The organism is Streptomyces sp. NPDC016309 (assembly GCF_043077235.1).
Taxonomy (GTDB): Bacteria; Actinomycetota; Actinomycetes; order Streptomycetales; family Streptomycetaceae; genus Streptomyces.
The window spans coordinates 288,358-345,594 of the sequence record NZ_JBIBSG010000002.1; the positions used below are offsets into that span (position 1 = coordinate 288,358).

Here is a 57,237-nt window from a genome sequence, read left to right on the forward strand (position 1 = left end):
GGGATGCGGCCGCTGCGGCTGTTGGCCAGTTCCTCGACACCCGCGTCGATGTATCTCGCCAGCGCCCGGTTGAACTCCTTGCGCCAGTGCGCCAGTCTCGGCGGGAAGAGGCGCTGCTGGAGATCGGCGATGCCCCTCTCGACGGCGTTCGTCGGCTCCGGCAGCCGGGCGTCCGGCTCCGGTCTCAGGAAGGCGTGCAGGCGGACGGTGAAGGCCCGCGCGCCGGCCAGGTCGCCGGTCCGCTTGAAGGCGTGGGCGAAGTAGTCGTCCCAGGCCAGCGCCCAGACGTTGAACCGGTGGTTGAGCCGGAGGTCGGCGAGGGAGGCGTCGGGCAGCGTCCAGGCGGTCAACTGGTCGACGGTCATGGCGTGGAACGCGGGCCGGGTCCATATCGCGCGCCGCGCCGAACCCTCTCCCCGGCCCTCCAGCATCCCCATGGCCCGCGCCCAGGACTCGCTCTCCTCGTGCAGCGCCGGCAGGCAGGGGTTCACCCGCAGCGGATAGGGCATCCAGAGCTGGGGGAGTTCGACGGTACGCACTGTCATGGGGACCGGCCTCCTTCTCCTCCGCCCGCACCGGTGTGCGGACCAGCGTGCGAGCGGTCTGCCTGAGCGCGCATACGGGCGGCCCGCCGGAGGGAGGCGGTACGCTGCGCCGCACCTGCTCCCGGGCGTGATGACGGCCGCCCATGACCGTGGAGCCGGACGGTGCCCGCCCCGCGGCTCTCCAAACCTGCCCACCATCAATGTCCGGCAACCCCCGGATCGCTCCGGGCCGGTCCATGGACATTCCGCCACATGGCACGTGCCCGCGTCATGGCCCTCCCGACCGGGCGCCGTCAGCGGCGCGTCAGTCCGGCGTCAGTCGCCCCCACGAGAATCCGGAACGTCCCGGCACACGCATGCGTCCGGAGACGGCACGACCCACGCGGTACGTCGCGGAAACCGGCCGGCGGCCGGACATCCCGACCTGGACGAGAGGGAACGACCCGTGCCCCAGCAGGCCCTCCCGCATGGCGCGGCCCCCCTCGCCATTCGCAGCGCCGCCTGGTACCTGCCCGACCCCACCGTGCCGGTCGGCGAGGTGCCGACGCTCGACGAGGCCGAGCGCGCCACCCGCGACGGCCTGGGCATCGACACGGTCCGGGCGGACGACCGGCTGGACTCCGTCGCCCTGGCGGAACGCGCCGCGCGCCGGGCGCTCGAACAGGCGGGGCTCGACGCCCGGGACCTGGAAGCCCTGGTGATGGTGGAGTCGCGGGTCCAGGAGACGCTCCTCAGTTCCGAGGTGACGCGGCTCCAGCACCGGCTCGGCGCCGCCGACGCCACCACCTTCTCGGTGGGCGGCCTCGGTTGCGTCTCGATCACCCCGGCCCTGCTGACGGCCCGCGGACTGCTGGCCGCGGACCCCGCCCTGGACCACGTCCTGGTCGTGCACGGCAGCAAGCCGGCCACCACCCACCGCTACCGCCACCCCGTCACCGTCAACGGCGACGGCGGACAGGCACTGCTGCTCTCCCGCAACGGGCGGACACGGGTGCTCGACATCGCGCAGCGGACCAACGGGCGCTACTGGGACCTCTTCCACGTCGACTACCGCGACCGCCCCACCGCCCAGTGGCGCGAACAGTGCACGGAGCCCACCACCTACTCCTTCCACCTGGCCATGGAGACCCGTGGCCGGCTCTCCGCGATGCTGGACGACCTGCTGCGGCGCAACGGCATCGGCCGGCAGGACATCGCCGGCTTCGTCAGCCAGAACCTGTCCGCCGCCGGCTTCGGCTTCCTCGAGGACTCCCTGGACATCGAACTGCTGCCGGCGTGCCGGGAGAACCTCCGGCGGTACGGACACCTCGGCCCCAACGACGTCTTTCTCAATCTCCGCACGGCACTCGACCGCAAGGAGCTGGCCTCCGGCGACCTCGCGGTCCTGATCAACGTGAGCCCGGTCGCCGCCTGGAGCCTGCTGCTGGTCGCGACCGGTCCACGGGAGGGCACGGCATGAACGACATCACCGAGCAGATCACCGGCTTCCTGAGCGCGGCCCTTCGCCGGCCGGTCGGACCGGACGACGACTACTTCGCGCAGGGCCTCGTCGACTCCCTGTTCGCACTGGAGCTGGTGACCTTCGTCGAGAGCCACTTCGCCCTGGACGTCCAGGTCGAGGACCTGGATCTGGACAGCTTCAGGACCGCCAACCGCATCGCGGAGTTCGTCCGGCACAAGGCCGGGATCACCGAGCCGGGAGAGGCCCATGCCGAAGGTCTCTGACGGCCGCCCCGGCACGACGACGGAGCCGCCGCCCGCGAAGACCATGGACCTCTACGAGGCCGCCGCCGGTTTCGCCGCCGACGCGCACGAGTCGGCCTCCCGCTGGGACCAGGACGGCGGGCTGCCCGATGCGGTGCGCCAGGAGTTCGCCGCGTCCGGGCTGCTCGCCGCCGACCTGCCCGAGCGGTACGGGGGCGCCGGCCTCGATCCGCTCGCCCTCGGGGAGATCACCGCACGGATCGGCGGTGAGTGCGGCGCGCTGCGCGGACTGCTGACCGTGCAGGGCATGGTGGCCGCGGCGCTGCTGCGCTGGGGCACCGAGGAGCAGCGGGCCGACTGGCTGCCCCGACTGGCCGGCGGCACGCTGACGGCCGGCTTCGCGGCGACCGAGCGGGGCGCCGGCAGCGCGCTGGGCTCGGTGGAGACCCGCATCGAGGCGTCGGGCGACCGGGACGTGGTCGTGACCGGCCGCAAGAGGTGGGTCACCTTCGGCGCGGTCGCCGACGTGTTCCTGGTCCTCGGCACGTACGGCGGGAAGCCCGCCGCGGTGCTCGTCGACGCGGACCGCGCCGGCGTCGAGCGGGAGCCGGTGCACGGCCAGCTCGGCCTGCGGGCCGCCCGCATCGCCCATCTGTCCTTCGACGGTGTGCGGGTGCCCCGGCGCCACCTCGTCGCCCCTCCCGGCCTGGGGCTCTCCCACGTGGTCGGCACCGCGCTCGACCACGGCCGGTTCACGGTCGCCTGGGGATGCGTGGGCATGGCGGAGGCGTGCGTCGAGGACGCCGCCACCCACGCCGCGGTCCGCCGGCAGGGTGACGTCCCCCTCGGGGACCACCAATTGGTCCGGTCACTGCTGGCCAGGGCGGCGGTGGACGCCGCCGGGGCCCGGGAACTCGCCCGCCGGGCCGCGGAGGCGCGGGCCCCGGGACCGGGCCACGGGGTGCCGGAGACGCTCATGGCCAAGTACGCGGCGGCCTCCGCGGCGGCGGCGGGCAGCCGCGACGCCGTACAGGTGCTCGGCTCGGCCGGCTGCGCGCCCGACAGCAGGGCGGGCCGGCACTTCCGGGACGCCAAGGTCATGGAGATCATCGAAGGAGCACAGCAAGTGTCCGAACTGCACATAGCGGAGCGGCTGTTACGGCGCTTCGGTGCCGCCCCGCACGGCACGGACCGCCCCGCCGGGCCCCGGCTCCCCGGGGAGTCGTGGTGACGGCGGCAGCGGGCGCGCCCACCGTCAAGTGCCTGGTGTGGGACCTGGACGACACCCTGTGGGACGGGGTGGTGCTGGAGGGCGACGACCCCGTCCCCTTCCCGCCGGCGCTGGAGACCCTGGCCGAGCTGGACCGGCGCGGCATCCTGCACGCCGCCGCCGGCCGCGGTGAACGCTCCGTCACCGAACGCCACCTGGCGGAGCGCCGGCTGGCCGACTGGTTCTGCGCGGTGGAGGTGGGCTGGGGCGCCAAGTCCGCCGCGGTGCGCCGGATCGCCCAGGCCCTCAACATCGGTCTGGACACCATCGCGTTCGTCGACAACGACCCGGTGGAGCGGGCGGAGGTCGCCGGTGAACTCCCCATGGTCCGCTGCTACCCGGCGGCCGAGGTCGCCCGGCTGCCCGAACACCGGGAGTTCCGGCCCGAGCACATCACCGCGGAGGCCACCGGACGGCGCCGGCTCTACCAGGCCGAGTGGCAGCGCCGGCAGGCCGAGGAGGAGTCCACCGAAGGACGCCAGGCGTTCCTCGCCTCGCTCGGCCTGGTGATGGAGCTGCGCCCGGCCACCGAGGACGACCTGTCCCGCGCCAGCGAACTGACCGTCCGCACACACCAGCTCAACAGCACGGGACTGACGTACGACATCGACGAACTGCGCCGGCTGAGCACCTCACCGGACCACCAGGTGCTGCTGGCCACCCTCCGCGACCGCTTCGGCGACTACGGGATCATCGGCCTCGCCGTCACCGCGCTCGTGGGCGGCGACGCGGTCCTGCGGCTGCTGCTGATGTCCTGCCGGGTCGCCTCGCGCGGCGCGGGGAGCGTGCTGCTGCACCATCTCGTCCGGCAGGCCCTGGCGGCCGGCCGGCGCCCCATCGCGCACTTCGTCCCGACCGAGACCAACCGCAACATGCTGGTCACGATGCGCTTCGCCGGCTACGAGGCGACGGACACCGACGAAGACCGGCTCGTGCTCACTGTGGACCCGGAGCGGCCGCTGCCCAAGGCCCCCGGCCACATGCGCGTGATCACCGGCACGGCACCGACGGCACAGGAAGCGAGTCCGCGATGACCCTGCACCCCGGTGACACCGGCCGGCCCGTCCCCCCGGACGCCCCGGCGGAGGCCCGGTCCGTGTGGGCCGCCTTCCGGAGCCAGGTGGCCGACACCCCCGGGGCGACCGCGCTCGTCATCGGCGGGACCTCGCTGACGTACCGCGAACTCGACCACGCCTCGGCCGGCCTCGCACGGCTGCTGTGGCGGCACGGGCTGCGGCCGGGGCGGGTCGTCTGCGTCCGCACGCGCCAGAGCGCCCTGTCCGTGGTCGCCATGCTCGCCGCCCTGCGCACCGGGGCCACCTGGGCGGTCCTGGAACCCGACCTGCCGATCGGCAGGTTCGAGGCGCTGTGCCGGGACGCCGACTGCGCGGTGGTGCTGAGCGAGGACGGCGACGCCGTACCGGCCTCCGTCCTCGCCGCGCTGCCCGACCCGCCGGCGGTACTCGACGCGGCGGACCTCGAACCGGCACGGCTCGTCGAGGCCGGCCGGCTGCTGCCCCCTGACCCGTACCCCCCGGCTTCCGGGCAGAGCCCCGCCTACATCGCCTACACCTCCGGATCCACCGGGGTCCCCAAGGGCGTACTGGTCGGCCGGGACCAGTTCGCGGTGTCCATCGGCTGCCGGGGGGCGGTGTACGGCACCGAACCCTCCGTCCTCCTGATCGCGCTGCGGCTGTCCTTCGACGGGATCCTCGGCGGCATGTTCTGGTCGCTCACCAGCGGTCACACGCTGGTGCTCCCCGACCCGGAACAGCTCGTCCACGTGGCGGAGTTCACCCGGCTGGCCAGGGACCACGGCGTCACCCACCTGTTCAACATCCCCTCCTACTACCGGGCGGTCCTCCAGGACCCCGATGGCCTGCCCGACACCCTGCGGATGGTCGTCATGGGGGGTGAGGAATGCACACCCGAGCTGGTGGGCGCGCACCACGCGCGACTGCCCGGGATCCGGCTCGTCAACGAGTACGGGCCCACCGAGACGACCATCGCCTGCACGGTGGAGACCGATCCCGACCCGACCCGGGACCGTGTCCCCATCGGGCGGCCCTGGCCGGGGGCGCGGACCCGGGTGCTGGACGAGCGGCTGCGCGAACTCCCGGCGGGGGAGCGGGGCGAACTCTACGTCGGCGGCGCCCTCGTGGCCCTCGGCTACGCGAACCGGCCGGCCCTCACGGCCGAGCGGTTCGTCGCCGACCCGTACGGGCGGCCGGGCGGCCGCCTCTACCGCACCGGGGACGTCGCCAGCGTCGACGAGCGGGGCGCCCTGCACTACCACGGCAGGACGGACGACCAGGTCAAGATCCGCGGCGCCCGGATCGAACTCGGCGAGATCGCGAGCGTGCTGGAACGTCATGCGGGCGTGGAGCAGGCCGTGGTGCTGTGCGAACGCGCCGGGCAGGACGAACCACAGGTGATCGCTTTCGTCCTGCCGGCACCCGGCGGCGGACCGCCGGACGCCGCGGAGCTGCGCGCCCACTGCCGGACCCGGCTGGTCGAGCAGGCCGTACCGACCCTGTTCGTACCGGTCGACCACATGCCCCTCGACCGCAGCACCAAGGCGGACCGGGCCGCGCTCCGCGCGCTCGTCCCGACGGGCCCGCGGGCTGCCGCGGGCACCCCGGGCGGGGACTGGAGCGGGCACCGGAGCGCCGTCGGCCGGATCTGGGCGGAGGTCCTCGGGCACGCGCGCTCGGGCCCGGACGACAACTTCTTCGCCGTCGGCGGCAGTTCGATCAAGGTCGTCGACCTGCACGACCGGCTGGACGGCCGGTGGCCCGGGACGCTGCGGGTGGGCGAGCTGTTCGACCACGTGACGATCGCCGACCAGGCGCAGCGCATCGCCGAACGCCTGGGCGAGCACCCGCCCGGCGAGGACCACGCCCCGCCGGCCGCATACGAGCTCTGACACACGTGAACGGAGAGGCGACATGAGCGGTACGGGCGTGACGCACGGCCGGCCGGCCGTCGCGGTGATCGGCATCGCCACGCGGTTCCCGCAGGCGGATTCCCTCGCCGCGTTCCGGGCGAACCTGCGGGCGGGCCGGGACTCGGTGCGTCCGATCCCCCCGGAACGGATCCGCACCACCGGGCTCGACCCCCGGCAGGACTATCCCGAACAGGGCTACCTGGAGCGCATCGACCTGTTCGACCACGAGCGCTTCGGGATGTCCCGGCGCGAGGCGGAGGTGACCGACCCGCAGCACCGGCTGGCACTCCAGCTCACCCACGAGGCACTGGAGAACGCCGGATACGCCCCGTCCGGGCTCCGGGACAGCCGGACGGCGGTGGTCTTCAGCTCACCGAACAACGGTTACGCGCCCCTGGTGCGCGAGCAGGGCACCCTCGGCATGAACGGCAACATCCCCTGCGCCCTGCCCGCCAGGATCTCCCACCTCTTCGGATTCACCGGCCCGTGCTACGGCGTGGACACCGGCTGCAACGGCTCACTCGTCGCCGTCCACCAGGCGTGCCGTGAACTCGGCGACGGGGACGCGGACCACGCCGTCGTGGGCGGGGTGAGCCTGCGCCACGTCGTCCCGCCGGCGGCCGCGGTGGCCGACTTCCCCGGCATCGCCTCGCCCACCGCCCGGTCCCGCGCGTTCGACCGTGCCGCGGACGGCGCGGGCTGGGGCGAGGGCGGCGCGGTGATGGTCCTCACCACACTGGAACGGGCGCTGGCGGAGGACGCGTTCATCCACGCCGTGATCCGCGGCAGCGCCGTGGTGCACAACGGCCGGCACTCCGCCACCATCAGCACACCGAGCGCCCGCTCCCAGGCCGAGGTCATCACCAGGGCGTGGCGCAACGCCTCGCTGGACCCGGCGACCGCCGGATACATCGAGACGCACGGCTCGGGCACCCGGCTCGGCGACGCGGTCGAGGCCGAGGGCCTGGCCCTGGCCCGTCCCGACGGCGACCGTACGGTCAAGGTGGGCTCGGTCAAGACCAACATCGGGCACCTGGACCACGCCGCGGGCATCGCCGGACTGGTCAAGGCGGTCCTCAGCGTGCACCACGGCGAGCTGTACCCCTCGCTCCACTTCGTGGAGCCCGCCGACGAGGTCGACCTCGACGGTGCGCGCCTGGAGGTCGTCACCTCGCTCGAGCGGTGGGACGACGAGACGCGCCGGGCGGGCGTGAGCTCGTTCAGCCTCGGCGGCGTCAACGCGCACTGCGTGGTGGAACAGCCCCCGGCGACCGCGCCGGTGCCCCCGGCACGCCCCGCCGACGACGCCCCGCGGCTGGTGGCGGTGTCCGCGCGCAGCCGGGCGGACCTGCTCGCCCAGTGCGAGCGGCTGTCGCTGGCCCTGCGTCACGGCCCCCACCCACTGGCCGACGTCGCCCGTACCCTCAACGAGGGCAGGGACCACGATCCCCACCGTGCGGCCGTGGTCGCCCGGACCACCTCCGAACTGGCGGCGCGCCTGGCCGCCGAGGTCACCTGGCGCCGGCTCGAGGAGCCCGGGGCCGCCCCGGCGGCCCCGGCCGCGGCCCCGCCCCGGGTGGTCTTCCTGCTCTCCGGGGACGCCCCCGCCCCCGAGCCGTCCGACCGGCCGCCCCACCCGTTGCCGGACGAGCTGCCCGTACCGGCCGACCGCGCCGCCATGGTCGGCGGGCAGCTCGCGACGTACCAGTGGCTGGTCCGGGCCGGCGTCTCACCGGACGGGCTGATGAGTTCGGGGATCTCCCGCTACACCGCTCGGTACCTGCGGGGGGACCTCGGCGCCGACGACACCGCCGCGCTGCGGCGGGCACACAGCGGGCGGGACACGGCGGTGGCGGGCGACCCGCTGCGCGTGGACCGGCTCCACGCGGCGGCGGACGAGCAGCTCTCCGACGGCCCCGTGGTGTTCGTGGAGCTGGCGGCACGTGGCGAGATCGGCGACCGGCTGGCGGCCCACCTCCACGACCGCGCGGACGCCCGGGTGCTCCGTCTGCGGCCGGGTGCCGACGCCGACGCCGGGGACGTCGCCCTCCTGGAGCTGCTGGGCCGGCTGTACGAGGAGGGTGTCGCCCTGGACTGGGCGGCGCTGCGGGCCGACCCGTCGGCGGGCCGGGTCCCGCTGCCGGGACACCCGTCCACCGGCGTCCGGTGCTGGGCCGGGCCAGAGGCGCCGCCCTCCGGCGACGTCCTCGACCGGGCCACCGCCCCGGCACCCGTTCCGGCCGCGCCCGCCCCCGTGCCGCCCGCGTCCTCCCGGCCCGCAGCCGAGCCCGTCCCCGTGACCGCAGCCGCGTCCGGAGCGGCGGCCGAAGCCGCGGCCGTCCGCGCGACCGTGTCCGCGTCCGGCCCCGAGGCCGCGACCGGGGCCGCGCCCGCCGCCGGGGAACCGGTCCGCGCGTCCGGCGAGCGGGGGACCGACGATTCCGGGTCCGTACTGGACTGGCTGCGGGACACCCTCGTCGACCTGCTGCACGCGGACGATGTCCCGGCCGACGCGGACTACTTCTCCATCGGCGGCAACTCCGTCATCGCCCTCCAGCTCGTGGAGCGGGTACGCGTACGGCACGGGGTCCGGCTCAAGCTGGCGGACGTGTACGACCACCCCGTCGTCAGCGCGCTCGCGCGGGCCATCCACGACCGGGCGCCGCACGCGCCCGCGCCGGAACCCACGCCCGAGGCGCCGAGTGGCACCGGCGCGCCGACGGCCACGGCCGTCCCCGAGGCGCCCGAGCTGCCCGAGGTGCCCGGTACCGAGCTGCCGCCGGTCACCCCGGGCGGCGAGCCGGTGCTGTCGTACGGGCAGGAACGCATATGGCTCCACCACCAGGTCGACCCGGCGACCACGCTCTACAACCTCCCCGGCGCCTCCCGGTACCGCGGCCCCCTGGACGCCGAGGCCTTCCGGCTCGCCTGGGAGGACCTGGCGCGGCACCACGAGGTGCTGCGGTCGAACTTCGTCGAGGCCGACGGCAGGCCCGAGCTGGTGATCCGGCCCGCCCTGGGCGACTTCTTCACGTACCTGGACGTCTCGGGCGAGGACGCCCCCGAGACCGCGGCGGCCGCGGTCGTCACCGCCACCGCCCGCCGGGTCTTCGACATCGCCGGCGAACCGCTCGTACGCGTGACCGTCGTGCGGCTCGCCGACGACGACCACATCGTCTGCTGGTGCATGCACCACGCGGTGAACGACGGCTGGGCCCCGCAGATCCAGCTCCGCGACCTGCTGGAGTTCTACACGGCCCGCCTGGAGGGCCGTGCCCCCGCCGTCGAGCCGCTGCCGGTGCAGTACGCGGACTACGCCCGCTGGCAGCGCGAGCTGGTGGCCGACGGCCGCCTCGACGGGGAACTGGACTACTGGCGTGAACGGCTGAGCGACCCGCCCGCGCTGGAGCTGCCCACCGACCGGCCGCGCCCCGGCCGGATGGACTTCGCGGGCGCGACCCACGGGTTCACCATCCCGGGCCCGCTGGTGCGGCGGCTGCGCGAGGTGGGCGCCCGGGAGACGGCCACGCTGTTCATGGTGCTGCTCACCGCGCTCAACGTGCTGCTCGCGCGCTGGTCGGGGCAGCGGGACGTCGTCGTCGGCACCTCCACCATCGGCCGCAGCCGGCCGGAGCTGTGGGAGCTGCTCGGCTTCTTCAACAACACCATCGCGCTGCGCTCGGACCTGTCGGGAGACCCGACCTTCCGCGAGCTGCTGCGCCGGGTGCGCGGGGTGGTGCTCGGGGCCCTCGACCACCAGGAGGTCCCGTTCGACAAGGTGGTGCGCGAGGTCGCGGCCGGCCGTGATCCCAGCCGCAACCCGCTCTTCGACGTGATGTACGTGCACCAGACGCTGCCGCCGGCCGCCGCCTTCGGCGAGGTCGCCGTCGGGCCCGCGCACGACCCGGAGGTCATCGAGCACTTCCCCGGACTGCCGCCCGGCACCGCCAAGTTCGACCTCTCGATGGTCGTCGGCGAGCTGGCGGACCAGGACGAGATCGTGGTCATGATGGAGTACGCGACGCGGCTCTTCGACGCCGGGACGATCTCCGCCATGTCCGAGGCGTTCCTGGAGCTGCTGCACGCCGTCGCGGACGACCAGGACACGCCCTACGACGACCTGCCCGGTGGCCCTCCTCCGGTGACCGGACCGGTCGCGGACCGGCCGGACCCGCCAGCCGCCCCGGTGGTCCCGCCCGCCACCCCCGTCGTCAACTGCCTGGAGCTGCGCGGGGAGGTGCGGATCCCCGCGCTGCGCACGGCGCTGGAGGAACTGGCCCGGCGGCACGCGGTGGCGGGTGCCCGGCCGGCCGGCGCCGCGGGGCACGGTCCGTCCGCCGGCGGTGGCCTCCTCACCACGGCGGACGTCTCGGGCGAGAGCGAACCGCTCGTCACGGCCGGGGAGATCGCGCAGGTCGAGGCCGCGCTCGTCCTCGATCCGGCATCGGGGCGCCGGCTGCACGCGCTCCTGGCGAAAACGGCGCCGGACCGGCACGTCCTGCTGGTCACCACCGACCAGGAGGCGGACGACGGTGGCCGGCCGGAGGTGTTCTTCCAGGACCTGCTGGCCCTGTACGGCGCCCACCGGGACGGGCGCCGGGCCGGGCCGCCCGTGCTCTCCCCGCTGCCCGGCGAGGCCCCCGAGCCCTCGACCGGCCCGGGGAGGGAGGAGCACCTCGCCTACTGGAGCCGGACACTGGCGGATCTGCCCGACGGCGCGGTGCCGCTCGACCGGGCCCGCCCCGCCCACGGCACCACCGCCACCGCCACCGTCGGGTCCCGGGTCCCCGACGACCTGGCCCGCGCGGTGGTGCGTTCCGGGACCGGGGAGAGCGTGCTGGCGGCACTCGCCGCCCTGCTCGCCCGGCACACGGAGACGGACGACGTGCTGATCGGCCTGACCGGCACGGCGCTTCCCCTCCCGGTGGCCCCTACGCGTGCGGGTTCCTCCGCGCGGAGCCTGCCGCTGCGCCTGGACCTGGCCGGCGACCCCTCCTTCGAGGAGCTCACCGAACGGGTGCGGGCTGCCGTCACCGGCGCGGAACAGCACCGGGACCTGCCGTTCGCCGACATCGTGAGCGCGGCCGGACTGCCCGGCGAGCCCGGCAGAGCCCCGCTGTTCGACGTGGCGTACTCCTGCCACACGTTGCCGGCGGCACTCGGCTCGACGGCCGGACTGGAGGCGGCCCCCGTGCGGTGGCCCGGCACGGACGCGGGACGGCTCACCCTGCCGCCCGGCCGCAGCGAGCCGGACCTCTCCTGGTCCGTCGTGGCGGGGCCGGGGCGGGACGAGCTGTCCCTCTCACTGGACTACCGCACCGAACTCTTCGACCGGTCGAGTGCCCGGGCTCTCGTCGACGGACTGCTCGCGATGCTGCGCGCGGCCGTCGGCACCCCCGGTGCGCCACTGTCCCGCCTGTGGCCGCTTCCCACGACGACCAGCGCGAGCACCCCCGCGGAGCCGGCCATGGCACGGCCCGCGCACACCGACTGACGCGGCCCGGCCGACGAAGGAGACCTGCAACAGTGGGCGAACACACAGACGTAGGACAGGCCGAGCGGGCCGTACGGACCGAGCAGGCCGTACGGACCGAACCGGCCGGGCAGGCCGTAGGGACCGACCCGGCCATGGGCACCGACCGGGCCGAATGGACCGTTCCGGCCGGGGCGCCGGTGGGCGTCGTCGGCGCGGGCACCATGGGGGTCGGCGTGGCGCAGTGCTTCGCCGAAGCCGGCCACCCGGTGGTCGTCGTCGACAACGACCCGGCGGCGCTGGCCGCGGGCCCGGCCCGGCTCCGCGCCGGGATCAGGACGGCCGCGCTGCTGCGCCGGGGGTCCCGGCCGGCCGGGGCGGCCGCGCCCGCGTCCCGCACCGAGTCCCTCGTCACCTGGTCCGCCGAACTCACCGACATGGCGGCCGCCCTCCTGGTGGTGGAGTGCGCCCGGGAGGACGAGGAGGTCAAGGAGGGGATCCTCCGCGAACTGGACGGGATCTGCGGGGCCGAGGCGATCTTCGCGTCCAACACCTCCTGCATCCCGGTCGCTCGCCTCGGGTCCTTCACCACCCGGCCCGACCGGGTCATCGGCACCCACTTCATGAACCCCGCACCGCTCAAGGACGCGGTGGAGGTGATCCGCGCCCCGCGGACCAGCGCCACGACCGTGGAGCGGACCAAGGGCTTCCTCGCCCGCGTCGGGAAGCACGCCCTCGTGGTGCGTGACGCCCCCGGCTTCGTCACGAACCGGGTGCTGATGCTGACGCTCAACGAGGCGGCCCGCGTGCTGGACGAGGGAACCGCCGACGCCGAAACCGTGGACCGCGTCTTCCAGGACTGCTTCGGCCACCCCATGGGGCCGTTGCGCACGGCCGACCTCATCGGCCTCGACACCATCGCCGACTCGCTGGAGGTGCTGCGCCGGCACACCGGCGAGGACCGCTTCCGGCCCTGCTCCCTGCTGGCCCGCCTCGTCGCCGAGGGCAACGTGGGACGCAAGTCGGGCAGGGGCTTCTACTCGTACGCGCCGTCGCACCCCGTCACGGCGGGAGGCACCCACCATGGCTGACCGCCCGGACGCGCCCACGAACGTGCCCGCCGCCGGACGGGACGCCCGGAGTGCCGTGGTCCCGCACTCCGGTACGGATCCCGCCGCCCCCGGCGGTCACGTCGCCCAGCTCGTGGAGATCCACGGCGACCTGGACCTCACCACGCTGGGCACGGCGGTCGCCCAGGTCGTGGCCGAGACGACCGCACCGCGGGTACACCCCGCCGGCCGGGGACCGGACGGGCCGCCCGCCCCGGAGCCCCCGGCCGGCATGCCGCTGCCCGTGGTGGACCTGAGCACGGAGGCGGACCCGCGCGGTGCCGCCGACGCGTGGACCCGCGCGGCGACCGAGCGGGCGGCGGACCCGGCACCGGGCGGCGAGGACACGGCTCGGCCCTGGTCCGCCCAGGCGTTGCTGCGGCTCGGCCCGGACCGCCACCACTGGTTCCACCAGCACCCCCGGGCCGCCGTCGACCGCTTCGGCTGCGCGCTGATCACCCGCCGGGTCTCCGAGGTGTACACGGCGCTCGCCGGGGGCCGCCCGGCCACCGACGGCGCCCTCGTCACCCGGGCCCGGCCGGCCCCGGTGGCTGCCGTACCCGCCGTACCCGCCGGGCAGGAGGCCGACCGCTCCCACCGGCCCCGGCGGTACGACGTCCTCCCCGACCCCGTGACCTGCGCGTCCGCTCCCGTCCCGGACGCCGGGCGATCGCGCGTCCCTGTCGACTCCCGCCCGGTGACGCTCGGCACCACCGACACCGCGCGCGTACGTGCCGTCGCCCGCCACGGCGGTGTGCCGGTACGGGCGGTGCTCCGCGCCGCCGTGGCCGCCTACGCCCACCGGCTGAGCGGCACCACGGACGTCGTGCTCGGCATACCGGTGGACGGCCGGCCGACCCGGGCGAGCCGGCGTGTCCCGGACGCGAGCGAACACATCGTGCCGCTCACGCAGGCGGTGCGGTCCACCACCACCTTCGCCGAACTCGTCCAGGACGTGGCCCGCGGTGCGCGCGAGGCCGCCAGGAACCGGCGACCGGGCCACCAGGCGTCGTCCCACGAGACCGGAGCGCCGGACGAACGGACCCGGCCGTTCGGGACGATCGCCGACGTCCGCACCCCCGGCACCTCCGTGCGGTTCGGCGACCTGTCCGTGGTGGTCCACGACCTGGTGCCCGAGCCCGTCCACGACATCCGTGTCTTCATCGACGCCGACCCCGCGGACCAGCGGCCGCGGGTCCACCTCAGCGGTGCGGCGGACCGCTGTACCGTCGCCGAACTCGACGCTCACGCACGTCGCTTCACGCGTCTGTTGTCGCTCGCCGTGGCGTTCCCCGAGCAGCCGCTCGGCACCCTGGACCTGCCAGTGGCGGACGCGGGAACGGCCGCTCCCTCCCGCACGGGCGGTGCGAGCTCCGGAACATCCCGCCGTACCCTCACCGGCCTGCTGGAGAGCGCCGCCCGGCACCATTCCGACGCGGTCGCCGTCGTCGCCGCCGACGGCACGCTCACCCACGCGGAACTCCACGGCCGCGCCAACCGGCTGGCCAGGCTCCTGCTCGACCGGGGTGCCGGGCCGGAGTCGGTCGTCGGCCTGCTGCTCCCCAGAGACGTCGGGGCCGTCGTGGCCATGCTCGCGGTGCTGAAGACCGGCGCCGCGTACCTGCCGCTCGACCCCCGCTACCCGGCCGAGCGCCTCCGCTTCATGGTCGAGGACGCGGCACCCGCCTGTGTGCTGACCGACACCGCGACCGGCGCGTACCTCGCGGACGTCGTGAGCGGGCCGGCCACGACCGTCCGGCTCGACGACCCGGCGGTGCTGCGGGAGCTGGAGCGGATCCCGTCCACGGCGCCCTCCGACGCCGACCGCCCCGAACCGCTGCGGCCCTCGCACCCCGCGTACGTCCTCTACACCTCGGGCTCCACCGGTACGCCCAAGGGCGTCGTGGTACCCCACCGCGGTGCGGTCGCGCTGGTGGACCGGGCGGCAGCCGAGTTCGGCATCGGGCCGTCGGCCCATGTGCTGGCGGCGAGCCCCTTCGGCTTCGACGTGTCGGTGGCCGAGGTGTTCCCCGCGCTGGCGGGCGGCGGTCGCGTCGAGCTGGTCGACAGCCTCCTGTCGCTGCTCGACGGCGACCCGCCGCGCTGGTCCGGCGGTCTGCTGTGCGCCATCCCTTCGGTGTTCTCCCGGCTGACCGGAACCGGAGGCCTCGATCTGTCGGCCACCACGCTCGTGATGACCGGTGAGGCGCTCCCCGCGACGCTCGCCGAGCGGATCCGCGAGACCATGCCCGCGACCCGGGTGCTCAACGCGTACGGGCCGACCGAAGCCACGGTGTTCGCGACCGTGGCGACGGTCCAGGCCGCGGCTCCGGCCGGCGACGGTCCCGTACCGGAGGGCGCGCCCCCGATCGGGCGGCCGCTGGACCACGTACGCGCCTACGTGCTCGACGGCTCGCTCCGCCCCGTGCGGTCCGGCCGCCGGGGCGAGTTGTACCTGGCGGGGGACGGCCTCGCCCGGGGGTACCTGCGCCGGGCCGGGCTGACCGCGGAGCGCTTCGTCGCCGACCCCTTCGGCCCGCCCGGCGAGCGGATGTACCGGACCGGTGATCTGGCCCGGTGGCGTCCCGACGGGCAGCTCGACTTCCTCGGCCGTGCTGACGCCCAGGTCAAGGTCAACGGCTTCCGCGTCGAACCCGGCGAGGTGGAGGCGGTGCTCGCCCGGCACCCGGCCGTCACCGACGTCATGGCCTGTGTCCGGAGGGGGACGAGTGGCGACGCCCGGCTCGTGGCCTACCTGGTGCCCGCGGAGGGAGCCCGCGTTCCCGGCCGCCGGGCGCTGCGGGAGTGGGCGGCCGAGAGGCTGCCGGCGCATCTGGTCCCGGCCGAGCTGAAGGCCGCCTCCGCGCTGCCCCGTACGGGCAGCGGCAAGCTCGACCGCGACAAGCCGCCGACGGGCGTACGGCCGCTGGAGGCCGACCCGCCGACCGCCGACGGAGCACGCGAGGAGCGGGGAGCACGCGAGGAGCAAGCGGCACAGGAGGAGCACGGGGCACGCGAGGAGCAAGCGGCGTGGGAGGAGCACGTGGCACGGGCGTTCCGCGCGGTGCTGCGACTCCCGGCAGCCGCCGCCGTCGACGCCGATGCCGACTTCTTCGACCTGGGCGGGGACAGCCTCCTGTCGATCCAATTGCTGAGCCGGCTGCGCCGGACGGGCCTCGTCCTCACCCCCCAGGACGTCCTCGAACACAAGACGGTCGGAGCACTGGCCCGGATCGCCCGCGCGACCGCCCCCGGCGGTCCGCCCCCCTCGCCGGGGGCGGAGGACGGCACCGCCCGTAACAGATGGGGCGGCGTCCAGCGGACGTCCGACGGCGACACGGGAGTCCTGTTGCCGCTGCGGGAGTCGGGCGACGAGGCGCCGCTGTTCTGCGTGCACGCGGCGGCGGGCTTCTCCTGGAGCTACGCGGGGCTCACCACACCGCTCGGCGCCGGCCGGCCGGTGTACGGCCTCCAGGCCCGGGGCCTGGACGGCACGGAGGCCATGCCGACGTCCCTGCGGGAAATGGCGGCGGACTACCTGGACCATGTCAGGTCCGTCCAGCCCACGGGTCCGTACCACCTGCTCGGCTGGTCCTTCGGGGGAGTGGTCGCCCACGAGATGGCGGTACAACTGGAGGAGAGCGGCGAGTCGGTGCGGACACTGGCGATCCTGGACGCCTACCCCATGGGCGCGGACGACCCCGACGCCGCGACCCCGGCCTCTGCCCCGTCGTCCTCGGCTCCGGCCGCGACCTCGGCCTCGTCCTCCGCCCGGTCCGCGCCGGGTCCGGTCGTCGGCCGGGACGTCCTCGGGCTGCTCCTGCAATTCTTCGGCTACGACCCGTCCCTGTGGGCGGGCGAAGCGCTGACGTACCCGCGGCTGCTGGAGATCGCCCGCGCGGAGGAGGGGCTGCTGGCCTCGTTCGACGAGCGGCGGATCGCCGCCCTGGCGCGGATCATCACCAACAACGCGCGGATCACGCTGCTGCACGAGCCCCGCCCGTTCGCCGGGAACACGGTGATGTTCACCTCGCGGGACCACCCGCCCGAGACCGTGCTCGACCTGTGGCGCCCGCTGGTCAAGGGGTCGCTCGAGGTCCTGCCGGTCGATCGCACGCACATGGAGATGGGACGCGCCGACGGGCTCGCCGACGTCGGCCGCGTCCTCGTCGAACGGTGGGCCTCCGAGGCACACGGAAGGGGTCGGTGAACACGCCGTGAGGTACGAGCCGGAACACGCGCACCCGGCGGATCGTCCGTCGATGCCGCTCACCACCATGCAGCAGGGGATCTGGTTGTCGCAGCAGCTCGCGGCCCCGGTCCGGTACCAGCTGGCCAGCGCGTTCGAGGTCGCCGGGGACCTCGACCCCGGGCTGTACGAGGCGGCCTTCCGGCTCGCCGTGGCGGAGACCGAGCCGTTCACGTCCCGGTTCGCCGTCACGGCCGCCGGGGAACCCAGGCAGTGGACCGGCCCCCTTCCCGACTGGCACATACCGGTCGTCGATCTCCGGCGGGAGCCCGCGCCGATGGCCGCCGCGCTGGCCTGGATGGGGGCGGACGTGGCCCGCCCGCTGGACCTGGAGAACGGACCCGTCTTCAGGACCGCGTTCCTGCGCCTCGCCGAGGACCGGGTCTGCTGGTACCTGCTCGTCCACCACCTGGTGGTGGACGGCTTCGGACTGGCGCTGTTCGCCCGGCGGCTCGGCCGGATCTACGCGGCGCTGGAGCGCGGGGCGTCCCCGGAGCCCGGCCACCAGGTGCCGCTGGACACCCTGCTCGACGCCGAGCGCGCCTACCGCACAACGCCCGACTTCGAGGCCGACCGGGCGTTCTGGACGGCGCGGATGGCCGGCTGGCCGGGAGCCGTCCGGCCGGGTTCGGCCGGGCCGGGTGCGGCGGGCCTCGACGTACCCGGTGGGACGGGCGCCGGCCGGACGGGCGGGGCACCGGTGCGCGGTGAGCGCCGGATGCCCGACGCGCGGGTGGCCGCCCTCCGCGCCCGCGCACGCGAACTCGACGTCCCCTGGACGGCGCTGGCGACCACGTCGGCCGTCCTGCTGGAGCACGCCCGCAGCGGCGGGGGCGACGAGGTCGTCCTGGGGTTCCCGGTCGCCGGCCGGACCCCCAGGACGGCGGGTGCCGTCACCGGCGCGGCGTCGAACGTGCTCCCGCTACGGGTACCCGTCGACCTGCGCCGGCCGGGCGCCGAACTGGTCCGCACCGTCGACGAGGCGATCACCCTCGCCCTCGACCACCAGCGTTACCGGTACGAGGACATCCGCCGCGACCTCGGTTTCACCGGGTCCGCGCAGGCTCCCTACCGGTTGACCGCCAACATCGTCCCCTTCAGCTTCGGCCGCGACTTCGCCGGACGGCCGATGACCCTCCGGCAGCTCAACACCGGTGTGGTGGAGGACCTCTCGGTCATGATCAGACCGGAACGCGGCCGGGCCGGCCTGATGGTGGAGGTGCACGCCGAGGCCGGGCGGTACGAGCCCGAGGAGGTCGCCGCCGAGGCCGACCGCTGCGTACGCCTGCTCGACCAGTTGGTCGACGACCCCCGGCGCCCCGTCGGCGAACTGGACCTGCTGGCGCCGGAGGAGCGCGAGGTGCTCGTCCCGCGCGCCGGCACGCCCGCGCCCGCCTCGCCCCGGACCCTGCCCGAGCTGTTCGAGCGCTGGGCCGCGCGTACTCCGCACGCCCCGGCGGTCGGTCACGGCGACCGGCGGCTGACGTACGCCGAGCTCAACGCGCGCGCCAACCGGCTGGCCAGGACGCTGGTCCGGCGCGGCGCGGGACCCGAGACCACCGTCGCCGTCCTGCTTCCCCGCTCCGTGGACCTGATCACCGCGATCCTGGCCGTCTCCAAGACCGGCGCGGCCTACCTCCCGCTCGACACCGGCTGGCCGCCGGAGCATACGGAGCGGATCCTCGCCGACGCCCGGCCGGTGTGCGTCCTGTCCGGGACGGACCCGGCGGAAACCGCCCCGGCCGCACCCCCGTCGGCGACGAGCGACGCGGACACCGGCACCGACGCGGACCAGTCCGCCGCCGACCGGATCGATGCCGACCTGACCGACGCGGACCGCACCGGGCCGCTGACGCCCGACCACGCGGCGTACGTCATCTACACCTCGGGCTCCACCGGCCGTCCCAAAGGCGTGGTGGTTCCGCACCGGGGCCCGGTGGCCCTGCTGGAAGCGGCAGCCACCGAGTTCGGACTCCGGCCCGACGACACCTGGACGATGTTCCACTCCTGTGCCTTCGACTTCTCCGTGTGGGAGATGTGGGGCGCCCTCGCCCACGGCGGCCGGCTGGTGATCGTCCCCCGCGAGGTGAGCCGCAACCCCCGCGCCTTCCTCGACCTGCTCGTACGGGAGCGGGTGACCCTGCTCAGCCAGACGCCCTCCGCGTTCCGGTCGCTGGACCAGGCCGACGCCGAAGAGCCGGAGCGCGGCCGCGAACTGGCCCTGCGCCGGGTCGTCTTCTGCGGTGAGGCACTGGCCCCCGCCGTCGTGCGTTCCTGGTACGGGCGGCACCGGGACTCCGGGCCCGTCCTGGTCAACACGTACGGCATCACCGAGACCTCGGTCCTCTCCACCCGGCTCGCCCTGGACCCCGACCACGGCACGGCGCGGGCCGTCCCGATCGGCACGGCCGTCGCCGGCACCCGGCTGTACGTGCTCGACGGCCGGCTGCGCCCGGTACCCCCCGGGGTGGCCGGTGAGCTGTACGTCGCGGGCTCCGGGGTGGCCAGGGGATACCTGCACCGCCCCGCCCTGACGGCGCAGCGCTTCGTGGCCGACCCCTTCGGCCCCGCCGGGTCCCGGCTGTACCGCTCGGGCGACCTCGTACGCGCCCGTCGGGACGGCTCACTGGAGTACCTCGCCAGGGCGGACGACCAGGTCAAGATCCGTGGCTTCCGGGTCGAGCCGGCCGAGATCGAGGCGGCGCTGCTGGCCGCCCCCGGCGTGGCGGGCGGCGCCGTACTGGCGACGGCCGGCGGGCCGCGGGACCGGGCCCGCACGGAGGCGGACGGGGGCCCGGGAGCCGACGGGGCCGCGCGGTTGGTGGCGTACGTCGTGCTCACCCGCGACGCGGCGGCCGACGACCCCGGGCCGGCTCTCGCCCGGCTGCGGGAATGGCTGCGCGGGCGGCTTCCGGCGCATCTCGTCCCGTCCCTGTTCGTCCCGCTCGACAAGCTGCCGCTCACCCCCAACGGGAAGCTGGACCGGGCGGCGCTCCCTTCCCCGGACGCCCGCGCGCACACGCCCTCCCGCGCCCCGGCAACGCCGCTGGAAGCCGAACTGGCTGGGTTCTTCGCCGACCTGCTCGCGGTGGAGCGGGTGGGCGCCGACGACGACTTCTTCGACCTCGGGGGCGACAGCCTGCGGGCGACCCGGCTGGTCAGCACGGTGCGCCGGGCCGGCCTCGGCACCCGGGCGGAGCTGGACGTCAGGGACGTCTTCGCCCACCCGACCGTCGCGGCGCTCGCCGCCCACCTCGGCGACCCGGCTCGCCCGGGCGGCACCTCCGCCGCGCCGGCGGCCCGGCCCGTCCCTCGCGTCCCGCGCGCCGAGGACCGCGGCGCCGAGCCGGTCCCGCTCTCCTCCGGCCAACGGCGCTTCTGGTTCCTGCACAGGCTCGCGGGCCCCGACAGCACCTACAACGTCCCCCTGGTGCTGCGCTGGGACGGCGAACCGGACCAGGAGGCGCTCCGGGCCGCCCTCGGCGACCTCACGGCCCGGCACGAAACCCTGCGCACCCTCGTCCGGCAGCGGGACGGCCAGGCGGTCCAGCACATCCTGCCCGTCACCGCCGCCCGCCCGGCACTCACGGTGGAACCCGTCACCCCGGACCGGCTGCCGGACGCGCTGGACGCCGCCGCCGGCCGTCCCTTCCAACTGGAGAGCGAGCTCCCGCTGCGCGCGGTCCTCTTCACCACCGGGACCCCGCACGGGCAGACGCTGCTCCTGCTGCTCCACCACATCGCCTGCGACCGCGCCTCGCTGCGGCGGCTGCTGGACGACCTCGGCACCGCGTACCGGGCCCGCGTCCACGGTGCCGCGCCGGACTGGGCGCCGTTGCCCGTCCAGTACGCCGACTACACCCTGTGGCAGCGCGAACTGCTCGGCACCGACGCCGAGCCCAGCGCCCTGCGCACCGGCCAGCTCGCCCACTGGGACAAGGCCCTGGCCGGCCTGCCGGAACGCATCGCGCTGCCCGCCGACCGTACGGAGCGGGCACCGGCCGGGCGCCCTGTCCACGGCGCCGGCGACACGGTGGCCTTCACCGTTCCCGCGGACGTGCACGGGCGGCTCCTGGAGCTGGCCGTGCACGAACAGGCCAGCCTCTTCCTGGTGGCGCACGCCGCACTGGCCGCGCTCCTCACCCGCCTCGGCGCGGGTACGGACATCCCGATCGGCACGGCGGTCTCCGACCGCGCGGACGCGGAACTCGACGGCCTCGTCGGCTTCTTCGTGAACACGCTCGTCCTGCGCACCGACACCTCGGGAGGCCCGACCTTCCGTGAGCTGCTCGGCCGGGTCGTACGGGCCGACCTGGACGCCTTCGCCCACCAGGACGTGCCCTTCGACCTGGTGGTGGAGGCGCAGGGCCCCCGGCGGGCGGCGAGCGGCCGGGCCGTGTTCGGCCGCCCCCTGTTCCAGGTGATGCTGGTGCTCGCACCGTCCCTCCCCGAACGGCTGGAGCTGCCGGGCGCGTCCGCCACGGTGGAGCTGGTCGGCAGGGGTTCGGCCGGGTTCGACCTGACCTTCGGCCTGTTCGAGCGACGGGACGCCGACGGCACCTGCCACGGCCTCGAAGGAGTCGTCGAGTACCGCACCGAGCTGTTCGACCGCTCCACCGCCGAGGACCTCCGCACCCGCTTCACCCGGCTGCTGCGTGCCGTCGCCACCACCCCGGACGTCCCGGTCGACGACATCGACCTGTCGGGCCCCTAGACCTCCGGCACAACAGTCCCAAGGGCTGAGCCGCAATCTGGCCCGTGTATGGCCCGGAACTGCTGGTCAGGACTGGGATACGGGTGGGATGAACTGGAAGAGGAGGGGTATTTCGACGCCTCCCCCATGGGAAGGTTCGAGCGCTCCAAGAAGGCGCCTGACGGGTGAAAGCCCAGGTCAGGCGCCTTCTCTCGTGCCTCTAGAAGAAGCCGATCCTCTTCGGCGAGTACGAGACCAGGAGGTTCTTCGTCTGCTGGTAGTGGTCCAGCATCATCTTGTGCGTCTCCCGGCCGATGCCCGACTGCTTGTAGCCGCCGAACGCGGCGTGGGCGGGGTAGGCGTGGTAGCAGTTCGTCCAGACCCGGCCCGCCTGGATGGCGCGTCCGGCGCGGTAGGCGGTGGTGATGTCGCGGGTCCAGACGCCGGCGCCGAGGCCGTAGAGCGTGTCGTTGGCCTGGGCGACGGCGTCGTCGAAGTCGGTGAAGGACGTGACCGCGACGACGGGGCCGAAGATCTCCTCCTGGAAGACCCGCATGCGGTTGTCGCCCTCGAAGACGGTCGGCTCGACGTAATAGCCGCCCGCCAGCTCACCGTCGTACTCGAGGCGCCGGCCACCGGTGAGGATCTTGGCGCCTTCCTGCTGGCCGATGTCGAGGTACGAGAGGATCTTGCGGAGCTGGTCGTGCGAGGCCTGGGCACCGATCATGGTGGCCGTGTCCAGGGGATGGCCCGGGACGATGCGCTCGGTGCGGGCCACGGCCGCCTCCAGGAACTCGCCGTAGTGGCCGCTCTGGACCAGCGCGCGCGACGGGCACGTGCACACCTCGCCCTGGTTCAGGGCGAACATGGTGAAGCCCTCCAGGGCCTTGTCACGGAAGTCGTCGTCCGCGGCCCACACGTCGTCGAAGAAGATGTTCGGCGACTTGCCGCCCAGCTCCAGGGTGACCGGTGTGATGTTCTCCGAGGCGTACTGCATGATCAGCCGCCCCGTGGTCGTCTCGCCCGTGAAGGCGATCTTGGCGACGCGGGGGCTGGAGGCGAGCGGCTTGCCGGCCTCCGTGCCGTAGCCGTTGACGATGTTCACCACGCCGGGCGGGAGCAGGTCCGCGATCAGGCCCATCAGGACGTGGATGGACGCCGGGGTCTGCTCGGCCGGCTTCAGGACGACCGCGTTGCCCGCGGCCAGCGCCGGCGCCAGTTTCCAGACCGCCATCAGCAGCGGGAAGTTCCACGGGATGATCTGCGCCACCACCCCGAGCGGCTCGTGGAAGTGGTACGCGACGGTGTCCTCGTCCACCTCGCTCAGCGAGCCCTCCTGGGCGCGCAACGCGCCCGCGAAGTAGCGGAAGTGATCGATGGCGAGCGGCAGGTCGGCGGCCAGGGTCTCCCGGACCGGTTTGCCGTTCTCCCAGCTCTCCGCGACGGCCAGCCGCTCCAGGTTCGCCTCCATCCGGTCGGCGATCCGCAGCAGCACGCCCGCCCGCTCGGCCGGGGCGGTCCGGCCCCACGCGGGCGCGGCCGCGTGCGCCGCGTCCAGGGCGGCCTCGACGTCCTCGGCGGTGCCGCGGGCGATCTCGGTGAAGGGGCGGCCGTTGACGGGGCTCGGGTTCTCGAAGTACCGGCCGCGCGCGGGCGGCACGTAAGCGCCGCCGATCCAGTGGTCGTAGCGGGACTCGTACGAGACGATCGAGCCCTCACTGCCGGGCGCTGCGTAACGGGTCATGTGCGGAAGGCCTCCCTGGTGCGGCACCGCCGTCCGGTGCTCGCGGCGAGGCTAGGGACGCGGACGTTGCAACCGGGTTGCGCCGGCGCCGAGTTCCGCGTCCAGGGCCGTCAGGCGCGCCCGTACGGGGGCGAGGAGCGCCGCCGGCGCGCACGCCGCCAGGGACCGCCACACCTCCAGGTCGTCCTCGCCCCACGCGCTGTGCGCCCAGTCGGCGAGCAGCGCCGGGTCACCGCGCGCGATCAGCGCGGCACGCAGGTCCCCGGCCAGCCGCTCCCGCGCCCGCCGCACCGCCGGCGCGCACGAACCGGGCAGCAAGGGCCCGGCGTACCCGCCCAGCGCCGCGGCGACCGCACCGGACCCGAGCTTGCGCCGCACCGCCCCGAAGTCCGTGTCGACCGGCACCGCCAGCCGGTACGGGCGCGACCGCAGCACCCCGGGACCCAGTAGGCCCCGCAACCGGCTCAGTTCGGCCCGCAGGGTGACCGGGGTGACCGACTCGTCCTCGTACAGCGCCGCCAGCAGCTCCTCCCCGCCCAGACCCCCCGGATGGTGGGCGAGCACCACCAGGATCTCGCTGTGCCGGCGACTCAGGCGCGTCCGCCGCCCGCCCGCCACCAGCACCGCCTCGTCCCTGCCCAGCGCCGACAGCCACCCACGGTCCCCGGCCGCCGGAGCCGGCCCCAGGAGGGCCAGGTGGGACTCCGCGGCCCGGGCCACCGCCTGGACGAACGCCAGGCTGTGCGGGTGCGCCAGCCGGTCGCCGCCCGTGATGTCCACCGCCCCCAGCAGCCGCCCGGTGCGCGGATCGTGCACCGGCGCCGCCGCGCACGTCCAGGCCTGCACCGGCCGCCGGAAGTGCTCGGCGGTGAACACCTGGACCGGCCGGTCGACCGCGATCGCCGTACCGGGGGCGTTCGTGCCCGCCGCCGACTCGGCCCACCGCGCGCCCGCCACGAAGTTCATCCGGTCGGCCCGGCGCAGCGTCGCCGGATGCCCCTCGACCCACAGGAGCCGCCCGTGCGCGTCGCAGACGGCGACCAGGTGCTCCCCGTCGCTCGCGTACGCGCCCATCAACTCCCGTACCACCGGCATCACCGCTGCCAGCGGATGACCGTCCCGGTGAGCGGCCAGCTCGTCCTCGTCCAGTTCCACGCACGCCGCGCCGTCCGGGCACACCCGGGCGCGCGCCGAGCGCCGCCACGAGTCGGCCACCACCGGCCGGACCGGCCCCTCCGGCCGGCCGCCCGCCGTGAACGCCTCGTGCGCGCGGTGCAGCGCCCGCGCCCGCTCCGCCGGATCGGCGTCCCGCTCCAAGGCCACCCATGGGTCGTTCACACGGCCCTCCCCATCGAGGTCTCCCGCTGCCGCCGCTGCCGCTGTGGCTGCCGCCGCTGACGTCCGCGCCCGGGCCATCGTCGTCGCGCGGGCCGGACTCCACAAGGGCGGGCGCGACGGGGCACCCGGGGGGCGATGGGGAACGGTCCCGTAGAGTGGTGGCGGGCCGTGACTGGCGCTTGGGTGGAGTACCACCGGGGAGCGGCCCGGCGGACCGACGCCACTGCCGCGCGCCTGGGCGATCCACTGACGACCGCTCAGGAGCCCGCATGTCCACCACTCCCGCCACCGCCCGCCTCATGGACGGCAGCGGCCTCGCCCGCCGCCTCGTCGAGGAGACCGCCGCCCGCGCCGCCGACCTCACCCGGCGCACCGGCACCCGGCCGTGCCTCGCCACCGTCCTGGTCGGCGCCGACCCCGCCTCCGTGACGTACGTGAAGATGAAGCGGGCCCGCTGCGAGAAGGCCGGCATCCGTTCCCGCCACGTCGAGCTGCCCGCCACCACGACCACCGCCGAACTGGTGGCCACGCTCGAAAACCTGTCGAACGACCCCGAGGTGCACGGCATCCTGCTCCAGCACCCGGTCGGCCCCGGCATCGACGAGCGGGCGGCGTTCGAGGCGATCGCCCCCGAGAAGGACGTCGACGGCGTGACCTTCAGCTCCTTCGCGACGATGAGCTTCGGCCTGCCCGGGTTCGTCTCCTGCACGCCGGGCGGCATCATGCGGCTGCTCGACGCGTACGGCGTCGACCCGGCCGGCAAGCGCGCGGTCGTGGTCGGCCGCAGCGCCATCCTCGGCAAGCCCGCCGGCATGCTGCTGCTGGCGCGGAACGCCACGGTCACCTACTGCCACTCGCACACGGCCGACCTGTCCGCGGCCGTACGTGAGGCCGACATCCTGGTCGCCGCGGTCGGGCGGCCCCGCTTCATCAAGGGCGAGGACATCAAGCCCGGCGCGGTCGTCATCGACGCGGGCTACAACCCCGGCAACGTGGGTGACGTCGACTTCGAGACCGCCGCCACCCGCGCGAGCCTGATCAACCCCGTGCCCGGCGGCGTCGGCCCGATGACCATCGCGGTGCTGCTCGCCCAGACGGTGGACGCGGCGGAGCGCGGGCTCTCCCGCTGACCGGGGGCGGGGCGCAGCGGGCGTGGCGTGGCGTAGGTGGGGCCGAGGCGTGCGGGCGGGGGCCGGGGCGTGCCACCTGGGCGTCCGACCGGAGCCCCGGCGGATCCGTGCCGGGGCCCCTGCGCACGCCCCGGGCGCCCACACCCGGCGCCCGGTCGGGCGCCCGGAGCGGGGCGCCAACGGTACGGACGGCCGGAGCGACCGTCCTAGGCGTCGGTTTCCGGGGTGACCGCCAGGACGCTCGCCAGGGCGGCGGCCGGATCGGGATCGGGCGGCCCGGCGGGTACCCAGGCCTGGTCCGGCTCCTCGCGGTACGGCCACCAGCGGCCGTCGCCGTCCAGCCGGAGCTGCGCGCCCGCGCCGGTCACCGTCCAGCACCCGGGGCGGTCCGCCCGCAACGGGGGACGCTCGCCGTCCTCCCAGGCAGCGGCGAGCCGCGCCTCGGCCCGCGCCAGCAGCTCCGGACCGGGCTCCGGGTGCGCCTCCAGCACGGCCAGCCCCTCGGCGCCGCCCAGCCGCCACGCGCGCGTGGCCACGTCCAGGCCTGCCCGGCGACGGCCGGTCCCCGAGGCGAGCCGCTCCAGGGCGGCCGCTCCCCAGGCGGCGGAGGCGGCCAGCCGGACGGCGTCCTGTTCCGCCGTCAGCACGGCCTCCGGGAGCCGGTCCTCGTGCCCCGGCGACAGCGCGTCGGCCAGCATCCGGTGCGCCCGGGCCGCCGCGTCGGCCGCCAGGGCCTCCAGCGCCGCCGGGTCGACACCCGGCCCGGGCCCGGCCTCGGTGTCCAGCGACGGCGGCTCCCCGGGTGACTCCGGCAGCGGGGGCGGCGCGGGCAGTGGCGGGAGGATGTCCCGCGCGGCGAACGCCTCGTCCGCCCGTACCCCCGGGACACCGTCCCCGGCCGGTTCCTCCCCGTCCCCGGTGACCGGGCCTCCCGCCGGAGCCCGGCGGCCCGCCAGGGCGGAGCCGCGTGCCTGCACCTCGTCGAGCAGCCGCCGCTCCCCACGGCCCCGCACCAGCAGCAGCACGAAGGGGTCCTCGTCCAGCAGCCGCGCCACCTGGTAGCTCAGCGCCGCCGTGTGCGGACAGTGGTCCCAGGCGTCACAGGTGCAGGCGGGCTCCAGGTCGCCTATCCCGGGCAGCAGTTCGATGCCGGCCGCCGCCGCGTCCTCCACCAGGTCCGGAGGCATGTCCCGGTCCAGGAGGGCGGCCAGGTGGCCGGCCCGGTCCGCGGCCATGTCCAGGAACCGGTCCCACTCCTCATCGGTCAGCTCCCGCAGCAGCACGTCCCCGCGCTGTGCCGTACCGTCGGGGTCCCGCACCACGGCGGTGATCCGTCCGGGACGGACCGACACGGCGCCCACCGCGCCGTCCCGCGCCCCTTTGCGGCCCTTTTTGAGCTGCTGGGCGTCGAGCGCCGTGTCCTCCAGGGCCTTGAGCCACGCGAGCCCCCACCAGGTCCGGGCGAAACCCCGGCCCCGGGCGGGCGGCAGCGCCGCGAACGTACGCTCGTCATCACCGTCGCGGCTCATCGCCCGCTCCCTCGCAGTTCCACCAGCTCCGCCAGTTCGGCGTCGGTCAGTTCGGTCAGTCCGGTCAGGGCGCCGTCCTCGCCGGAGCCGAGCACGGAGTCGGCCAGCTCCCTCTTGCGCGCCAGCATGGCCGCGATGCGGTCCTCGACGGTGCCCTCCGCGATCAGCCGGTGCACCTGCACGGGCTGGGTCTGCCCGATGCGGTACGCCCGGTCCGTCGCCTGGGCCTCGACCGCCGGGTTCCACCAGCGGTCGTAGTGCACGACGTGACCCGCGCGGGTGAGGTTGAGCCCGGTGCCCGCCGCCTTCAACGACAGCAGGAAGACCGGCACTTCACCCGCCTGGAACCGGTTCACCAGCGCCTCCCGCTCCGCCACCGGGGTCCCGCCGTGCAGGAAGCCGGTGCGTACGCCCCGGGCCGCCAGGTGCCGCTCCAGCAGTCTGGCCATGCCCACGTACTGGGTGAACACCAGCACGCTCGCGCCCTCGGCCAGGATGGTGTCGAGCAGCTCGTCCAGCAGCTCCAGCTTCCCGGAGCGGCCGGAGGTCGTCGGCCGTTCCTCCTTGAGGTACTGCGCCGGATGGTTGCAGATCTGTTTGAGCGCCGTGAGCAGGGCGAGCACCAGGCCCCGGCGTTCCATGCCGCCGGCCGCCGCGACGGCCTCCAGGGTCTCGCGGACGACCGCCTCGTAGAGGCCCGCCTGCTCAGGCGTGAGGGACACCGTACGGTCGGTCTCCGTCTTGGGCGGCAGCTCCGGGGCGATCCCGGGATCCGATTTGCGGCGCCGCAGCAGGAACGGCCCCACCAGCGCCGCCAGTCGCCGCGCGGCGGCCGGGTCGGCGCCGCCCTCCACGGCACGGGCGTACCGGCTGCGGAAGGTCCCCAGGGGGCCGAGGAGCCCCGGGGTGGTCCAGTCGAGGACGGCCCACAGCTCGGAGAGGTTGTTCTCCACCGGGGTGCCGGTCAGGGCGACCCGTGCCTTGGCGCCGATGGTACGGAGCTGCCGGGCGGTGGCCGAGTAGGGGTTCTTCACGTGCTGGGCCTCGTCGGCGACGACCATGCCCCAGCGCACCGCCGCGAGCGCGGCCGTGTCGAGTCGCATGGTGCCGTACGTGGTCAGGACGAACTCGCCGTCCGTCAGGCCCTCCAGGTCCCGGCCGGAGCCGTGGAAGCGGCGTACCGGGGTGCCCGGTGCGAACCTCTCCACCTCGCGCTGCCAGTTGCCCATCAGGGACGTCGGGCAGACGACCAGCGTGGGTCCCGCGGCGGACGCGTCGGTCTGCCGGTGCAGGTGCAGCGAGATGAGGGTGATCGTCTTGCCCAGGCCCATGTCGTCGGCGAGACAGGCGCCGAGACCCAGCGAGGTCATCCGGTGCAGCCAGTTCAGCCCGCGCAGCTGGTAGTCGCGCAGGGTCGCGGCGAGCGCGGCGGGCTGCCCGATCTCCTGCCGGTCCGCCCCCCGGCGGCCCTCGGGGTCGGCGAGCCGGTCGCGCAGCGCCCGAAGCCACCCGGACGGCCGGACGTCGACCTGGCGCCCGTCCACCTCCGCCGTGCCGGTCAGTACGGCGCCGAGCGCGTCGATCGGGGTGACCTTGCGGTCGCGGTGCTCGCGGGCGCGGCGGGCCTCATCCGGGTCGATCAGCACCCACTGGTCCCGCAGCCGCACCACGGGCCGTCCGGCCTCGGCGAGCCGGTCCAGCTCGGCGCGGGTCAGTTCCTGGCCACCCAGGGCGAAGCGCCAGTCGAAGGCGAGGAGGGCGTCGGCGGACAGGAAGGACGGCAGGCCGGAACGGCCCTCGTCGGACGCGGGTCCGCCCGGAGGGCCGATGACGGCGCTCGAGGTCAGCGTGCGCGCCAGCAGCCTGGGCCAGTGCACCTGGACGCCGGTGGCGGCCAGCGCCCGCGTGGCACCGCCCAGCAGTTCGGTGACCTCCTCGTCGGCCAGCTCGATCGCGTCGGGCACCGGGGCGGACAGCAGCGGCGCGAGCGCCGGCCAGGCCCGCGCGGCGCGGCGCAGCGCGAGCAGCGCGTCCAGCCGGGCGCGCGGAGTGAACCCGCCGGCCGCGCCGGACCACACGTCGGCGGCGTCGGCGACGAGCGCCGGGTCGTCGGCGCGGTGCAACTGGAGGACGGCGCGGAAGTCCGGCGTACCGCCGTCGTCGAGTCCGCGCGCCTCCACGCGCAACGACAGCCGTACGCCCGCGTCGTGACCGGCCGCCACGTCCGCCGCCCACGCGCGCCGTTCCGGCACCCGCTGTGGCTCGCTCGCCGCGAAGGCCGGCCCACCCACGGCGAGCGGGGCCGCCGGGGTACGGGGCAGCACGTCGGCGACCGCGTCCAGGAAGCACCGCAACAGCCGCTCCGGATCCGGCAGCAGGACCGTGCCGTCCGCCGCCCGGCCCGCGGGCACCGCGTGGGCGCCCGGCGGCATCGAGGCGGCGAGCGTACGCATCCGCTCCAGGTCCTCCGCGCCGAGGGGGCCAACCCGCCACGCGTCGTGGTCAGTGCCGGTGACGCCGGGCAACAGCAGGCCCCGGGACGTCAGTTGGAGGGCCAGGAGGGAGGCGGCGCCCCAGAACGCGACCTCGGGTGACGCGTCCGCGACGCGCCCCGCGCGGGTGAGCAGCGGCAGGGCCTCCGCCACGGGCAGCACCAGGGCGCGGACGGGGATGGCCAGGGCGTCCGGTGCCACGACGGTCAACTCCCGCACGCCGTACGGGCCCGGAGCGGTGACGGGGGCGGACCCTGCGGGGGCCTCGGGGGCACCTGGGGCACCTGGGGCATCGGGGGCGGCGTCGGAGCCGGGGGAGGGGGCGGCGCCGGAGGCCCGGCCGGTGGGGCCGCCCAGGGCCGACGGTTCGTCATCGGCCGGGTCCCAGAACGCCACACGTCCCAGACGAGGCGGATCGGCGGCAAGGAAGACGGCGGAGCAGCGGGCGAGCAGGGGTACGCCGGGAGTCGTATACGGCATTGCTTCGGGAAGCTTGGGCACAGCGCTGACGCATTCCTCAAATTTGACTAGCGGGGAGTCGAAGCGCCGAGGGTACCTGATGAACACCGTGCAACGGCCGGGGAAGTGCCGTGACATAGCCCACTCCGCGGCCGGGGTGCAGGCAGCACCACCCCCGTACCCTGGGAAGCCCCACCCCACGTCCGGGTGGTGGTGCCATGGCTCTGAGCGGCCGCTCATCCGTACGTTCATCAGGTCGGCGCGCCTCCGCGCACAGACCTCACCAGACCCGGAGAAGCCATGCCACAGGCCCCCTCTGCCCTGACCCTCCCCGCCCCTCCTCCCTCCGCCGCCGAACGTCCCGTCCGCCCGGCGGGCGCGCGGCGCGGGTCCGGCAGCGAGTTCGGCCCGCTCCTCCGCACCATCAAGGACCAGGGCCTGCTGGAGCGGCGCACCGGGTGGTACGCCTCGGGCATCACGCTGAACCTGCTCGCCCTGACGGCGGTCGCGGTCGCCCTGGTGCTCTTCGGGCACTCCTGGTGGTCCCTGCTGCTCGCCGTCCCGCTGGCCGTGTTCTCCGCCCGGGCGGCCTTCTTCGGCCACGACGCGGGGCACGCGCAGATCAGCGCCGACCGGGGCAGGAACCGCCTGATCCAGCTCGTACACGCCAATCTGCTGCTCGGTATGAGCCAGGAGTGGTGGAACGACAAGCACAACCGGCACCACGCCCATCCGAACCACGAGGAGAAGGACCCGGACGTCGCCCCGGACGTCCTGGTCTTCAACCAGCACCAGGCGGTCGGGCGCACGGGCTTCCGTAGCTGGCTGACCCGGCACCAGGCCTGGCTGTTCTTCCCGCTGACCACGCTCGAAGGCCTCGCCCTGAAGGTGTACGGCTTCCAGGCCCTGTTCTCCAAGCACGGACCGCACCGGACGCCACGCGCGCGCCTCGTCGAGGGCGTCCTGCTGTTCGCCCATGTCGCCGGTTACGCGGCCCTGCTCCTCGCCACCATGTCACCGGGCCGGGCCCTCGTCTTCGCCCTCGTCCACCAGATGCTGCTCGGTCTGCACCTCGGCATGGCCTTCGCCCCCAACCACAAGGGCATGGAGGTCCCCGACCCGGACGCCGAGCCGTGGGGCCACCTCCGCCGCCAGGTGCTCACCTCACGCAACATCCGCGGCGGAGCCGTCACCGACTGGATGCTCGGTGGCCTGAACTACCAGGTGGAACACCACCTCTTCCCGAGCATGCCGCGCCCCCACCTGCGGCTCGCACAGCCTGCGGTGCGCGCCCACTGCCGCTCGCTGGGCATCCCGTACACGGAGACCGGGCTGGTCGACTCCTACCGCCAGGCGCTGGGGCACCTGCACCGGGTCGGCGACCCGCTGCGTACGGCCTGACGGGTGGAAGCCGGAACCGACCGGCCCGCCCACGCGTTCACGGAACACGGGAGCGGCCGACGCCGCCCGCGAAGGAGGAGCGCATGTCGACCAGAACGAAGATCGTCATCGGAGGCGTGGCCGTGGGCCTCCTCCTCTGGCCGCTGATCGGCTTCTGGCTGTCGCTGCTGGTGCTGATCGGCGTCCCCGCTGTCGCCTACCTGGCACTGGATCCGGGCCAGCGGCGCCGGCTGCGCCGGGTGAGCCGCAAGGAGCTCGGCCGCTGACGGCACCGCGTCCGGCACCGGATGCGGCGCGCGCCGGAGTCCGGAGGGGCCGGGGGTTCCGGACGGACCGCTCAGAGGTGATCATGGATCATCGTCACCGGACGCCGGTGACGGCCGGTACCGGCACGACACAGGGGGCCCAGGATGAGCGGGACGGTCACAGCGGTCAGCAGCAACGGCGCGTACACGTTCACCAAACCGAACCGGCCGGACATCACCCTGCTGGCCGGACTCGGAGTGGAGGGGGACGTGCACGCGGGCGTCACGGTCAAGCACCGCTCGCGCATGGCTCAGGACCCCACGCAGCCCAACCTCCGCCAGGTCCACCTCATCCATGAGGAGCTGTTCGAGGAAGTGGCCGGCGAGGGCTTCACCGTCCGCCCCGGCGACCTCGGCGAGAACATCACCACCCGTGGCATCGACCTGCTCGGCCTGCCGACCGGCACCCTGCTGCGCATAGGCGCGGAAGCGGTCGTCGAGGTCACCGGACTGCGCAACCCCTGCCTCCAGATCGACGCCTTCCAGGACGGGCTCCTCAAGCAGGTCGTCGGACGCGACGAGACGGGTGCCGTCGTCCGCAAGGCCGGGATCATGGGCATCGTGCGGACCGGAGGACCCGTACGGCCGGGTGATGCGGTCGAGATCGAGCTGCCGGACGGTCCGCACCGCCCTCTCGAACGGGTCTGAGCGGCGGGATCCCGGGTACCCGCCCGGCCGGAAAGCCGGAGGGAGACACCATGGACGACAAGCGGCTCGAAGGCGCGGGCGAAGACGGGCCCGGCGTGCCGAGGGACCTGCCCGACGAACAGGCGAGCGGCGGTTCCGACCACTGGGACCCGGACCTGGCCCAGGCCCAGGAGGCCGGGGACGAGGAGCGCGGCTCCGCCGAGGACACGCCCACGGAAGGCGCGCCCGAGGAACCCACCGGCTGAGCGGCCCGTACGGCTCGGGAAGCGCCCCGACCGACCGGCCACCGGACACGGGCCTGCCCGTCAGGCCGCCGTCCGGTGGCCGGACACGCGTCACGCCGGGCGTACCGCCATGGCGTCGAGAGCGGCCAGCAGCTCCGGAAGATGAGGGCCGCGGCCGATGGGCAGTACCTCGCGGGGCATCTCGTCCAGCAGCACGAAGGCGATGTCGTCCGTCCTGGCCACGACCGACCAGCCGGGGCCGTCGGCCCGCAGCGTCCGGGCTCCGCCGGGGGCGAAGCCGGACCGGACGCGACCGGGCGGCGGAGGATCCTCCAGATAGCCGCGCAGCTCCGCCAGGACCCGCCGCAAGGGCCCCTCCGGGCCGCTCCCCTCGGCCGCGCCGGGCAGCCGCTCGCCGGCCGGCCCACTGCCCTCCGGCCCACCGGACGCCGCGCCGGAGGACGCCCCGGCACCCGCCGCCTGCCCACCCGGCCCCGGCCCGTCGGCCGGCCGGTCCGCCGGACGACCGTCACCCGCCGGCCCCGCCGCCGGACGAGCGTCACCGGCCGGCCGGTCATCCGTCGCCGACGGCTCGCCGGCGTCCACCGGCTTGGCGAAGTCGTCCTCGCCCAGCTGCTCGCGCCAGGCGGCCCACTGGAGCGCGACCTCGTCCGCGCCCATCCGGCGCTGCGCCGGTCCCCACTCCCCGGGGTCCGGCGGCGTCAGCGGCCGGCGCTCACCCGGGGGCGTCTCCGGGTCGTGCGGCGCGGGCACGTGCGGCGCGGCGACCGCCAGGGCGAGCGGCCAGCCCGGCAGGGCCATCACGACGCTGCGCTCGTCGGGGGACAGGTCGTACTCCATGCCGCAGTCCCACGAGGCGATCGCCACGGCGACCAGCGACACGTCGTCGACGACGACCGTCCACCGGGCACCCTCGCCGTCCTGGCCCAGCACCAGCCCGTAGCCCTCCGCATACGGCTCCAGCCCCAGCGCCGCGCACGCCTCCGGGTAGTCGTCGCCGAGCAGGCTCGGGAACTGCGCGGGCGTCAGCAGCACGGCGGTCAGCACGTACAGCGCGTCGTCGTCCGCGTCAGCGACGTCCACCGGTTCCGTCCCGGCCATGGCCGCCTCCCTCCCACATGCGTCGGCGCACCTTAACCAGCGGGTAACCCCGCCGTCGAGAGGTCCCGCCGTCCTGATCACAACGGTTTCGGCACGGCGCCGGCGGCCTCACGAGGTCGGCAGGCCCATGAGGCTGCGGGCCACCGTGCGCGGGGACTCGTCGCGCTCGCGGGCGAGGGCGATGACCGCCCGGCAGGCCAGTTCGCTCACCCCGAAGGACAGGGCCTCCGGCGACACCCACCCCTGTGCCTCGTCGACGGCCTCCTGGTCGTCGTCCGCGCACGCGGCCACATAGGCGGCGGCGGCCTCGAAGATGTTGTGCTGACGGGCGCCGCGCCGGCCCGTCCCGGCTCCGTCCTCCTTCCCGGGCTCAGGGGCGGACAAGGACCTGACGAAAGAACCGACGGAGCCGAAGAACGTGCGGAGTCTGTCGTACACCGGGCCCACCTTCCCGCTGTCCGGCGGCGTGCGCCGCCGGTTTTCCGACGCTGGACCTCCAACGTAGGGTTCGGACCGGCAACCACAGAAGGGGAGGGACGCAGGTGCGAGGAGCCCGGTTCGACGACAGGGGCAGTCTGATCCGGTGGACGGAGGCGGTGGGGGAAGGGCCGACCCGGGTGTACGTGCACGGGCTCGGCGCGCTGAGCACGGTGTACCACGCCCACGTCGCCGCGCATCCCGTTCTGGCGGGCCGCCGGTCGCTCTTCGTCGATCTGCCCGGGCACGGCATCAGCGACCGGCCGGCGGACTTCGCCTACACGCTGGAGGACCACGCCGACGCGCTCGCCGCGGCACTGGACGAGGCGGACGCGAGCGGCGCCGAGGTCGTGGGACACAGCATGGGCGGCGCCGTGGCCATCGTGCTGGCCCACCGGCGCCCCGACCTCGTGAGCCGGCTGGTGATCACCGAGGGAAACCTCGACCCCCACCCCCCGGTCTCCGAGGCCAGCAGCGGTATCGCCGGCCACTCGGAGGAGGAGTTCGTGCACGGCGGCGGCTACGCGCGCGTGCTGGAGCGCGTCGGGCCGGCATGGGCGGCCACCATGAGGCTCGCCGACCCGCTCGCCCTGCACCGCAGCGCGGTCGGCCTCGTGCGCGGCACCCGGCCGACGATGCGCCGCATGCTCATGGAGGCCCCGGTCGACCGGGTGTACCTCCAGGGCGCGCACAGCGGTGCACTTCCGGGCCACGACGAGCTGGAGGCGGCGGGCGTGCGCGTACTGACCGTGCCGGACGCGGGGCACAACGTCATGTTCGACAACACGCCCGCGTTCGTGCGGGCGGTCGCGGCGGAGGAGCGGGACCGGAGCCTCGTGCCGGGCGGGGAGGCCCGGCGGGAACCCCGGTCCTGACGTACGTCACGCCTCGGTCCTGACGTACGGCGGGTCCCCGGTCCTGGCGTACGGCGGGTCCCCGGTCCTGGCGTACGCCGGGTCCAGCCTTGACGCAGGTCCTCGGTCCTGACGCGGGTCCTCAGTCCTGACGTACGGCGAGGACGAGGAAACGGTCGTCCCGGTCCACGTACGTGACCATCCGCCAGCCCGAACCCGCCAGCAGGGGCCGCAGGTTGGCCTCCGCGCGCAGGTCGTCGTCGGTGAGCCGACGCCCGTGCCGGGCGGCCAGTGCCGCACGGCCGACCGGGTGGAAGAGCGCCAGCCGTCCACCCGGTCGTACGGCCCGGGCCAGCTCCCGCAGGTCGTCGGCCGGCCGGGACAGGTGGGAGACGAGGCCCGCTCCGAACACCGCGTCCAGCGCTCCGTCCCGCAGCGGCAGGCGCCCCACGTCGGCGAGCAGCAGGACCCCATGGGCGTCCCGCCCGGCCCGCGCCGCGGCCGCCAGCATGGCGGGTGTCAGGTCCGCGCCGACGACCGTGCCCGCCGGGCCCACGGCCTCCCGCAGGGGCGGCAGCGCGCGCCCCGTCCCGCAGCCCGCGTCCAGCACGGTGTCGCCGGGGCGCAGCCCGATCTCCGCCACGGCGGCGGCGTACGCCGGGCCGTCGTCGGGGAACCGCGTGTCCCAGTCCGCCGCGCGGGCGGTGAAGAACTCCTGCACGTGTGTGTGGTCGTCGGCCATGCGCCCATGATCCCCCATGCCCTCGACAGCCGGGGGGCGCACAAACGGATCCCGCGTGAGGTCATCGACCGACCGCGCGCCCTGTAGCCGCGCGGCGGCACGGGCCCGGCGGCCCGCTCCCTCACGGCTGCCCGCCCATGCGGAGGAACCACTCCCGGGCGGCGTCCGCCGCCTGTTCCAGGGTTCCGGGCTCCTCGAAGAGGTGGGTGGCCCCGGGGATCACCCGGAGGGCGCACGGGGCGGTCAGCCGCCGCGCCGCCTCCTCGTTCAGCCGCAGCACCTCCTGGTCGTGTCCCCCGACCACCAGCAGGACGGGTGCCCGCACATCGGCGAGCACGGCGCCCGCGAGGTCCGGGCGGCCACCACGCGACACCACGGCCCGCACCCGCTCGGGCCGGGCGGCGGCCGCCACCAGCGCCGCGGCGGCCCCGGTACTGGCGCCGAACAGCCCCACCGGCAGACCGCCCGTGTCCGGACGGTCCCGCAGCCAGTCCACCGCCCCCGACACACGGCGCCCCAGCAGCGGGACGTCGAACCGGAGCTCGGCGGTGACCATGTCCACGCGTTCCTCCGCCGCGGTCAGCAGGTCCATGAGCAGGGTGCCGAGCCCCGCCTCCTGGAGGACCCCGGCCACCGCCCGGTTGCGCGGGCTGTGGCGCGAGCTGCCGCTGCCGTGGGCGAAGGCCACCACCCCCCGCGCGTCGCGGGGAAGGACCAGATCCCCGTCCAGGGTGACCTCACCGAGGGTGAGGGAGACCGCTTCCGCCGCCCGTGCCATGGCTGCCACCTCCTGCGCCCGACGCCGCGGGCCAAGGACCGGACCCGCGGGACCGGCCCCACCGGACCGGCCACCGGGTACCCAAGGCCGGGCAGCGGATGCCCGGCTGCTCGACGCGCTCTCCTGGACCCGCCCCCGCCCCGGCCCCCGGGGTCCCGACGCCCCCGTGCGCCCCGTGCGAGTCCTTGCCCTGTCCACGTCAGTGCGCAAGGCTTACGGGGCAGCGGGGGGAACGTGGGAAACGGGGAGGACCGGACATGGCCCTGGACAAAGAACTCGACTGGCTCCTGGACGACTTGACCAAGCGGGTCGAATACATACGACACGCGCTGGTGCTGTCCAACGACGGCCTGGTCACCGGCGCGAGCACCGGACTCGCCCGCGAGGACGCGGAGCACCTCGCCGCCGTCTCCTCCGGGCTGCACAGCCTCGCCCGCGGATCGGGACGGCACTTCGGGGTGGGGCGGGCACGCCAGACGATGGTGGAGTTCGACGAGGCGATGCTCTTCGTCACCGCGGCGGGCGAGGGCAGCTGCCTGTGCGTCCTCACCGCGGCCGAGGCAGACGTCGGCCAGGTCGCCTATGAGATGACCCTCCTCGTCAACCGGGTCGGCGAGCATCTCGCCGTCGCCGCCCGGCAGCACAAGGGCGCGGCACTCACCGACCGCTGACCAGCGGCGACACCGCGTCCACCGAGGGTTTTCCACAGGCCGGACGCGGGCGGTCCCGATCGCGCTACCTTCGTGACGCAAAGTAACCGAGCCTCACGGGGGAGACACCATGACGGTCAAGGAAACGGTCACCGCCCACACCCTTGCCTGCGGACGCGCGGCGCGGCAACTGGAGCTGAAGCGCAACGAGTTCGAGCTCGCCGTCCAGCTAGGACACGTACGGACCACGCCCGGTGCCGACGGAGGCCGGCGCCGGGTGGCCGCGGCGGAGATCGAACGGCTCCGCGCCGCGCCGGACTTCCCCTCCGGTCTGCGCGAGCGCGTCCGCACCGTCGGCACGTCCGAGGGAGCCGGGCTGGCCGCGATCACCAACGAGCGTTTCACCAAGCTGGCCAGGTCGGGCCACCTCAGCCCGGTCGCGTTCTATCTCAACCGCTACCGGGCGGTCGTCTGGCTCTACGTCGCCGCCGAGGTGCGGGAGTTCGCCGAGCGACACCCCGAGCTGCTCACCGGCAGGCTGCCGGCCGCCGTGCGCGCCGGGCTCGACGCCGGGCAGGACACCCGCTCGCGCAACTGGCGCGCACGACGCCTGGGGCTGCTGCTGCGCCAGGCCGACGACCCGTGGACGGCGGCGGCGGCCATCGCGTCCCTGCTGCCCCCGGCGCACCTCGCGGAAGTGGTCGGCGACCCCCGGGAGCGCGCCCACCTCGACCGGCTGCGCCCCGACCCGCCGAATGCCCGGCCCGAGTCCCTCGCCGCCCGGGACATCGTCGACGGGATCCTGGTGGCGGACGACCCGGACGAGATCCTGTGGCACCGGACGAGCCTGGCGCTCGCCCTGGACGAGGCCCGGGCCGCCCGGCCGGCCCCCGGACCGGACGGCCCGGACCAGCACACGGTCCCGAAGGGCCGCTACGGCAGGTCCGGACTGCTCACCCGGATCCGGCTGGGCCGGCGGAGGCCCGTGGGTACCGGACGGGTCCGCGCCGCCCGGCAGGGGGTGAGCGTCAGCCCGTAGCGTCCTGGGCGCCGCCGCGGGGGAGCACGGTCGCGAGCACACCGGGCAGCGGGTACCAGTCGGCCGACACGATGCTGGCGTGCCGCCCGGCGAGCAGGGCCACGCGGTCCCGGGCCTGCGCCTCCGTCGGACGCGTCCCGTCGATGGCGGGCGCCACGCCGTGCGCGTCCGTCATGACCACCAGGTAATGGCGGCCGTCGTACCAGGCGGTGTCGATGGAGCCGCCCGCGTAGGCGGAGGCGTCACCGTCGAAGACGACGAACCAGGGGCGTATGCCGGTGTCCGCGTACCGGGTCCGCGGGTCGCCCGCGGCGGCCCGGTGCACCGCAGGGAACGCCGCCGCCTGGGCCAGCCGGCCGGCCGCCGCCGCGTCCCGGAGGTGCGTGGCGTACTCGCGGTCGGTCCACAGGGTGTCCAGCGGGTTGTCCTGCTCGACGGTGCCCGGGATCAGTTCCACGACGAACTTGGCGGCCATCGCCGAGCGCGCCGGCCAGCCGTCCGCCCGTACGGCCGAGTCCAGGTCCGGGTGGGCCCCGGCCAGATCGGCCGGCCGGAACAGCGCGTCGCCCAGCCGGGCGGTCAGCAGCGCGTCCAGCGCGGCCGGCCCCCGGCCGTTCTTGGCCTGGAAGCCGTCCTTGAGCTCCAGCTTCAGCAGGACGGGCCGGTGCCCCGGATGGGCGTCGTGCCAGGCCCGGATGTCCGCGAGGCACCCGCCCAGGTCCTGGTTCCTCGGCTTGGTGCGCAGTTCACCGGCGTGGGACGCGTTCACGCAGTTGTTGTCGTTGCCGAGGGGGTTGTTATGGGAGACACGCCACGATCTGCCGAAGACATTGGTCCACACGTCGATCTCCAGCATGCCCGCGCCCGAGTCCAACGCGTCGGCGAAGTAGGGGTACTTCGCCTTCTCGTACGCGTTGTGGACGCCGACCCCGGTGGAGGCCGAGTAGGAGAGTTGCGCGGGATCGGCGGACACGGAACCCGCCGGGCGGGGTTCGCCCGGAGCGGCCCCGAGCGAGAGCACCCCGGCCAGCACGGCGGACGCCGCTGTCATCCCGGTACGAGACACCTTCATCATCGGCCCCTGTTCCTCTCGACGCCCATCAAGTCGAGCGCAGCGTAGGGGAGTTGCGTGAATGAAGGGAGACCTGGGGACGGCCGGGACGTCAAATCCCCCGCCGCCGCCCCGGGCGCCCCCGTCCCCCGGAGAACCGGCACCGCCGCACGGAAAAGGGCGGGCGTCCGGGTGCGCCGGAGGCGCGGGACGTGCACCATGGCGGCATGCTGCTGGCCCGACTCGCGGAGGTCTCCGACCAGGTCGCCGCCACCTCCGCCCGCTCCCGCAAGATCGCCGCCTTGGCCGATCTCTTCTCCGCGACCCCGCCGGAGGAGGTGCCGCTGGTCATCGCCTACCTCGCGGGCCGGCTCCCGCAGGGGAGGATCGGCATCGGCTGGAGCACCCTCAAGGAGCCCGTCCCGCCCGCCACGGAACCCACCCTGACCGTCGCCGACACCGACTCCGCCCTGACCGCGCTCGCCGGGGTGGCCGGTCCGGGGTCCCAGGCGGAACGGCAGCGGCTGGTACGGGAACTGATGGGCGCCGCCACCACGGCCGAGCAGCAGTTCCTGCTCCGGCTGCTGACCGGCGAGGTCCGGCAAGGGGCACTGGACGCGATGGCCCTCGAAGGCGTCGCCAAGGCGGCCGCGGCGCCCGCCGCCGACGTACGGCGGGCCGTCATGCTCGAAGGGTCCCTGCCACGCGTGGCCCAGGCGGTGCTGGCCGAAGGCCCGGCCGCCCTGGAGCGGTTCCGGCTGCGCGTGGGCAGCCCCGTGCATCCGATGCTGGCCCACTCCGCCAAGAGCGTGACGGAGGCCGTCGCCGCGCTCGGCCCGTGCGTCGTCGAGGAGAAGCTGGACGGGATCCGCGTCCAGGTGCACCGCGCCGGCGACGACGTCCGCCTCTACACCCGATCCCTCGACGACATCACCGACCGCCTCCCGGAGATCACCGCGGCCGCACGCGAGCTGCCGGGGGACCGGTTCGTCCTGGACGGCGAGGTCATCGCCCTGGACGCCGCCGGCCGTCCCGTACCGTTCCAGGACATCGCGTCCCGCGTCGGCTCCCGCGTCGACGTGGCCACCGCCGCGGCCGCCCTGCCCGTGTCACCGGTCTTCTTCGACGTCCTGGCCGCCGACGGCGCCGTCCTCGTCGACCTGTCCGGCCGGGAACGGCACGAAGTGCTGGCCCGGCTGGTACCCGAGCCGATGCGGGTGCGCCGCACCGAGGTGGCGGAACCCGGCGCCCCCGGGCAGACGGAAGCGGCCGAGGCGTTCTTCGCGGACACCCTCCGGCGCGGGCACGAGGGCGTCATGGTGAAGGCCCTCGACGCCCCCTACAGCGCGGGCCGCCGGGGCCGGTCGTGGCTGAAGGTCAAGCCCGTGCACACGCTCGACCTCGTCGTCCTCGCCGCCGAATGGGGACACGGCCGCCGCACCGGCCTGCTGTCCAACCTCCACCTCGGCGCCCGCGCCGCCGACGGCACCTTCGTGATGCTCGGCAAGACGTTCAAGGGCCTGACCGACGCCATGCTGCGGTGGCAGACGGAACGGTTGCGGGAACTGGAGGTCGAGGACGACGGTTCCACCGTCCGGGTCCGGCCCGAGCTCGTCGTGGAGATCGCCTACGACGGACTGCAACGCTCCCCGCGCTACCCGGCAGGGGTGGCACTGCGGTTCGCCCGGGTGCTGCGCCACCGCCCCGACAAGCAGGCGGCCGAGGCCGACACCATCGAGCGCGTCCTGGAGGGGCGGGGGGGACGGTCAGTCGTCGTCGAGCGTGGTGTAGCGGACGCGGGCCCACAGCGGCAGTACGAACCAGCACAGCACGTACCAGCCCACCACTCCGGCGACCAGCCACGGCACGTACTCGTCGTGCGTCGCCACCCGCAGCACCAGGAGCAGCGCCGAGATCAGCGTCGCCAGCAGCAGCACGAGCCCGACGAACGTCAGCCGCGACGCCCAGACCACGGCCTGCGGCTTGATGCGCCGTCCCGACACGATGCGGTGGAACGACACCGGCCCGATCAGCGCCCCGGTCGCCGAGGCGCCCAGCGCCACCGTGGTGATGTAGATGGTCTTCTGCGTGGCGGGCAGGCCGGCGTACGTCGGGGTGAAGACCACGGTGAGCAGGAAACCGAAGAGGATCTGGACGCCCGTCTGGGCGACGCGTATCTCCTGGATCAGTTCGGCCCAGCGCCGGTCGGCCCGCTCGTCCGGGGTCTCGTCGCGGCCCCGCCCCCGCTTCGTGCTCCCGCCGTTCGCGGACCTGTTCCGCTCGTCGTGCTCAGGCATGGCGATCCTCCCGCATTCGGTCCCGCACTTCTCTTCTAACCGGGGGCGTGCGGATCAAGCGCCACCCCCTCTCCGTACGGCACCCGAAGGAACTCGGCGGGTGTCGGGACGCGGAACGTGACCCCTCGCGCACGGGCCGCTCATGCTCGTACGGGCGACGCCACCGCCGGGAGGCGGCGGGACGGAGGCGACGGGCCGGACCGGACGGAGGCGACGGGGCCGGGCCGCGTCCGGAGGGGGATTGCGGCGGGGAATCGCGGCCAGAGATGAAGGCGGTCCCGACAGCACAGCCGTGCGAAGCACGGAGACGGAACGGAGAAGGAATGACACGCGCCGCGGTGTTCGACGTCGACGGCACCCTCGCCGACACCAACCACCTGCACGTGGCCACCTGGTGGGAGGCGTTCCGGCAGGCGGGGCACACCGTGCCCATGCACGCCGTCCACCGGGCCGTCGGCCTGAGCTCGCACGACCTGATCGCGCACCTGCTCGGTGAGGACCGGGACAAGGACCAGGACGACGCCATCAGCGCCGCCCACAAGACCCTCTACGGAACCTACTTCGACCGGCTGCCCGCCTTCCGCGACGCCGGCCGCCTGCTGAAGACCCTCGCGGCGGACGGCTGGACCGTCGTCCTGGCCACGTCCGCCGGGGGAGCCGAGCTGTCCGCGCTGCGCCGCGCCATCGACGCGGACGACGCCATCACCGCCACCGCGAGCGCGGACGACGTCGAGGAGGGCAAGCCCGCGCCCGAGCCGGTACTGCACGCGCTGGAACTGGCGGGGGCGCCGGCCGAGCGTTCCGTCTTCGTCGGGGACACGGTGTGGGACATGAGGTCGGGCACCCGTGCGGGCGTCACCTGTGTGGGCCTTCTGTGCGGGGGGATCCCGCGGGCCGACCTCATGGAGGCGGGGGCCGCCGTGCTGTACGACGACCCCGCCGACCTGCTGGCGCACCGCGACCACGGCCCGCTGGGCGTGCCGGCCGGCCGGGCCGGCTGACGCCGACGGGCGGAAGGGGCCCGGCCGGCCGGCGGTGCGCGACCGGCCGGGCCCGCCGACGGCGCGCCGGAGGGGTCACTTCCCGAGCTGTCGCTGGAGCTCCGACTTGTTCATCGACGACCGGCCCTGGACGCCCTTGCGCTTGGCCTCCTGGTAGAGCTGGTCGTACGTCGGGCCCTTGGGGCCGCTGCCGCCGGACCGCTGCCCGCCCCGCTTCGAGGACGACATGTCCTGGGTGGAGGTCTTGCTGGCGGTCTTCGACTCGCCGGAGCGCGCCCGCTCCTTGTTCACCGTCCGGGCGGCCATCTCCTCGGCACGCTTCTCGCCGGCGCCGCGCTTCTTGGCGCTCTCCTTGATGTGCTCGTACTGCCGTTCACGCTTCGGGCTGGATCCTGCGGGCATGCGTTCCTCCTGCTGACGTCCCCCCTTGCGGACCCCCCTGCCTCTCCACACCCTCATACCAGGCACCCCCCTCCGCAAACGCGCCGGTGAAGATCCTGATTGGCGCGCCCGAGGTGAGGTATTCGTGCCTGTACGGGTAGGACCGGACCCAAGGAGTGGAGCGACGTGGAGAGCAACGGAACAAGGAACCACCCCGCGGACTGCGACGTCACCGTGCAGCTCAGCGACTGCGACCGTCAGGACGCCCGGGCCGTCTTCGAGACGCTCGACCGCGTCTTCGCCGGCTGCGACATGCCCACGCCGGGGCCGGAGCAGGCGCACGGCCATGAGCCCACCGTATGGATGGCCACCTTCGACAGCTCCGCGCGCCGGGACGAGCGGCCCGGGCCGCCCAACCTGAGCACGCCGGTCACGGCCCTGCTGACAGGGGACCACCAGGCGGTGGCGGAGGTGGAGAAGGCGCTCGGCGGGCTGTTCGAGGTGCGCTCGGCCTCCTCCGTGTCGGGCGAGCACGAGAAGGAGGCGCGCCTCCAGCTCGCCTCGCGCTACGTCACCCACTGAGCGGACCGCGCGCAGCCACGTGCACGGCGCGCGCACGGCACGGAAGAGGCCGGTGCCGACGTCACGACCGCTGACGTCGGCACCGGCCTCGTCCCGTTGCCCTACGGCCCTCCTGACGGTCCGCGCCGCGGTCCGCGCCGCGGTCCGCGCGGCCCGCACCGGACGCCCTCAATCCTCCGTGCCGTCCGTGCCGTCCGTGCCGTCCGTGCCGTCCGTGCCGTCCGTGCCGTCCGCGTCAGACGCGTCGGGCGCCTCGGGCCGTCCGGCGGAGGAGCCGAAGTCGATCCGCTTCGCCTCCACCGTCCGGGCGCCCATGTTGCGCCGCATCATCTCCAGGGCGGCCCGTGCCAGCGGCTCGTGGATGTGGGCCACCGCGTCCGTCGGCACCGTCACGTCGAAGTGCCGGATGTGCGCGTCGAGGGCCGAGTACAGCACGCACTGCTCGGTCACCTGGCCGCACAGGACCAGATGGCTCACCCCCAGTTGCGTCAGCAGGTACGCCAGGGGCGTCTCGTAGAAGATCGAGTGCCGGGCCTTCACCACGAAGAGGGAGGAATCGTCCGGGCGGAGGGGTTCCACGAGCTCGGCGTGCGGGCCGGCCAGGGCCGTTTCGACGATCTCGCCGTGGTGGGACCGCCATTCGCCGAAGTTGTCGTTGACGTAGATCACCGGGACGTCGTGTTCCCTGGCCCGGGTCACCAGGTCCACCAGGACGGGCAGCGCCTCCCGCACGGAGGGGAGGAGCAGCTCGGCGTCCCGGTGGTCATAGGTGTTGATCATGTCGATGACGACGAGGGCGGTCCCGTGGGTCTCACCGCGCGGTACGGACGTACCCATGGTCCGCTCAGCCGAACGCGTCGCGGAGGGCGGGCAGCAGCTTCTTCGCCGACCAGTCCAGGAAGGCGGGCTGCGAGTCACCGCCGATCTGCACGAGGGCGATCTCGGTGAACCCCGCGTCGGCGTACGGCTTCACCGCGGCCACGAAGTCCTCCGGATCGTCACCGCAGGCGATGGACCCGGCGACGTCCTCGGGCTTCACGAACTGGGTGGCCGCGTCGAACGAGTCGGGGTGCGGCAGCTCCGAGTTGACCTTCCAGCCGAGGCCGAACCACCGGAACTGCTCGTGCGCACGCCGGACGGCGGCCTCCTTGTCCGGGTCGTAGCACACGGGTAGCTGGCCCACCCGGGGCTTGCCCCCGCCCCCGTGCCGGTCGAAGGCGTCGAGCAGGTCACCCTTCGGCTCCGTGGCGATGACGAGGTCGGCGAGGCGGCCGGCCAGTTCGCAGGACCGCTCGCCCGAGACCGCCAGTCCGATCGGCGGCGGCTCGTCGGGCAGGTCCCACAGTCGGGCGGACTCCACGTCGAAGTGGGTGCCGCGGTGGTTGACGTGGCCGCCCTCGAAGAGTGCCCGGATGATGCCGACGGCCTCCTCCAGCATCTCGTGCCGCACGTCGACGGACGGCCAGCCGCCCCCGACCACGTGCTCGTTGAGGTTCTCGCCGGATCCGAGTCCGAGCCGGAAACGCCCCTCGGACAGAAGCTGGAGCGTCGCCGCCTTCTGGGCGACGACGGCCGGGTGGTAGCGGAACGTCGGGCACGTGACGTACGTCATCAGCGGGATGCGTGAGGTCGCCTGTGCGGCCGCTCCGAGCACGGTCCACGCGTGGGGCGCGTGCCCCTGCGAACGCAGCCAGGGGAAGTAGTGGTCGGACGTCACCGAGAAGTCGAACCCGGCCTCCTCCGCCTGGACGACGTGCTCCACCAGCGCTCGGGGCCCTGCTTGCTCGGTCATCATCGTGTATCCGATTTGCACCATAAACTCGCGATTTCCCCGATGATCGCACCGGAAAACATCGGAAACGCGCCTCGAGGGTGCGGCGGTGGACCCCCGCGGCCCCCGGTATGCATCACGTGTATACACCGTGTGTAGAGTGCGGGACGACCCGACCGACCGAACTCACGTACGCGCGGAAGAGAGCTGTCCCATGCCGTTCGGCACCAAGTCCCCGAGGCGCCGCAAGGCCGCCGTCTCCCTGCTGGCCGTGGCCTCGCTCGTCCTCGCCCTCGGTGGCTGCGCCGCCGAGCGGGTCGCCCCCGGCAGCGCCAGGGCCGACGCGAAGGGGGAGCCCGGGCCCGTCGACTGCCGGAAGCTCACCTGCATAGCGCTCACGTTCGACGCCGGTCCGGGCAAGGACACGCCGCACCTCCTCGACATCCTCAAGGAGAAGAAGGTCCCCGCCACCTTCTTCCTGCTCGGCCAGAGGCATGTCGACCGTTATCCCGACGTCGTGCGCCGTATCGCGGCGGAGGGGCACGAGGTGGCCAACCACACCTGGACGCACCAGATCCTCACCGATCTCGAACCGGACGAGATACGCCAGGAGCTGTCCCGCACGCAGGACGCGATAGCGGACATCACCGGCCGCAAGCCCACCCTGATGCGCCCGCCGCAGGGCCGTACCGACGAGACGGTCGCCGACATCAGCCGCGAACTCGGCCTCGCCCAGGTCCTCTGGAGCGTGACCGCCAAGGACTACTCGACCACCGACTCCGCGCTGATCCGGCAGCGGACGCTCGACGGCGCCAAGAAGGACGGCATCATCCTGCTGCACGACATCTACGACGGCACCGTCCCCGCCGTGCCCGGCATCATCGACGAGCTGAAGCGGCGGGGCTTCACCTTCGTCACCGTTCCGCAGCTCCTCGCCCCGGCCAAGGCCGAACCGGGCACGGTGTACAAGCCCTGAGGAGCCGGCCCCGCCGAGCCCGGGGCGCACCTGGTCACCGGGGTGAGGCGAGTCACAGGCGCCGGGGTCCGGGCGCGGGAACACCCGGTTTTGGTTGACCGTTCATCGATATGTGACCGCGAAGGGGTCCGTGTCCCCGGCCCCCCGCCGAGTGCGACCGCCCTCCGCCGTCACGGCGCACGCCCCGGCTGGCTTCCCCCCGTCCAGCCGGGGCTGCGGCGTCCCCGGACCAGGCCGTCGTCGCCCGGACCACCTCGACGCGGCGCCCACCCGCGCCCGGTCCGCCCGCGTCGCCGGTCCATCCATGTCCCCGGTCCGCCGCCCCTCCCCGGACCGCTCGCCGGAGGGGGCAGCCCGCCGTCCGGTTCTCGCCGCCCCCCCCGGCACACCCCCGCCCCCCTGCACCCCAGGCCGTGCGACGCTGACCCCACAGGACGCAGACCAGAGCCAAGGAGCGCGGCGATGACGCAGCAGGCCCGGGAACTTCTGGACGCCACCGCACAGGCACTCGCCCCTCGGCAGGGCACCAACCGGTTCGTCGCCGCCATGGCCGACGGCACGGCGAGCCGCATCGCCGTCGGCACCCTCGCCCTGGAGCAGCGCCACATCGTCACCTCCGACCGCCACTCCTTCCTGCACCTGGCCGCCCGCGCGGCCACCCGTCCCCAGGCCGCCGCGCTGTTCACGACCCTCGCCGAGGGGGAGTCCCTGGCCCTCGACCGCCTCCGCGCGCTGCTCGACGGCTGCGGACTGGACGACGTGGCCACGGAGGCGTACGAGCCGTCGGCCGGCTGCCAGGCCTACCCGGCGTACGTCGCGTGGCTCGCCCTCAATGGGGACCCGGCCGACGTCGCCATCGCCCTGTACGCCAATTTCGCCGCCTGGGGCGGCTACTGCGCCACTCTCGCCGGGGCGCTGCGCACACGCTACGGCTTCGCCGACGAGGCGTGCGGCTTCTTCGACTTCTTCGCCCTGCCCGCTCCCGCCCTCATGGACCAGGCCGTCGCCGCCGTACAGGAAGGCCTGGACGACGGCCGGGTCACCATGCCCGCGGCACTCCGCTACGGCCGGCTGCTCCAGTCGTACGAATCGCTGTTCTGGGACACCCTGTGGCCCCACGCCGCCGGTCATGGCGAGGGGCTTCCGCACGCCTGAGGCGCCGGGCGTCCCGGCCGCCCGTGCGGGGTCCCTCGTGGTTCCGTGCGCACCTGGCGGCGCGTTCGCACCGGCGCGATCCGGGTACCCGCCGTGCGTTCGTTCCCCGACGGTGGCACCGGAGGCGTTCATGGCGGTACGGCACCAACTGATCAAGCGGCCTCCCGAGGAGGTGTGGGCCGTGCTCGAGGACGGGAGCCGGTACGGCGACTGGGTCGTCGGCACCTCCGCGTCCTGGCAGAAGGACGGCGACTGGCCGAAGACCGGCTCGGCCATCGCGTACACGGTGCGTCTGGGCCCCTACACGGTCGAGGGCGAGACCGTCGTACGGCTCCACGAGCCGCCCCGGTGCCTGGAGCTGGAGGCCCGCAGCGGGGCCCTGGGCACGGCCAGGATCGCCATCGAGGTGCGGCCCTGGGGTGACGAGACGCTCGTCCGGGTCGACGAGCACCCGCTGCGCGGCCCCGGGGGCGCCCTGCACAACACGGTGATCGACGCGTTCATCCAGCTCCGCCACCGCACCATGCTCCGGCGCCTCGCCGACGTGGTCGAGGGACGCGCCCGGTGAGGTCCCGTCCCGTCGTGCCCGACGCGGCGCCCGACACCGTGCCGGACGCCGTGGTCATCGGCGCGGGCCCCAACGGCCTGGTGGCCGCCAACCTGCTCGCGGACGCCGGCTGGTCGGTCGAGGTCCTGGAGGCCCAGGACGAGCCCGGGGGCGCCGTCCGCAGTGACCGGGGCGTCCACCCGGACCACGTCAGCGACATGTTCAGCGCCTTCTACCCGCTGGCCGCCGCCTCCCCCGTACTGGCCCGCCTCGACCTGCACGAGGAGGGCCTCCACTGGAGCCACGCGCCGCGCGTACTGGCCCATCCCCTCCCGGACGGGCGGTGCGCGGTTCTGGAGCGCGACCGGACGGCCACGGCCGCCGGACTGGAGGCGTTCGCCCCCGGAGACGCCCTCGCCTGGGACGGCCTGTGCGACATCTGGGACCGGCTCGGCCCCGACATCCTGCGCGCGCTGTTCACGCCCTTCCCGCCGGTCGCGGCGGCCGCCCGGCTGGCCGCCCGCGTCCGCGCCGCGGGCGGGCTCCGGCTGGCGAGGACGATGGTCCTGCCCGTACGGCGACTGGCCGAGGAGGAGTTCCGCGGGGAGGGCGGCCGGCTGCTGCTCGCCGGGAACGCGCTGCACGCCGACCTCGCCCCCGAGGCCGCGGGCAGCGGGGGCTTCGGCTGGCTGATGGCCATGCTGGGCCAGGCCCACGGTTTCCCCGTGCCCGTCGGCGGGGCGGGCGCGCTCACCGACGCCCTCGTCCGCCGCCTCCAGCGCCGCGGCGGGGTGGTGCGCTGCGGGGAGCGGGTCGTGGAGGTGGTCGTCCGCGGCGGCCGCGCGGTGGCGGTGCGTACGGCCTCGGGCGAGACGGTGCCGGTGAACCGCGCCGTCCTCGCCGACGTGGCCGCCCCCGCGCTGTACGGGGACCTCGTCGGCCCCCAGCACCTGCCCTCCAGGCTGCTCGACGACATGCGGCGCTTCCAGTGGGACTGGGCCACCTTCAAGGTCGACTGGGCGCTGTCCGGCCCCGTCCCGTGGACCGCCGGTGAGCCGGCGGCCGGCGCGGGGACCGTCCATCTCGCCGACGGCATGGACGAACTCACCCGGTTCTCCGCCCAGCTCGCCATGCGGGTGGTGCCCGACCGCCCGTTCCTGCTGTTCGGGCAGATGACCACGGCCGACGCCACGCGCTCCCCGGCGGGCACCGAGTCGGCGTGGGCCTACACCCACGTACCGCACCGCGTCCGCACCGACGGGGGAGAGGACGGCATCACCGGCTCCTGGGACCGCCGCGAGCAGGAGGCCTTCGCCGACCGCGTCGAGGCCCAGGTCGAGCGGTTCGCGCCCGGGTTCCGCTCCCGTGTGCTCGCCCGCCGGATCCTCGCCCCGCCGACCCTCGAGGCCATGGACGCCAACCTCCACGGGGGCGCGATCAACGGCGGCACCACGGCCATGCACCAGCAGCTCTTCTTCCGCCCGGGCCCCGGTACGGGCCGCCCGGAGACGCCCGTGGAGGGCCTCTACCTCGCCTCCGCCTCCGCCCACCCGGGCGGCGGCGTCCACGGGGCGCCCGGCGCGAACGCGGCCCGCGCGGCGCTCCGCACTTCCCGCCCGCTGCGCCGGGCGCTGTCCCGCGCGCAGACCGTCCTGGCCGGCCGGGGTCTCCGCTCGGCCGCCGAAGCCTCCTCCACCCCGGCCGGCTCGCTGGCCTCGTTCGACGCCTCGGGCCCCGAAGGACGGGACGGCCCGGCCGGCGGCCTGCCGCCGACGGACTGACGGCACGTACCGGTGCGGCCGTGAGTGCCCGGGGGCCGTCCGTGTGCCCGGGCGTTCAGTCGCCGCCGCCCGGCTGCCGCTGCCCCCGTTCCGCGCGGGCGGCCGCGTTCCGGGCTCGGCGGCGGGCGTCGCGTGCCGAGCGCTCGGCCCGCTGGAACCGCGTGCGCGCGGCGCGCACCTCCTCGTCCGCGCCGTGCCGGAGGAGTTCGGCCTCCTTGAGCTCCCGGGACAGCGCGTCCACCCGCCGCTCCGCCTCCCGGAACCCTTCCTCCGCCCGGGTCCTCTCCGTCCCGGCCCGGTCGCGTTCCTCCTCGGCCCGGCGGGCCTCCTCCTCGGCCCGGCGGGCCTCCTCCCGCAGCTCGGCCGCCCGCCGCTCGCGTTTCCGCTCCTCCTGCGCGTGCCGGTCCTGCTGGGCCCGCGCTTCGCCACCGGTACGACCGCCGTCCCCGCCCCGCTCGTCCTCCGCGTGCCGGCCGGCGGGCCGGTCGCCCGTCCGGGGCGGTACGGCCGTGAGGGCGGCGGCGAAGCCCACCGGGGCGCTCAGCGGTCTGACCAGCCGCCCCGCCGCCCACCGGTCCGCCGCGTCCGGGTCCGCCAGGACCGCGTGCAGGGTGCCCTCGACCTCGTGCTGGACGTCGTCACCGACCGGCTGGCCGGCGTCGGCGGCGAGTTGCCGCGCCTGCCGGGCCAGCGCCGTCACCAGGGTGTGCTGCTTGCGGCTGAGCTCACGCAGCCGGTCACCGTCCAGCTCCTGGTGGGCGCGGCGCAGCCCGTCGCCGAGCACGGCCAGCGAGCGCGTCTCCTCCGGCATCCGTCGTACGAGCAGGTTGCTCACCCAGGCCGCGAGGGTCGGCCGGCGCAGGGCCCGGACGGCATCGGCCAGTTCGCGGTCCCCGGCCTTCCGCGCCTCCGCGGCGCGCGCGTCGCGCGCCGCGGTGAAGCGGTCGGGGCGCAGCCCGTACAGCTCGTCGGTGACGTTCTCCAGATCCACGGCTCTCCCGTCGGACACGGTCTGTCGGTACCTCGCTCCCGTTATCTGAGATATGCCCGTTTTTAAAGTGATAGAAGAGGTTTTCGCTTCGCCATCGCTGGTCACCCGACCCTTGAGGATCCACACAGCGACACCCACTGAGGGAACAGCGCGAGAGAAACCGCTGGAGGATGCATGATCACCCAGGCACAGATCCCGGCCGTGCTCGACCACCCGGTCTACGACGCGAGCGGTGACAAGATCGGCGAAGCCAAGCACGTGTTCGTCGACGACGTGACGGGCCGGCCCGACTGGGTCAGCGTCAAGACCGGCTTCTTCGGCTCCGGCGAATCGTTCGTGCCCATCCATGAGGCCGTGGTCGTGGAGGACCACCTGGAGGTCCCGTACCCCAAGGGAAAGGTCAAGGAGGCCCCGAACGTCGACGTCGACGCGGGTGGCCACCTCTCGGCCGAGGAGGAACGGCGCCTCTACGAGTACTACGGCATCGGCTGGGGCGGGACGACGGGGATGGATGACCGGGCCCGCACCGAGGGCATGGCGGGCACCGCGGGAACGGCCGGAACGGCGGCCGCCGCAGGCGCCGCCGCCGGCCGCACCGGCGACGACGCGATGACCCGCTCCGAGGAGGAACTGCACGTCGGGGTGGAGCAGCGTGAGGCGGGCCGGGCACGGCTTCGCAAGTACGTCGTGACCGAGGAGGTCCAGCAGACCATCCCGCTGCGGCACGAGGAGGTCACCCTGGAGCGCGAGCCCATCACGGAGGCCAACCGCGACGCCGCCCTGTCGGGACCGGAGATCTCCGAGTCCGAGCACGAGGTGACGCTGCACGCCGAACGGCCGGTGGTGGAGACGGAAGTCACCCCGGTGGAGAGGGTGCGGCTGAACACCGAGGAGGTCACCGACGAGGAGACCGTCCGCGGACGGGTCCGCAAGGAGCGCATCGAAGCCGACCTGCCCGACGAGGACGCCGGCACCGACCGCTGACGGCCGGCCGTCGGCCGGTTCCACGGCCCAGGCCCCGCTCCGCGAGGAGCGGGGTTCCCGTGCGCCGCCGACCGCCGACCGCCGACCGCCGACCGCCGACCGCCGACGTGGACCCGCGGCACCCGACCACGGATGTCGGCCGTGGTCCCGGCGCTTCCGCGCGGGCGGATCGTATACGACCGGTGACCGGTGACCGATCGAACGTGCCCGGCCGCCGAAGCGCCGCCGATGCACCGCATATGACGACCCGTCATTCCCACGGGCATTATCCGAATAGGCGCGGCCACGCACGCGCACGGCCCGCACGATTCCTCACCGGAGTCGTGCGGGCCGTACGGGCGGTGCGGGGCCGCCCCGGGCTCAGAAGGAGAATACGCTCGAGCCCTCGGCCTGCATCACACAGGAATTCGCGTAGGTTTTCTCGAAGTTCACGCGTCGGCCTTCCCAAATGCCCTGCGCGGTCACGACGACCGGGTCGTAGATCTTGATGCAGGGCCGGCCCTCGTCCTCGCCCAGTGCGTCGAACTCGCCCTCGGTGGCGCGCAGTTCGGCACAGGCCTGCTTCGGGGCCGGGTGCGTTCCGCCGGCGGTCGGGCTACAGGTGAGCGTCACCGCCCGCATGGGCGTCGCGGTGGTGGCGTTCTCCCCCTGGGCGACGGTGAGGACGAGTGCCGACGGTGCGTAGAGCCGCGGTTCGGGTGCGGCGGCCTTCGCGGCGGCCCCCGTGACGGTCATGGGTCCGAGGACCCCCGCTGTGGCCAGCCCGCAAACGATGGCGCGCCTTACCAGTGTCCGCATGGCAGAAAACCTCTCAGTTCGTCTCGGGAACGTTCGGTGCCGTGCGCCAGCCACATTGCCGCGCCGGCCTTGTAGATGCACATTCAGCGGCGCTTTTCGGTTTGATCCGCCATTCAGGCGATGACGCGAAAAGTCGCTCCGCGGCGCGGCTCGCGTTCGTCGGCGAGTGCCGCCATCAGGGCTTTATGGCGTGCTGAAAATGGTTCAAAAGTGCACGATGCGTAGAAACGTTCGAGTCTCCGGTCGTCAACACGGCCGAAACGTGACGGCAACACGAGGGGTGGAGATCCGGCCTGCCTCGATCGGCGCGCCGACTCAAAAGCACCTTTCATGGAAAGGTAATGTGATGGCAAAGTTGACGACGCTGTAGCCGTGCATGATCGTTGGCGCACCGCACCACGGTGCCTGGCGGCGACAGCGCCGCGGAGACCCCGTGGTTCCGTCACGCACGCCCCCACACCACCTGACAATGACCCGACCACACCGCGCCCGCCGGCCCCCACGGCCCGGAGCGCAGGAGGCAGGCCGCCATGAAATCCCTGATCGACAACGCTCGTACGTTCCCCGCACGCGTCGCCCGACGGCCCGATGAGTTCCGCCGTCTCGCCGCCGGACAGTCCCCCGAGGCGCTGTTCATCACCTGCTCCGACTCCCGGGTGATCCCTTCCCTGATCACCGGGGCCAAGCCGGGCGAGCTCTTCGAACTGCGCACCGCGGGCAATGTGGTTCCCCGGTACGACGAGGCACGGCCCAGCGCCGAGACCGCCACCGTCGAGTACGCGCTCCGCGTCCTCGGTGTCCGTGACATCGTCGTGTGCGGGCACTCCCACTGCGGCGCCGTCGGCGCCCTCGTGCGTGGTGAGGACCTCTCGGCCCTCCCCGCCGTGCGGAGCTGGCTCGACCACTCCGTACCGGAACCGCCCGACACCCGCGACTTGGCCCAGGCCGTGCGCCGCCACGCCGCGGCGCAACTGACCACGCTGCGCGGCTACCCGGCCGTGCGGGAGCGTCTGGCCACCGGGCAACTGACGCTCCACGCCTGGTACTACGAGGTCGACACCGGTGCGGTGAGCGTCCACCGGCCCGACCTGGAGGGCGAGTTCACGCCCCTGTGAGGGGGCGCAGCACTCTCGTGTCCCCCTCCGACCGTCCGCCGCCCCCAGCGGGGCGGCGGGCCGCACCCTTAGGAACCCACCCTCATGCTTCGCCATCTCAAGGACCCCGCCGTCCTGCGCCGTGACATACCCGCGTCACTCGTCGTCTTCCTCGTCGCCCTTCCTCTGTGCGTCGGCGTGGCCGTCGCCTCCGGGGTGCCCGCCGAACTGGGGCTGGTCACCGGCATCGTCGGCGGCCTCGTCGTGGGGGCGCTGCCCGGCAGCTCCCTCCAGGTCAGCGGCCCCGCGGCCGGCCTGACCGTGCTGGTGTACGAGGCGGTCCGGGAATTCGGCCTCGGCGCGCTCGGCGCCATCGTCCTCATATCCGGACTGCTTCAACTGCTGCTCGGGGCACTGAAGTTCGGCCGCTGGTTCCGCGCGATCTCCATCGCCGTGGTCCAGGGCATGCTCGCCGGCATCGGTCTGGTGCTGGTGCTCGGCCAGGTGTACGCGATGGCCGACACCGCCCAGCCCTCCGGCGGCCCCGGCAAGCTCGCCGGCCTGCCCCGACTCGCCGGTTCGGTCCTCTCCGGAGGCACGGCGCTGACGGCCTTCCTCGTCGGCGCCGGAACCGTGGCCGTCCTCGTCCTCTGGCCCCGGCTCCCCGCCCGCGCCCGTGTGGTCCCCGGCCCGCTCGTCGCGGTCGCGCTCGCCACCGCGGTGACCGTCCTGTTCGACCTGCCCCTCGCCAAGGTCGAGGTCCAGGGCCTGCTGGAGGCCGTCCAGCCGCCCGGGCTCGCCGGCTTCGGCGACATCGCCACGGTGGCCGCCATCGGAACCGTCCTCGCCTTCACCCTGATCGCCTCGGCCGAGAGCCTGTTCAGCGCCGCGGCCGTGGACCGCATGCACGACGGGCCGCGCACCGACTACGACAAGGAGCTGATGGCGCAGGGCGTCGGCAACACCCTGTGCGGCGCGCTCGGCGCCCTGCCCATGACGGCCGTCATCGTCCGCAGCGCCGCCAACGTCCAGGCCGGTGCGCGCACCTCCCTCTCCCGCGTCCTGCACGGGCTGTGGCTGCTGCTGTTCGCCGCCCTGCTGCCCGCGGCGATCGGCGTCATCCCGCTCGCCGCCCTGGCCGGCGTCCTGGTGCACGCCGGCTGCAAGCTCGTCCCCGTCAAGGACTTCCGTCCGCTCTGGCGTGATCACCGGGGCGAGGCGGTGATCCTGGGCGTCACGGCGGTGGCCATCCTGGTCACCAACCTCTTCGAAGGCGTGGTGCTGGGCCTGCTGCTCGCCGTCTGCAAGACCGCCTGGGAGACGTCCCACCTCCACGTCGAGGTGCGTGAACTCACCGGGGGCCGTCTGGTGGCGACCATCACCGGCAACGCGACCTTCCTCCGGCTGCCCAGGATCCTGGAGGAGCTGGAGAACCTTCCCGCGGACCGCCCCATCGAGCTCGACCTCTCCGGGCTGCGCCACCTCGACCACGCGTGCCGGGTCGCCCTGGAGAACTGGGCGCTGCGTCACAACGACGCCGGGACGGAACCGGTGCGGATGCTGCCGCCCGCCGGAGTCCCCGCCCAGGTCCCGCCGGATCGGATCCCCATGGGCCGGATGCCCGCGGGCCGAGCCCCGTCGGACCGGGCCACCTCGGATCAGGCCGATCAGGTCGCCTCGGTGTCCAGGACGTAGTCGACGACCGACGAGGGCGTCAGCCGGTCCCTCTTGACGATCGCGACGCCGTCGCTCCCGGCGTTCGCCCCGGTGCCGGTGCCGGTCCCGGCACCGGGCGCGGGCTCGGCGGCGGCGTGCGCGGTCGCGGTACCGGCGGCGAGCAGGACGCCGGTGGCCGCGGCGATGACGGTGGCTCGGAGGTTCATGCGTGCTGCCCTCTCGGTCGGGTGGCTCGTCGCTCAAGAGCCTGCCGATGATCAACGAGGCCTCGCCGGAGAAGTGTCGGGCGGCCGTTCCCACCGGCATGGCGACGGCGCCCACCGGCAATGGCGACCGTTCCCACCTGCATGGGGTGCGGGGGCGGGATCCCGGCCGCGTTCCCGCTGTTGACCGCGAGGGTGTGAAGGTAGTTCTATTGGGACATAAAGGGCAAATAAAGTCTTCCACAGGAGGCGGCCCGCAATGACCACCCACCCGAGCATCGAGCAGCACCCCGATCTCGCCGAGATGCGCTCTCGGTTCGAACGGGCGACCAGCACCCCCCGTGGCCAGGCGATCGAGACGCTGGGCCTTCTCACGGGTCTCTACTTGGCGGCATCGCCATGGATCGTCGGGTTCAACGGCCTCACGACCCTGGCCGTCTGCAACCTGATCACCGGTGTCGCCTACGCCCTGTGCATGGGAGGGTTCGGCTCGGCGTACGAGCGCACCCACGCCATGGCCTGGGCCGCGTGCGCCATCGGCGCATGGACGATCGTCGCCCCGTGGGTCGTCGCCGGCAACGTCGACACGACCCGCAGCGTGGTCAACAACATCATCGTCGGCGCCGTGGCCCTGCTGCTCGGTCTGGCGATGGCGGCGTCGGCGATGGCCGACCGCCGTTCCGGCCGCCCCCGCGCCCGGGCCCGTGGCGGCCCCGGCCCCATGGAGTGAACCGACACGCCCGATCCGGAGGACCCCGGCGCCCGCGCCGGGGTCCTCCGCGCCCCCGGCCACCGAGCGCCACCGCGCCGTTCCGCCTGGTGCGTCATAGCGTTGCCGCGAGCGGGCAGGAGGGACGCGAGGAGGCACCATGGCGAAACCGATCGCACGCATGTCGCGGTGGCTGAACCGCACCTACGCGGGGGACCGGGCCGACCCGCCCCCGCTGGGCGGTTACGCCGCCGCCGTGGCCGTGTTCGGCGGCTACGCGGCGGCGTGGACCGGTGCGGTCCGCCGGAGCGGTCGGC

44 protein-coding genes, 2 pseudogenes and 1 riboswitch (2 of these 47 cut by a window edge) are annotated in these 57,237 nt (G+C 74.4%); of the genes and pseudogenes, 29 read left to right on the plus strand and 17 right to left on the minus strand.

What is annotated here, in order from left to right; all coding sequences use genetic code 11:
• Positions 1-545, minus strand: partial view of a hypothetical protein gene (locus ACF068_RS05885; protein ID WP_392272913.1) — the 5' portion only. Its footprint begins 484 nt before the window's first position; 545 of the gene's 1,029 nt are visible here — the first part of the coding sequence; its start codon is at positions 543-545; its stop codon lies off the left edge, out of view.
• Positions 546-990: 445 nt separating this feature from the next.
• On the opposite strand from ACF068_RS05885, the gene ACF068_RS05890 reads away from it, so the two are divergent.
• Genes ACF068_RS05890 through ACF068_RS05930 form a run of 9 tightly spaced genes read left to right on the plus strand, consistent with a single transcriptional unit; the run spans position 991 to position 22,011 of the window.
• Positions 991-2,004, plus strand: a complete 1,014-nt coding sequence (locus tag ACF068_RS05890) for a 3-oxoacyl-ACP synthase (protein WP_392272914.1) — start codon at positions 991-993, stop codon at positions 2,002-2,004.
• Positions 2,001-2,270, plus strand: a complete 270-nt coding sequence (locus ACF068_RS05895; RefSeq protein WP_392272915.1) for an acyl carrier protein — start codon at positions 2,001-2,003, stop codon at positions 2,268-2,270. The genes ACF068_RS05890 and ACF068_RS05895 overlap by 4 nt, the downstream gene beginning before the upstream one ends.
• Positions 2,254-3,480 (plus strand): acyl-CoA dehydrogenase family protein, encoded by a 1,227-nt coding sequence (locus tag ACF068_RS05900; protein ID WP_392272916.1) that lies wholly within the window; start codon positions 2,254-2,256, stop codon positions 3,478-3,480. Before ACF068_RS05895 ends, ACF068_RS05900 begins: the two co-directional genes overlap by 17 nt.
• The gene (locus ACF068_RS05905; RefSeq protein WP_392272917.1) at positions 3,477-4,553 is read left to right on the plus strand and encodes an HAD-IIIC family phosphatase; all 1,077 of its coding nucleotides are present in this window, start codon (positions 3,477-3,479) and stop codon (positions 4,551-4,553) included. The genes ACF068_RS05900 and ACF068_RS05905 overlap by 4 nt, the downstream gene beginning before the upstream one ends.
• Positions 4,550-6,445, plus strand: coding sequence for an amino acid adenylation domain-containing protein (locus ACF068_RS05910; protein ID WP_392272918.1), 1,896 nt, complete (start codon positions 4,550-4,552; stop codon positions 6,443-6,445). The genes ACF068_RS05905 and ACF068_RS05910 overlap by 4 nt, the downstream gene beginning before the upstream one ends.
• A gap of 22 nt (positions 6,446-6,467) precedes the next feature.
• On the plus strand, positions 6,468-11,960 hold the full coding sequence (locus tag ACF068_RS05915; RefSeq protein ID WP_392272919.1) for a condensation domain-containing protein: 5,493 nt from the start codon (positions 6,468-6,470) through the stop codon (positions 11,958-11,960).
• Positions 11,961-11,992: 32 nt separating this feature from the next.
• Positions 11,993-13,030 carry a 3-hydroxyacyl-CoA dehydrogenase family protein gene (locus ACF068_RS05920; RefSeq protein ID WP_392272920.1) on the plus strand — a complete coding sequence of 346 codons (1,038 nt, stop codon included), beginning with the start codon at positions 11,993-11,995 and terminating at the stop codon, positions 13,028-13,030.
• Positions 13,023-17,258 (plus strand): amino acid adenylation domain-containing protein, encoded by a 4,236-nt coding sequence (locus ACF068_RS05925; protein ID WP_392272921.1) that lies wholly within the window; start codon positions 13,023-13,025, stop codon positions 17,256-17,258. The genes ACF068_RS05920 and ACF068_RS05925 overlap by 8 nt, the downstream gene beginning before the upstream one ends.
• A 52-nt stretch (positions 17,259-17,310) precedes the next feature.
• Positions 17,311-22,011, plus strand: a complete 4,701-nt coding sequence (locus ACF068_RS05930) for an amino acid adenylation domain-containing protein (protein WP_392272922.1) — start codon at positions 17,311-17,313, stop codon at positions 22,009-22,011.
• Between the two features lie 199 nt (positions 22,012-22,210).
• Here ACF068_RS05930 and ACF068_RS05935 read toward each other — a convergent pair whose 3' ends face one another.
• Positions 22,211-23,734 carry an aldehyde dehydrogenase family protein gene (locus ACF068_RS05935; protein ID WP_392272923.1) on the minus strand — a complete coding sequence of 508 codons (1,524 nt, stop codon included), beginning with the start codon at positions 23,732-23,734 and terminating at the stop codon, positions 22,211-22,213.
• A 51-nt stretch (positions 23,735-23,785) separates the two neighbouring features.
• Positions 23,786-25,072 carry a GAF domain-containing protein gene (locus tag ACF068_RS05940; RefSeq protein ID WP_392272924.1) on the minus strand — a complete coding sequence of 429 codons (1,287 nt, stop codon included), beginning with the start codon at positions 25,070-25,072 and terminating at the stop codon, positions 23,786-23,788.
• Between the two features lie 158 nt (positions 25,073-25,230).
• Positions 25,231-25,319: riboswitch (ZMP/ZTP riboswitch) on the plus strand.
• A gap of 22 nt (positions 25,320-25,341) precedes the next feature.
• On the opposite strand from ACF068_RS05940, the gene ACF068_RS05945 reads away from it, so the two are divergent.
• Positions 25,342-26,202: a bifunctional 5,10-methylenetetrahydrofolate dehydrogenase/5,10-methenyltetrahydrofolate cyclohydrolase gene (locus tag ACF068_RS05945; protein WP_392272925.1), complete on the plus strand. Its 861-nt coding sequence runs from the start codon at positions 25,342-25,344 to the stop codon at positions 26,200-26,202.
• A 206-nt stretch (positions 26,203-26,408) separates the two neighbouring features.
• Here ACF068_RS05945 and ACF068_RS05950 read toward each other — a convergent pair whose 3' ends face one another.
• Positions 26,409-27,731, minus strand: coding sequence for an SWF or SNF family helicase (locus tag ACF068_RS05950; RefSeq protein WP_392272926.1), 1,323 nt, complete (start codon positions 27,729-27,731; stop codon positions 26,409-26,411).
• Positions 27,728-30,703 (minus strand): SNF2-related protein, encoded by a 2,976-nt coding sequence (locus ACF068_RS05955; RefSeq protein WP_392272927.1) that lies wholly within the window; start codon positions 30,701-30,703, stop codon positions 27,728-27,730. Before ACF068_RS05955 ends, ACF068_RS05950 begins: the two co-directional genes overlap by 4 nt.
• Before the next feature lie 279 nt (positions 30,704-30,982).
• On the opposite strand from ACF068_RS05955, the gene ACF068_RS05960 reads away from it, so the two are divergent.
• The 4 genes from ACF068_RS05960 (at position 30,983) to ACF068_RS05975 (ending at position 33,281) form a co-directional block, all read left to right on the plus strand.
• Positions 30,983-32,083, plus strand: coding sequence for a fatty acid desaturase family protein (locus ACF068_RS05960; protein ID WP_392272928.1), 1,101 nt, complete (start codon positions 30,983-30,985; stop codon positions 32,081-32,083).
• 83 nt (positions 32,084-32,166) lie between these two features.
• Positions 32,167-32,349, plus strand: a complete 183-nt coding sequence (locus ACF068_RS05965; RefSeq protein ID WP_392272929.1) for a hypothetical protein — start codon at positions 32,167-32,169, stop codon at positions 32,347-32,349.
• A 144-nt stretch (positions 32,350-32,493) separates the two neighbouring features.
• Positions 32,494-33,036: an MOSC domain-containing protein gene (locus tag ACF068_RS05970; protein ID WP_392272930.1), complete on the plus strand. Its 543-nt coding sequence runs from the start codon at positions 32,494-32,496 to the stop codon at positions 33,034-33,036.
• Positions 33,037-33,086: 50 nt separating this feature from the next.
• Complete coding sequence (locus tag ACF068_RS05975; protein WP_392272931.1) at positions 33,087-33,281, plus strand: hypothetical protein; 195 nt, start codon at positions 33,087-33,089, stop codon at positions 33,279-33,281.
• A gap of 90 nt (positions 33,282-33,371) precedes the next feature.
• Here the strand turns inward: ACF068_RS05975 and ACF068_RS05980 are convergent, their stop codons facing one another.
• Both ACF068_RS05980 and ACF068_RS05985 read right to left on the minus strand, forming a co-directional pair.
• Positions 33,372-34,382, minus strand: coding sequence for a hypothetical protein (locus ACF068_RS05980; RefSeq protein WP_392272932.1), 1,011 nt, complete (start codon positions 34,380-34,382; stop codon positions 33,372-33,374).
• 108 nt (positions 34,383-34,490) lie between these two features.
• Positions 34,491-34,820, minus strand: a complete 330-nt coding sequence (locus ACF068_RS05985) for a hypothetical protein (RefSeq protein WP_392272933.1) — start codon at positions 34,818-34,820, stop codon at positions 34,491-34,493.
• Between the two features lie 104 nt (positions 34,821-34,924).
• Between ACF068_RS05985 and ACF068_RS05990 the strand changes: the two genes are divergently transcribed.
• A complete protein-coding gene (locus tag ACF068_RS05990) occupies positions 34,925-35,734 on the plus strand; it encodes an alpha/beta fold hydrolase (protein WP_392272934.1) in 810 nt (269 codons plus the stop codon).
• 121 nt (positions 35,735-35,855) lie between these two features.
• Here ACF068_RS05990 and ACF068_RS05995 read toward each other — a convergent pair whose 3' ends face one another.
• Together ACF068_RS05995 and ACF068_RS06000 are read right to left on the minus strand one after the other, a co-directional pair.
• Entirely contained in the window at positions 35,856-36,455 is a 600-nt protein-coding gene (locus ACF068_RS05995) for a class I SAM-dependent methyltransferase (protein WP_392272935.1), read from the minus strand.
• A 121-nt stretch (positions 36,456-36,576) separates the two neighbouring features.
• Entirely contained in the window at positions 36,577-37,233 is a 657-nt protein-coding gene (locus ACF068_RS06000) for a dienelactone hydrolase family protein (protein ID WP_392272936.1), read from the minus strand.
• Between the two features lie 257 nt (positions 37,234-37,490).
• Between ACF068_RS06000 and ACF068_RS06005 the strand changes: the two genes are divergently transcribed.
• Together ACF068_RS06005 and ACF068_RS06010 are read left to right on the plus strand one after the other, a co-directional pair.
• The gene (locus tag ACF068_RS06005) at positions 37,491-37,904 is read left to right on the plus strand and encodes a roadblock/LC7 domain-containing protein (RefSeq protein WP_392272937.1); all 414 of its coding nucleotides are present in this window, start codon (positions 37,491-37,493) and stop codon (positions 37,902-37,904) included.
• Positions 37,905-38,013: 109 nt separating this feature from the next.
• Positions 38,014-38,922 carry a DUF6397 family protein gene (locus tag ACF068_RS06010; RefSeq protein ID WP_392272938.1) on the plus strand — a complete coding sequence of 303 codons (909 nt, stop codon included), beginning with the start codon at positions 38,014-38,016 and terminating at the stop codon, positions 38,920-38,922.
• On the opposite strand, the gene ACF068_RS06015 is transcribed toward ACF068_RS06010, so the two are convergent.
• Positions 38,912-39,973 carry a phosphatidylinositol-specific phospholipase C domain-containing protein gene (locus ACF068_RS06015; RefSeq protein ID WP_392272939.1) on the minus strand — a complete coding sequence of 354 codons (1,062 nt, stop codon included), beginning with the start codon at positions 39,971-39,973 and terminating at the stop codon, positions 38,912-38,914. The two genes, ACF068_RS06010 and ACF068_RS06015, sit on opposite strands and share 11 nt — an antisense overlap.
• 227 nt (positions 39,974-40,200) lie before the next feature.
• Here ACF068_RS06015 and ACF068_RS06020 point away from each other — a divergent pair.
• Positions 40,201-41,721 (plus strand): annotated as a pseudogene (locus ACF068_RS06020) (ATP-dependent DNA ligase); the annotation flags it as partial.
• Positions 41,722-41,739: 18 nt separating this feature from the next.
• Here ACF068_RS06020 and ACF068_RS06025 read toward each other — a convergent pair.
• Complete coding sequence (locus tag ACF068_RS06025) at positions 41,740-42,270, minus strand: DUF6328 family protein (protein WP_392273271.1); 531 nt, start codon at positions 42,268-42,270, stop codon at positions 41,740-41,742.
• A 323-nt stretch (positions 42,271-42,593) separates the two neighbouring features.
• Here ACF068_RS06025 and ACF068_RS06030 point away from each other — a divergent pair, with 323 nt between their 5' ends.
• The gene (locus tag ACF068_RS06030; protein ID WP_392272940.1) at positions 42,594-43,271 is read left to right on the plus strand and encodes an HAD family hydrolase; all 678 of its coding nucleotides are present in this window, start codon (positions 42,594-42,596) and stop codon (positions 43,269-43,271) included.
• A 75-nt stretch (positions 43,272-43,346) separates the two neighbouring features.
• Here ACF068_RS06030 and ACF068_RS06035 read toward each other — a convergent pair whose 3' ends face one another.
• Positions 43,347-43,673: a plasmid stabilization protein gene (locus ACF068_RS06035; RefSeq protein WP_392272941.1), complete on the minus strand. Its 327-nt coding sequence runs from the start codon at positions 43,671-43,673 to the stop codon at positions 43,347-43,349.
• Between the two features lie 165 nt (positions 43,674-43,838).
• Here ACF068_RS06035 and ACF068_RS06040 point away from each other — a divergent pair, with 165 nt between their 5' ends.
• Positions 43,839-44,234 (plus strand): hypothetical protein, encoded by a 396-nt coding sequence (locus ACF068_RS06040; protein ID WP_392272942.1) that lies wholly within the window; start codon positions 43,839-43,841, stop codon positions 44,232-44,234.
• Between the two features lie 276 nt (positions 44,235-44,510).
• Here the strand turns inward: ACF068_RS06040 and ACF068_RS06045 are convergent.
• Both ACF068_RS06045 and ACF068_RS06050 read right to left on the minus strand, forming a co-directional pair.
• A pseudogene (locus ACF068_RS06045) lies at positions 44,511-45,071 on the minus strand (cysteine hydrolase family protein); the annotation flags it as partial.
• Between the two features lie 7 nt (positions 45,072-45,078).
• Complete coding sequence (locus ACF068_RS06050; protein WP_392272943.1) at positions 45,079-46,050, minus strand: LLM class F420-dependent oxidoreductase; 972 nt, start codon at positions 46,048-46,050, stop codon at positions 45,079-45,081.
• 169 nt (positions 46,051-46,219) lie between these two features.
• Here ACF068_RS06050 and ACF068_RS06055 point away from each other — a divergent pair, with 169 nt between their 5' ends.
• The 4 genes from ACF068_RS06055 (at position 46,220) to ACF068_RS06070 (ending at position 50,464) form a co-directional block, all read left to right on the plus strand.
• Positions 46,220-46,981, plus strand: coding sequence for a polysaccharide deacetylase family protein (locus ACF068_RS06055; RefSeq protein WP_392272944.1), 762 nt, complete (start codon positions 46,220-46,222; stop codon positions 46,979-46,981).
• A 462-nt stretch (positions 46,982-47,443) separates the two neighbouring features.
• Entirely contained in the window at positions 47,444-48,136 is a 693-nt protein-coding gene (locus ACF068_RS06060; protein WP_392272945.1) for a transcriptional regulator, read from the plus strand.
• 130 nt (positions 48,137-48,266) lie between these two features.
• A complete protein-coding gene (locus ACF068_RS06065) occupies positions 48,267-48,704 on the plus strand; it encodes an SRPBCC family protein (protein ID WP_392272946.1) in 438 nt (145 codons plus the stop codon).
• Between the two features lie 38 nt (positions 48,705-48,742).
• Positions 48,743-50,464, plus strand: coding sequence for a phytoene desaturase family protein (locus tag ACF068_RS06070; protein ID WP_392273272.1), 1,722 nt, complete (start codon positions 48,743-48,745; stop codon positions 50,462-50,464).
• A 55-nt stretch (positions 50,465-50,519) separates the two neighbouring features.
• Here the strand turns inward: ACF068_RS06070 and ACF068_RS06075 are convergent, their stop codons facing one another.
• Positions 50,520-51,473 (minus strand): hypothetical protein, encoded by a 954-nt coding sequence (locus tag ACF068_RS06075; protein ID WP_392272947.1) that lies wholly within the window; start codon positions 51,471-51,473, stop codon positions 50,520-50,522.
• A 156-nt stretch (positions 51,474-51,629) separates the two neighbouring features.
• Here ACF068_RS06075 and ACF068_RS06080 point away from each other — a divergent pair, with 156 nt between their 5' ends.
• Positions 51,630-52,439, plus strand: coding sequence for a DUF2382 domain-containing protein (locus tag ACF068_RS06080; protein ID WP_392272948.1), 810 nt, complete (start codon positions 51,630-51,632; stop codon positions 52,437-52,439).
• Positions 52,440-52,799: 360 nt separating this feature from the next.
• Here ACF068_RS06080 and ACF068_RS06085 read toward each other — a convergent pair whose 3' ends face one another.
• Complete coding sequence (locus ACF068_RS06085; protein WP_392272949.1) at positions 52,800-53,237, minus strand: subtilase-type protease inhibitor; 438 nt, start codon at positions 53,235-53,237, stop codon at positions 52,800-52,802.
• A 530-nt stretch (positions 53,238-53,767) separates the two neighbouring features.
• On the opposite strand from ACF068_RS06085, the gene ACF068_RS06090 reads away from it, so the two are divergent.
• Positions 53,768-54,352 (plus strand): carbonic anhydrase, encoded by a 585-nt coding sequence (locus tag ACF068_RS06090; RefSeq protein WP_392272950.1) that lies wholly within the window; start codon positions 53,768-53,770, stop codon positions 54,350-54,352.
• A gap of 84 nt (positions 54,353-54,436) precedes the next feature.
• Complete coding sequence (locus ACF068_RS06095; RefSeq protein WP_392272951.1) at positions 54,437-56,026, plus strand: SulP family inorganic anion transporter; 1,590 nt, start codon at positions 54,437-54,439, stop codon at positions 56,024-56,026.
• On the opposite strand, the gene ACF068_RS06100 is transcribed toward ACF068_RS06095, so the two are convergent.
• A complete protein-coding gene (locus tag ACF068_RS06100; protein ID WP_392272952.1) occupies positions 55,999-56,214 on the minus strand; it encodes a hypothetical protein in 216 nt (71 codons plus the stop codon). The genes ACF068_RS06095 and ACF068_RS06100 overlap by 28 nt on opposite strands.
• Before the next feature lie 256 nt (positions 56,215-56,470).
• On the opposite strand from ACF068_RS06100, the gene ACF068_RS06105 reads away from it, so the two are divergent.
• On the plus strand, positions 56,471-56,941 hold the full coding sequence (locus tag ACF068_RS06105) for an SPW repeat protein (protein ID WP_392272953.1): 471 nt from the start codon (positions 56,471-56,473) through the stop codon (positions 56,939-56,941).
• A gap of 139 nt (positions 56,942-57,080) precedes the next feature.
• Positions 57,081-57,237 carry the beginning of a DUF1360 domain-containing protein gene (locus tag ACF068_RS06110; protein ID WP_392272954.1) on the plus strand. The gene runs 365 nt beyond the window's last position, so only the first 157 of its 522 coding nucleotides appear in the window; its start codon is at positions 57,081-57,083; its stop codon lies beyond the right edge, outside the window.

What these genes read in the sequence shown, in the direction of transcription:
- ACF068_RS05895 (WP_392272915.1), top strand. Translation starts at nt 2,001, where the DNA reads ATGAACGACATCACCGAGCAGATCACCGGCTTCCTGAGCGCGGCCCTT.
- ACF068_RS05900 (WP_392272916.1), top strand. Translation starts at nt 2,254, where the DNA reads ATGCCGAAGGTCTCTGACGGCCGCCCCGGCACGACGACGGAGCCGCCG.
- ACF068_RS05910 (WP_392272918.1), top strand. Translation starts at nt 4,550, where the DNA reads ATGACCCTGCACCCCGGTGACACCGGCCGGCCCGTCCCCCCGGACGCC.
- ACF068_RS05915 (WP_392272919.1), top strand. Translation starts at nt 6,468, where the DNA reads ATGAGCGGTACGGGCGTGACGCACGGCCGGCCGGCCGTCGCGGTGATC.
- ACF068_RS05925 (WP_392272921.1), top strand. Translation starts at nt 13,023, where the DNA reads ATGGCTGACCGCCCGGACGCGCCCACGAACGTGCCCGCCGCCGGACGG.
- ACF068_RS05930 (WP_392272922.1), top strand. Translation starts at nt 17,311, where the DNA reads ATGCCGCTCACCACCATGCAGCAGGGGATCTGGTTGTCGCAGCAGCTC.
- ACF068_RS05935 (WP_392272923.1), bottom strand. Translation starts at nt 23,734, where the DNA reads ATGACCCGTTACGCAGCGCCCGGCAGTGAGGGCTCGATCGTCTCGTAC.
- ACF068_RS05945 (WP_392272925.1), top strand. Translation starts at nt 25,342, where the DNA reads ATGTCCACCACTCCCGCCACCGCCCGCCTCATGGACGGCAGCGGCCTC.
- ACF068_RS05950 (WP_392272926.1), bottom strand. Translation starts at nt 27,731, where the DNA reads ATGAGCCGCGACGGTGATGACGAGCGTACGTTCGCGGCGCTGCCGCCC.
- ACF068_RS05955 (WP_392272927.1), bottom strand. Translation starts at nt 30,703, where the DNA reads ATGCCGTATACGACTCCCGGCGTACCCCTGCTCGCCCGCTGCTCCGCC.
- ACF068_RS05960 (WP_392272928.1), top strand. Translation starts at nt 30,983, where the DNA reads ATGCCACAGGCCCCCTCTGCCCTGACCCTCCCCGCCCCTCCTCCCTCC.
- ACF068_RS05965 (WP_392272929.1), top strand. Translation starts at nt 32,167, where the DNA reads ATGTCGACCAGAACGAAGATCGTCATCGGAGGCGTGGCCGTGGGCCTC.
- ACF068_RS05970 (WP_392272930.1), top strand. Translation starts at nt 32,494, where the DNA reads ATGAGCGGGACGGTCACAGCGGTCAGCAGCAACGGCGCGTACACGTTC.
- ACF068_RS05975 (WP_392272931.1), top strand. Translation starts at nt 33,087, where the DNA reads ATGGACGACAAGCGGCTCGAAGGCGCGGGCGAAGACGGGCCCGGCGTG.
- ACF068_RS05980 (WP_392272932.1), bottom strand. Translation starts at nt 34,382, where the DNA reads ATGGCCGGGACGGAACCGGTGGACGTCGCTGACGCGGACGACGACGCG.
- ACF068_RS05995 (WP_392272935.1), bottom strand. Translation starts at nt 36,455, where the DNA reads ATGGCCGACGACCACACACACGTGCAGGAGTTCTTCACCGCCCGCGCG.
- ACF068_RS06000 (WP_392272936.1), bottom strand. Translation starts at nt 37,233, where the DNA reads ATGGCACGGGCGGCGGAAGCGGTCTCCCTCACCCTCGGTGAGGTCACC.
- ACF068_RS06005 (WP_392272937.1), top strand. Translation starts at nt 37,491, where the DNA reads ATGGCCCTGGACAAAGAACTCGACTGGCTCCTGGACGACTTGACCAAG.
- ACF068_RS06010 (WP_392272938.1), top strand. Translation starts at nt 38,014, where the DNA reads ATGACGGTCAAGGAAACGGTCACCGCCCACACCCTTGCCTGCGGACGC.
- ACF068_RS06015 (WP_392272939.1), bottom strand. Translation starts at nt 39,973, where the DNA reads ATGACAGCGGCGTCCGCCGTGCTGGCCGGGGTGCTCTCGCTCGGGGCC.
- ACF068_RS06025 (WP_392273271.1), bottom strand. Translation starts at nt 42,270, where the DNA reads ATGCCTGAGCACGACGAGCGGAACAGGTCCGCGAACGGCGGGAGCACG.
- ACF068_RS06030 (WP_392272940.1), top strand. Translation starts at nt 42,594, where the DNA reads ATGACACGCGCCGCGGTGTTCGACGTCGACGGCACCCTCGCCGACACC.
- ACF068_RS06035 (WP_392272941.1), bottom strand. Translation starts at nt 43,673, where the DNA reads ATGCCCGCAGGATCCAGCCCGAAGCGTGAACGGCAGTACGAGCACATC.
- ACF068_RS06050 (WP_392272943.1), bottom strand. Translation starts at nt 46,050, where the DNA reads ATGGTGCAAATCGGATACACGATGATGACCGAGCAAGCAGGGCCCCGA.
- ACF068_RS06055 (WP_392272944.1), top strand. Translation starts at nt 46,220, where the DNA reads ATGCCGTTCGGCACCAAGTCCCCGAGGCGCCGCAAGGCCGCCGTCTCC.
- ACF068_RS06060 (WP_392272945.1), top strand. Translation starts at nt 47,444, where the DNA reads ATGACGCAGCAGGCCCGGGAACTTCTGGACGCCACCGCACAGGCACTC.
- ACF068_RS06065 (WP_392272946.1), top strand. Translation starts at nt 48,267, where the DNA reads ATGGCGGTACGGCACCAACTGATCAAGCGGCCTCCCGAGGAGGTGTGG.
- ACF068_RS06080 (WP_392272948.1), top strand. Translation starts at nt 51,630, where the DNA reads ATGATCACCCAGGCACAGATCCCGGCCGTGCTCGACCACCCGGTCTAC.
- ACF068_RS06085 (WP_392272949.1), bottom strand. Translation starts at nt 53,237, where the DNA reads ATGCGGACACTGGTAAGGCGCGCCATCGTTTGCGGGCTGGCCACAGCG.
- ACF068_RS06090 (WP_392272950.1), top strand. Translation starts at nt 53,768, where the DNA reads ATGAAATCCCTGATCGACAACGCTCGTACGTTCCCCGCACGCGTCGCC.
- ACF068_RS06095 (WP_392272951.1), top strand. Translation starts at nt 54,437, where the DNA reads ATGCTTCGCCATCTCAAGGACCCCGCCGTCCTGCGCCGTGACATACCC.
- ACF068_RS06100 (WP_392272952.1), bottom strand. Translation starts at nt 56,214, where the DNA reads ATGAACCTCCGAGCCACCGTCATCGCCGCGGCCACCGGCGTCCTGCTC.
- ACF068_RS06105 (WP_392272953.1), top strand. Translation starts at nt 56,471, where the DNA reads ATGACCACCCACCCGAGCATCGAGCAGCACCCCGATCTCGCCGAGATG.